A 54,097-nucleotide genomic window follows, 5' to 3' on the forward strand; every position below is an offset into this window, starting at 1 on the left:
AGAGAAGCTGCGCTTCGCCATCCGTGAAGGCGGCCGCACCGTCGGTGCCGGCATCGTCGTCACCATCAAAGAGTAATTTGGACTTAAACCGATCTGTCGCGGGCGCCGGAGTTGCCCGCGCCGCGCCAGAACAAGGAAGTGACGCATGAACGGACAGAATATCCGCATCCGCCTGAAGGCGTTTGATCACCGCGTGCTCGACGCCTCGACGAAGGAAATCGTGTCGACGGCCAAGCGCACCGGGGCAAACGTCCGCGGCCCCATTCCGCTGCCGACGCGGATCGAAAAGTTCACGGTCAACCGGTCGCCCCACGTCGACAAGAAGAGCCGTGAGCAGTTCGAGATGCGCACGCACAAGCGTCTGCTCGACATCGTCGATCCGACCCCGCAGACGGTCGATGCTTTGATGAAGCTCGATCTGGCCGCCGGCGTCGACGTCGAGATCAAGCTCTAAGGGAATGAGAGCGCGGTGAGGGGCGGTGCCCCTGGCCCGGAACTCTAAAGGAATTGAACCGATGCGTTCAGGTGTGATTGCAAAGAAGGTGGGAATGACCCGCATCTATAATGATGCCGGGGAACATGTTCCCGTCACCGTTCTCCAGATGGAGAACTGCCAGGTCGTGGCACAGCGCACGCAGGAGAAGAATGGCTACACCGCCGTTCAGCTCGGCGTTGGCCTCGCCAAGGTGAAGAACACGTCGAAGGCGATGCGCGGCCATTTCGCGACCGCCTCCGTCGAGCCGAAGGCGAAGGTCGCCGAGTTCCGCGTCTCTGCCGACAACATGATCGACGTCGGCGCCGAGATCACCGTCGACCATTTTGTCGCCGGCCAGAAGGTCGATGTGACGGGCACGACGATCGGCAAGGGTTTCCAGGGCGTCATCAAGCGCCACCACATGGGTGGTGGCCGCGCGACCCACGGTAACTCGGTCTCGCACCGTACACACGGCTCGACCGGTCAGCGCCAGGACCCGGGCAAGGTGTTCAAGGGCAAGCATATGGCTGGTCACATGGGCGACACCCGCGTAACGACACAGAATGTCGAGGTCGTTTCGACCGATGCCGACCGCGGCCTGATCCTGATCCGCGGTGCGGTTCCCGGATCGAAGGGCGCCTGGATCCTGGTCCGCGACGCGGCCAAGGTGGCACTGCCGGCCAATGCGCCGAAGCCCGCCGCGATCCGCGCCGTTGCGGCAGCTGCTAAGAACGAGGCTCCGGCCACAGAGGGAGCGGAATAATGGATCTCAAGATCACAACGCTCGGCGGCAAAGACGCCGGCAAGGTGGAACTTTCCGACGGAATTTTCGGCCTTGATCCGCGCGAGGACATCCTGCAGCGCGTCGTGCGCTGGCAGCTTGCCAAGAAGCAGCAGGGCACGCACAAGGCCAAGGGCCGCGCCGAAATCGCGCGCACCGGTGCCAAGATGTACAAGCAGAAGGGTACGGGCCGCGCCCGTCACCACTCCGCACGCGCTCCGCAGTTCCGCGGCGGCGGCAAGGCCCACGGCCCGGTCGTTCGCAGCCATGAGCATGAACTGCCCAAGAAGGTTCGTGCGCTCGGCCTCAAGCATGCCCTTTCGGCCAAGGCCAAGAGCGCGTCGATCATCATCATCGACGAGCTGAAGCTGACCGAGGCCAAGACCAAGGCGCTGATCGCGAATTTCGCGACGCTGGGCCTGACCAACGCCCTGGTGATTGGCGGCGCCGAGCTTGACAAGAACTTCAAGCTGGCAGCCACCAACATCCCCAACATCGACGTGCTGCCCATCCAGGGCATCAACGTCTACGACATTCTGCGCCGCGGCACGCTGGTCCTTTCGAAGGCCGCCGTCGAGGCTCTCGAGGAGCGCTTTAAATGACCGACCTTCGTCACTACGACGTGATCGTCTCGCCGGCGATCACTGAAAAGTCGACCATGGCCTCCGAGCAGAACCAGGTCGTCTTCAACGTCGCCAAGAAGGCGTCGAAGCCCGAAATCAAGGCCGCCGTCGAAGCGCTGTTCGGCGTCAAGGTGATGGCCGTGAACACGCTTGTCCGCAAGGGCAAGATCAAGCGCTTCCGCGGCACGATCGGCCGCCAGAGCGACGTCAAGAAGGCGATCGTGACGCTGGCCGACGGCCAGTCGATCGACGTCGCGACGGGTCTCTGAGCAAGGCCGCGAGGACAACAACAATGGCACTGAAAAAATTCAACCCGGTAACGCCGAGCACCCGCCAGCTGGTCATCGTCGACCGCTCGGGCCTTTACAAGGGCAAGCCCGTCAAGGGCCTGACCGAGGGTCTGACCAAGTCGGGCGGCCGCAACAACCACGGCCGTATCACCGCCCGCTTCATTGGTGGTGGCCACAAGCGTTCGTACCGCATCATCGACTTCAAGCGTCGCAAGTTCGACGTTGTCGGTACGGTCGAGCGCATTGAATACGATCCGAACCGCACCGCCTTCATCGCATTGATCAAGTATGATGATGGTGAGCTGTCCTACATCATCGCTCCGCAGCGCCTGGCTCCCGGCGACAAGATCGTGGCTGGCGAAGCGGTCGACGTTAAGCCGGGCAATGCGATGCCGCTGGCCTCGATGCCGGTCGGCACCATCGTCCACAACATCGAGCTGAAGCCGGGCAAGGGCGCCCAGGTCGCCCGGTCGGCAGGTGGCTACGGCCAGTTGGTCGGCCGTGACCAGGGCATGGCGATCCTGCGCCTCAACTCGGGCGAGCAGCGTGTCGTTCACGGCTCCTGCATGGCCACCGTCGGTGCCGTGTCCAATCCGGACCACGGCAACATCAACGACGGCAAGGCCGGCCGCACGGTTTGGCGTGGCAAGCGTCCGCACAATCGCGGCGTGACCATGAACCCGGTCGACCACCCGCATGGCGGTGGTGAAGGCCGCACCTCCGGTGGCCGTCATCCGGTCAGCCCGTGGGGCAAGCCGACCAAGGGCAAGAAGACGCGGTCCAACAAGGCGACCGACAAGTTCATCCTGCGCTCGCGCCATCAGCGCAAGAGCTAAGAAGAGGTAACGCCAAGTGACTCGTTCTATTTGGAAAGGCCCCTTCATCGACGGCTACCTTCTCAAGAAGGTGGATAAGGTTCGTGAAGGCGGTCGCAATGAGGTGATCAAGATGTGGAGCCGTCGCTCCACCATCCTGCCGCAGTTCGTCGGCCTCACCTTCGGTGTCTACAACGGCCAGAAGCATGTTCCCGTTTCGGTGAACGAGGACATGGTCGGTCACAAGTTCGGTGAATTCGCTCCGACCCGGACCTATTACGGTCACGGCGCGGATAAGAAGGCGAAGAGGAAATAATCATGGGCAAGGCCAAAGCTCCGCGCAGGCTTGCTGACAACGAAGCGCGCGCCGTGTTGCGCACGATCCGTATCAGCCCGCAGAAGCTGAACCTGGTTGCCGCGCTGATCCGCGGCAAGAAGGTCGCGACAGCGCTTTCCGATCTCGAATTCTCGGCCAAGCGGATTTCCGGCACGGTCAAGAAGACGTTGGAATCGGCAATCGCCAACGCGGAAAACAACCACGACCTCGATGTCGATGCGCTGGTGGTGGCGGAAGCCTATGTCGGCAAGTCGATCGTCATGAAGCGGTTCCACGCTCGTGGCCGTGGTCGCGCCAGCCGTATCGAGAAGCCGTTCTCGCACCTCACGATCGTCGTTCGTGAAGTCGAAGAAAAAGGGGAGGCCGCATAATGGGCCAGAAAGTCAATCCGATCGGTCTTCGCCTCGGCATCAACCGCACCTGGGATTCGCGCTGGTTCGCGAACACCGGCGAGTACGGCAAGCTGCTGCATGAGGACATCAAGATCCGCAAGTATCTTGAGAAGGAACTCAAGCAGGCCGCGATCTCGAAGGTCGTGATCGAGCGTCCGCACAAGAAGTGCCGCGTCACCATCCATGCCGCGCGCCCGGGTCTGATCATCGGCAAGAAGGGCGCCGACATCGAGAAGCTTCGCAAGAAGCTGATGGAGATGACGAAGTCCGAGACGCACCTCAACATCGTTGAAGTGCGCAAGCCGGAAATCGACGCGACCCTGGTCGCCCAGTCGATCGCCCAGCAGCTCGAGCGCCGCATCGCGTTCCGCCGCGCCATGAAGCGTGCCGTGCAGTCGGCCATGCGCCTCGGTGCCGAAGGCATCCGCATCAACTGCGCCGGCCGTCTTGGCGGCGCCGAGATCGCGCGCATGGAATGGTACCGTGAAGGTCGCGTGCCGCTGCATACGCTGCGCGCCGATGTCGACTACGGCACGGCCGAGGCGAACACGGCGTATGGCATCTGCGGCGTCAAGGTCTGGGTATTCAAGGGCGAGATCCTCGAGCACGATCCGATGGCTTCGGAACGCCGCGCGACCGAGGGTGATGCCGCGCATGGCGGCGGTGGTGATCGCGAACGCGGTCGTCGTCGCGAAAACGCCTGAGACATTTAGGAATTTGGAGTTAGAACGATGCTGCAGCCAAAGCGCACAAAGTTCCGCAAGCAGTTCAAGGGCCGTATCCATGGTACCGCAAAGGGCGGCACCAACCTGGATTTCGGTGGTTTCGGGCTGAAGGCGCTTGAGCCGAACCGCGTCACCGCGCGTGAGATCGAGGCGGCCCGCCGCGCGATCACTCGCGAAATGAAGCGTGCCGGCCGCGTCTGGATCCGCATTTTCCCGGACGTGCCGGTCACGTCGAAGCCGACCGAAGTCCGCATGGGCAAAGGCAAGGGCGCGGTCGATTACTGGGCGGCGCGTGTCAAGCCGGGCCGCATCATGTTCGAGATCGACGGCGTCAATGAAGAAACCGCCCGTGAGGCGCTGCGTCTCGGCGCGGCCAAGCTCTCGGTCAGGACGCGCTTCGTACAGCGCATCGCAGAATAAGGACGGGCTGATCATGAAAGCCGAAGACATCCGGACCAAGACCCAGGACCAGCTGACCGACGACCTGGCCAGCCTGAAGAAGGAGCAGTTCAACCTGCGCTTCCAGAAGGCCACCGGCCAGCTCGAGAAGACCGCGCGCGTGAGGCAGGTTCGCAAGGACATTGCGCGTATCAAGACCATCGCTGCGGAAAAGTCCGCAGCCAAGAAGGCTTAAGGACGAAAACCATGCCAAAGCGCATTCTGCAGGGCACCGTCGTCAGCGACAAGAACGAGAAGACGGTTGTCGTCAAGGTCGAACGGCGCTTCACGCATCCCGTGATGAAGAAGACCGTGCGCATGACCAAGAAGTACAAGGCGCACGACGAGAACAACGCCCACAAGGTCGGCGATCAGGTGTTCATCCAGGAATCGAAGCCGATTTCCAAGGATAAGCGCTGGATCGTCGTATCCTCGGATCAGGCGTAAACAAACGAATTTTGGACAGACCGGGGAGGGGCTTCGAGCCCATCCCGTTAGAAAAGAAGAAGGCGGCCAGTCATGATTCAGATGCAAACAAACCTCGACGTGGCGGATAATTCCGGCGCGCGTCGTGTCATGTGCATCAAGGTGCTGGGCGGCTCGAAGCGGAAATACGCTTCCGTGGGCGACATCATCGTGGTGTCGATCAAGGAAGCCATTCCGCGCGGCCGCGTTAAGAAGGGCGATGTGATGAAGGCGGTCGTGGTTCGCACGGCCAAGGACATCCGCCGCCCGGACGGCAGCGTGATCCGTTTCGACAAGAACGCGGCTGTTCTCGTCGACAACAAGAAAGAGCCGATCGGCACGCGTATCTTCGGACCGGTTCCGCGCGAACTTCGCGCCAAGAACCATATGAAGATCATCTCGCTCGCGCCTGAAGTGCTGTAAGGAGCCGGACCAATGCAAAAGATTAGAAAAGGCGACAAGGTCGTCGTGCTGGCCGGCAAGGACAAGGGCCGTTCGGGCGAAGTCCTCTCGGTTCAGCCGAAGGATGACACCGCGCTGGTGCGCGGCGTCAACATGATCCGTCGTCACCAGAAGCAGTCCCAGTCCCAAGAGGGCGGGATCATCACCAAGGAAGCGCCGATCCAGCTGTCGAACATCGCGCTGGCCGATCCGAAGGACGGCAAGCCGACCCGCGTCGGTTTCGTCTTCCAGAAGGACGGCAAGAAGGTGCGCGTCGCCAAGCGCTCGGGAGAAGTCATCAATGGCTAAGGCTCAAACCAAGCAGGCGACTGCCAACAACACGCCGCGCCTCAAGCAGGTCTACAACGAGACCATCCGCAAGGCGCTGCAGGAGCAGTTCGGCTACGACAACGAGATGCAGGTTCCGCGCCTCGACAAGATCGTGCTGAACATGGGTGTGGGCGAAGCGACCGCCGATTCGAAGAAGCCTTCGGTCGCGGCCGAGGACCTGGCGATGATCGCCGGCCAGAAGGCCGTCGTCACCCGCGCCCGCAATTCGATCGCGGGCTTCAAGGTTCGCGAGAAGATGCCGATCGGCGCCAAGGTCACGCTGCGCAAGGAACGCATGTACGAGTTCCTCGACCGCCTCGTGAACATCGCGCTGCCGCGCGTCCGCGACTTCCGCGGACTGAACCCCAAGAGCTTCGATGGCCGTGGCAACTACGCCATGGGCATCAAGGAGCACATCGTGTTCCCGGAGATCAACTACGACAAGGTTGATCAGATCTGGGGCATGGACGTCATCGTTTGTACGACTGCGAAGACGGACGACGAAGCCAGGGCTTTGCTCAAGGCTTTCAACTTCCCCTTCCGCCAGTAACGGCAGCGAGAAAAGGAAAAATCTGAAATGGCAAAGACCAGCTCAGTCGAGAAGAACAACAGGCGCCGCAAGCTTGCCGACCAGTACGGTCCCAAGCGCGCTGCGCTCAAGGCGATCATCATGGATCAATCCAAGCCGATGGAAGAGCGCTTCCGCGCTCAGCTCAAGCTTGCCGCCATGCCGCGCAACTCGGCCAAAATCCGCATCCGCAACCGCTGCGAAGTCACCGGCCGCCCGCGTGCCTACTATCGCAAGCTCAAAGTATCGCGCATCGCGCTTCGGGACCTCGGCAATAACGGCCAGATCCCGGGCCTGGTCAAGTCGAGCTGGTAAGGAGGACATAACATGTCATTGAGCGATCCTCTCGGCGATATGCTGACCCGCATCCGCAACGCCTATGGCCGCAAGAAGTCGAGTGTCTCGACGCCGGCCTCGCGTCTGCGCACCCGCGTCCTCGACGTGCTGAAGGCTGAAGGCTATATCCGCGATTACAGCCAGACCGATTTCGACAACGGCAAGTCCGAGATCGAAATCGAGCTGAAGTATTTCGACGGTGCCCCGGTCGTGCGCGAAATCGCCCGCGTTTCGAAGCCCGGCCGCCGCGTTTACGTCTCGGCCAAGTCGATTCCGCACGTTGCCAACGGCCTCGGCATTGCCATCCTTTCGACACCGAAGGGCGTGATGGCCGACCATGAAGCACGCGAACAGAACGTCGGCGGCGAGATCCTCTGCCAGATCTTCTGATCCGGCAGCTTACCGCACGTGGAATTCGGTCTTCGGATCGTTCCCGAAGACAGAGACCTGAAACAAGAGAAGTGACGAGGACAACCTGATGTCTCGTATTGGAAAGAAACCCGTTTCGCTGCCGCAGGGCGTGACCGCGACCGTCAATGGCCAGACCGTGACGGCGAAGGGCCCCAAGGGCGAGCTGAAGTTCGTGGTGAACGACGAAGTCCTGGTCAAGATGGAAGGCAGCGAAATCGCTGTCCAGCCTCGCGACCAGACCAAGACCGCCCGCTCTAAGTGGGGCATGTCGCGCACGCAGATCGTCAACATCCTGCAGGGCGTGAAGGACGGTTTCGAGAAGAAGCTCGAGATCACCGGCGTCGGCTATCGCGCCGCCTTGCAGGGCAAGAACCTGCAACTGGCCCTTGGCTTCAGCCATGATGTCGTCTACGAGACGCCGGCCGGCATCACGATCACCGTGCCGAAGCCGACCGAAATCACCGTGGCCGGCATCGACAAGCAGCAGGTCGGCCAGGTCGCAGCGGAAATCCGCGAATACCGCGGTCCCGAGCCCTACAAGGGCAAGGGCGTCCGCTACGCTGGCGAGAAGATCGTCCGCAAGGAAGGCAAGAAGAAGTAGTCGGCTTGGTCCTGAAAAGTTGCAGACTTTTCGGACAGGGACCAAGCCACGGAAGTTAACGCCGCGGGGAGCGGTCGCGGGAGGCGCTTCGCCTACCGCATATGGCGGCCCCTGTTTTTTGAAGGCAAGGAACTATTATGGCTATCAAGGAATCCATCCAGCGCCGCGCGCAGCGCGTGCGCCGTCAGATCAAGAAAGTCGCCGGCGAGCGTCCGCGTCTGTCGGTTCATCGCACGTCTAAGAACATCTACGTCCAGGTCATCGACGACGCCAAGGGCCACACCATTGCCGCCGCCTCGACGCTCGAGAAGGATCTCAAGGGTTCGCTCAAGACCGGCGCTGACACTGCTGCCGCCGCTGCGATCGGCAAGCTGATCGCCGAGCGCGCCACCAAGGCTGGCGTCAAGGAAGTCGTCTTCGATCGCGGCGCCTACATCTATCACGGCCGCGTCAAGGCGCTGGCTGAAGCGGCCCGCGAAGGCGGTCTCAGCTTCTAAGCATGACCCCGAAAAGTTGCAGACTTTTCGGATAAGATCATGCAAGGGAAGAAATGATTTTCACCGTCGGCGACCCAAAGCGGCGCCGGCAATCAGCAACCCGTGCTTCCGGAAAAGAACAAGGAACAGGATATGGCACAGGAACGTAGGGATGGCGGCCGCGGCCGCGATCGTGAAGAACGCGATGACGGCATGGTGGACAAGCTTGTCCACATCAACCGCGTCGCCAAGGTCGTCAAGGGCGGCCGTCGCTTCGGTTTTGCCGCGCTCGTCGTCGTCGGCGACCAGAAGGGCCGCGTTGGCTTTGGTCACGGCAAGGCGCGCGAAGTGCCGGAAGCTATCCGCAAGGCAACCGAATCCGCAAAGCGCGACATGATCTTCGTGCCGTTGCGCTCGGGCCGCACGTTGCACCATGACGTCGAGGGACGTTGGGGCGCTGGCCGCGTTCTGCTGCGCGCTGCCAAGCAGGGTACCGGCATCATCGCCGGCGGCCCGATGCGCGCCGTCTTCGAGACGCTCGGCATGCACGACGTGGTTGCCAAGTCGATGGGTTCGTCGAACCCGTACAACATGGTTCGCGCCACCTTCGACGCGCTGAAGAGCCAAATGCATCCCAAGGATGTGGCTGCCGCGCGTGGCATCAAGTATTCGACCCTTCAGGCCCGCCGCGGCACCGCCGTTGCGGCTGAAGAATAGTCGATCTGACCAGGGATTTTGACCATGGCCAAGAAAGCAACCAAGACCATCACCGTTGAGCAGATCGGTTCGCCGATCCGCCGCCCGAAGGAACAGCGCGCAACGCTGGTCGGCCTCGGCCTCAACAAGATGCACAAGCAGCGCACGCTGGAAGATACGCCTTCCGTGCGCGGCATGATCGCTGCCGTCCAGCATCTCGTCCGCGTCGTGGACGAGGGCTGAGCAAGAGCGCAGGAGAACCCAGATGAAACTCAATGATCTGCGTGACAAGGACGGCGCGACGCACTCCAAGAAGCGTCTCGGCCGCGGCATCGGCTCCGGCTCTGGCAAGACCGCCGGTCGCGGCGTCAAGGGCCAGAAGGCGCGCTCCGGCGTCGCCGTCAACGGCTTCGAGGGTGGCCAGATGCCGCTCTACAGGCGTCTGCCGAAGCGTGGCTTCAACAACATCTTCGCCAAGAGCTTCACCGTCGTCTCGCTGGCCCGTATCCAGGAAGCCGTTGATGCCAAGAAGCTTGACGTCAAGGCGACCGTGACGGCCGAGGCGCTTGTCGCCGCCGGCGTCATCCGTCGCGTCAAGGATGGCGTGCGCGTGCTGTCCGATGGCGAACTCAAGGCCAAGCTCGCCTTCGACGTCGCCGGCGCCTCCAAGGCCGCGATCGAGAAGATCGAAAAGGCCGGCGGTTCGGTCAAGCTGCCGGAAAAGGCAGCCGCCGAGTAACGGCAATTTGAAGAGCGGTCGGCAAGAGTGGTATCCGTTTTTGCTTGAGATCGCGCTTTGACCTGCTCAATTTAGCGGCCGCGTCGACGCGGCCGCTTGCATGTTTACAGCCCGGAGCTTATCTCGTGAGCTTCGGTGAAACGCACCGCCTGACCTCACGGGCCATCAAGCGTTACCAAGCGGAGAATCAGGCATGGCTTCGGCTGCTGAACAACTAGCCTCGAATCTGAATTTCTCGGCCTTCGCCAAGGCGGAGGACCTTAAGAAACGCATCTGGTTCACCATCGGCGCGTTGCTCGTCTATCGTCTCGGCACCTACATCCCGCTTCCCGGCATCAATCCCGACGCTTTCGCCCAGGCCTTCTCCTCGCAGAGCAAGGGCGTGCTCGGCATGTTCAACATGTTCGCCGGCGGTGCCGTGCAGCGCATGGCGATCTTTGCACTCGGCATCATGCCCTACATCTCCGCTTCCATCATCATGCAGCTGATGACCTCGGTCATTCCCTCGCTGGAAGCGCTGAAGAAGGAAGGCGAGCAGGGCCGCAAGGTCATCAACCAGTACACGCGCTACGGCACCGTGCTCTTGGCGCTGGTGCAGGCCTATGGCATTTCGGTGGGACTGGAGAACGGCAACGGCATCGTCAGCGATCCCGGCATGTTCTTCCGCATCTCCACCGTCGTCACGCTGGTCGGCGGCACCATGTTCCTGATGTGGCTGGGCGAGCAGATCACCGCGCGCGGCATCGGCAACGGCATTTCGCTGATCATCTTCTCCGGCATCGTCGCCGGCTTGCCGCATGCCATTTCCGGCACACTGGAACTCGGCCGTACCGGCGCCCTGTCGACCGGCCTGATCCTGGCGATCATCGTGCTGGCCATCGTCGTCATAGCGCTTATCGTGTTCTTCGAGCGCGCCCAGCGCCGCCTGCTGATCCAGTATCCGAAGCGCCAGGTCGGCAATCGCATGTTCCAGGGCGATACCTCGCATCTGCCGCTCAAGCTCAACACCTCGGGCGTCATCCCGCCGATCTTCGCGTCGTCGCTGCTTCTGCTGCCGGCCACCGTCGCCGGCTTCTCGCAGACGACCAACATGCCGGCCTGGGCCAGCACCATCCTGGCCTCGCTTGGCCACGGCCAGCCGCTCTACATGGCATTCTATGCGGCGATGATCGTGTTCTTCGCCTTCTTCTACACAGCGATCGTGTTCAACCCGAAGGATACCGCCGACCAGCTCAAGAAGCATTCGGGCTTCATCCCTGGCTATCGTCCGGGCGAGCGCACCGCCGATTACATCGACTACGTTCTCACCCGCATCACCGTCGTCGGCGCCATCTACCTGGTGCTGGTGTGCCTGCTGCCGGAGTTCCTGATCTCGGCGACTGGCGTACCATTCTACCTCGGTGGCACATCGCTTCTGATCGTGGTCAGTGTCACGCTCGATACGGTTGCGCAGATTCAGGGTCACCTGATCGCGCACCAGTATGAAGGCCTGATCAAGAAGTCGAAGCTGCGCGGGGGGAAGAAAGCCAGATGAGGTTGATTTTGCTTGGGCCGCCAGGAGCGGGCAAGGGGACACAAGCACAAAGACTGGTAGAAAAACACGGCATACCCCAGCTCTCGACGGGTGATATGCTGCGTGCCGCCGTTCAGGCCGGTACCGAGGTCGGCAAGCGTGCCAAGGCGGTGATGGATGCCGGCGAGCTGGTGTCCGACGCCATCGTCAACGCCATCGTCGCCGAGCGTATCGATCAGGATGACTGCGCCAAGGGTTTTATCCTCGACGGCTATCCGCGCACGCTGGTGCAGGCGGATGCGGTTGAATCGATGCTTTCAGAGCGTGGCATTGGTCTCGACACCGTCATCGAACTGGTTGTCGACGACAGGGCCCTGGTTGGTCGAATCGTCAAGCGCGCCGATGATGCAAAGGCCGCCGGCCAGCCGGTGCGCAAGGACGACAATCCCGCCGTGTTCGAAGAGCGGCTGCGGGAGTACTACAAGAAGACCGCTCCGCTGACCGGCTACTATTACGCCAAGGGCAAGCTCAAGACTGTGGACGGCATGGCCAGCATCGACGCCGTAACGGCCGAGATTGAAGCCGTGCTCGCCGCGGCCGAGAAGGCGCGGTAAGGGAATTTAAAGATTAAGCTTGACGGAGACGGCTTGCTGCGGTATGGCGGCCCGTCTTCCTATCAGATGCGCGCTTTGCCTGTCCGCAAGGGCAGGGCAGTCGCTTTGAACTGGAAACTCCCGCAAGGGCCGGCCTCCACCGGACGCGGGGCAATCTGAATAATGCCGGCTTGTCCGGCCCACATGGAGAAGAGAAGAACATGGCTCGTATAGCCGGCGTCAACATTCCGACCAACAAGCGCGTCGTCATCGCGCTTCAGTACATTCACGGCATTGGCAAGAAGTTCGCCCAGGAGATCGTCGACAAGGTCGGCATCCCGGCCGAGCGCCGCGTCAACCAGTTGACCGATGCGGAAGTGCTGCAGATCCGCGAGACCATCGACCGCGACTATCAGGTCGAAGGCGACCTGCGCCGCGAAGTGTCGATGAACATCAAGCGGCTCATGGACCTTGGCTGCTACCGCGGCCTGCGTCACCGCCGCTCGCTACCGGTTCGCGGCCAGCGCACGCACACCAATGCACGTACCCGCAAGGGCCCGGCCAAGTCGATCGCCGGCAAGAAGAAGTAATAAGAGTGAGTGATTGGTAGTGGGTGGTGAGGACGTCATCGCTACTCACTAATTCACTATTCACTTCCAGGTGGAGCCGCTGGCATTACGGCGGTGTAGAGATCAACTGAAAGGACTGTCATGGCCAAGGAAGCCGCTCGTGTTCGCCGTCGCGAACGCAAGAATATTTCGTCGGGCGTTGCCCACGTCAATTCGACCTTCAACAACACGATGATCACCATCACCGACGCGCAGGGCAATTCGATTGCCTGGTCGTCGGCCGGTGCCCAGGGCTTCAAGGGTTCGCGCAAGTCGACCCCGTTCGCCGCCCAGATGGCTGCCGAGGACGTTGCCAAGAAGGCCCAGGAACACGGCATGCGCATGCTCGAAGTCGAGGTCTGCGGACCGGGCTCCGGTCGTGAATCGGCGCTGCGCGCCCTGCAGGCGGCCGGCTTCACCATCACCTCGATCCGTGATGTGACGCCGATCCCGCACAATGGCTGCCGCCCGCGCAAGAAGCGTCGCGTCTAAGCAATTTATCGAACGCCGCGTGAGCGCCCAAGGGCGTTCCTCCACGGTATTCCAGGTCGCCCGCCACGATTGGATGGTGGCGGGTCAACGGAAGGAAAGCATCATGATCCAGAAAAATTGGCAGGAACTGATCAAGCCGAACAAGATCGAGTTCTCGTCGAAGAAGAAGACGCTGACCACGCTGGTCGCCGAGCCGCTCGAGCGTGGCTTTGGCCTGACGCTTGGCAACGCGCTGCGCCGCGTGCTTCTGTCTTCGCTGCGCGGGGCGGCCGTCACCGCCGTGCAGATCGACGGTGTTCTGCATGAATTCTCGTCCATCGCCGGCGTGCGCGAGGACGTGACCGACATCGTCCTGAACATCAAGGAAATCGCAATCCGCATGGAAGGCGATGGCCCCAAGCGCATGGTCGTTCGCAAGCAGGGCCCGGGTGCGGTTCTTGCCGGCGACATCCAGACGGTTGGCGACGTCGAGATCCTCAACCCCGACCACGTCATCTGCACGCTGGACGAAGGCGCTGAAATCCGCATGGAATTCACCGTCGACACCGGCAAGGGCTACGTGCCTGCCGAGCGCAACCGCGCCGAGGACGCGCCGATCGGCCTGATCCCGGTGGACAGCCTCTATTCGCCGGTGAAGAAGGTCTCCTACAAGGTCGAGAACACCCGCGAGGGCCAGGTTCTCGACTATGACAAGCTGACCATGACCATCGAGACCGACGGTTCGATCTCGGGCGAGGACGCGGTGGCTTTCGCCGCCCGCATCCTGCAGGACCAGCTTGGCCTGTTCGTCAACTTCGACGAGCCGCAGAAGGAAGTCGCCGCCGAAGCCGTTACCGAGCTCGCCTTCAACCCGGCGCTGCTCAAGAAGGTCGACGAACTCGAGCTTTCGGTGCGATCGGCCAACTGCCTGAAGAACGACAACATCGTCTATATCGGCGATCTCATCCAGAAGACCGAAGCCGAGATGCTGCGCACCCCGAACTTCGGCCGCAAGTCGCTGAACGAGATCAAGGAAGTGCTGGCGGCGATGGGCCTGCACCTGGGCATGGAAGTGCCGGACTGGCCGCCGGAAAACATCGAAGACCTCGCCAAGCGTTACGAAGACCAATATTGAGCATGAATTCCAAGGATCGGCGGCGTGAGCCGCTCGATCCGACGGTCATGCGGAAAACCCTCGGAGGCCGTGGCCTCTTGAACAACTGAAGAAGGAAAAGAGCCATGCGCCACGGTTTCAAAGGCCGCCGCTTCGCCCGCAGCATAAGCCACCGCAAGTCGATGTTCGCCAATCTGGCGGTGTCGCTGCTCGAGCACGAGCAGATCGTCACCACCTTGCCGAAGGCAAAGGACCTGCGTCCGATCGTCGAGAAGCTGGTGACGCTCGGCAAGCGCGGCGACCTGCACGCGCGCCGTCAGGTGATCGCGCAGATCGGCAATGAGGGCGTCGTCAAGCGCCTGTTCGACACCATCGCCCCGCGCTATGCCACCCGCAACGGCGGCTATCTGCGCATCATGAAGGCCGGCTTCCGTCACGGCGACAATGCCGCGATGGCGGTCATCGAGTTCGTCGATCGCGACACCTCGGCCAAGGGCGCCGGCGATCGCGCCCGCATCGAAGCCGAAGGCGCGGACGAAGCCGCGGCCGCATAAGGCTTCGCTTTTTCGGAGTGAATTAGAGGGGCCTGCGGGCCCCTTTTTCATAACTGCGTGCGCCAAGGCGTGCCAAAAACGATTGACTGCCGCGAAAATAATCGGATTTCAGCGGCTTAGCCTTTCATTTTGCACATTCGTCGGGACAATGCGCCCGAACTCGCTTGGAGGATTCGTAATGCGCGCCAAAAGACTGTCCCTTGTTCTGCTCTGCGCCTTCATGGTGTTCGCAGCTGCACCGGCAGTTCGGCAGGCGCTGGCCGAAGACGCCGCCAAGCCCGCCGATCCAGGCCTCTCCGATGTGTTGACGGACTTGCTGCATGGCGTCGAAGGCGAGAATGCCACTTCAGGTCCGGACAAGCGCGTGCCTTTCGGCCGCGAGGAGGTCCAGCTTTCGTTCGCGCCGCTGGTCAAGCAGACGGCACCTGCGGTGGTCAATGTCTATGCCTCGCAGACCGCCAAGGTGACATCGCCTTTCGAAGGCGATCCGTTCTTCGAGGAATTCTTCGGCCGTGCCCAGCCGCGTGCGCAGTCTTCGCTCGGCTCGGGCGTGCTCGTCGATCCGAGCGGTGTCATCGTCACCAATTTCCACGTCATCAAGGATGCCGACGAGGTCAAGGTGGCGACCGCCGACGGCCGCGAATTCACCAGCAAGGTGATGCTGAAGGACGAGACGCTCGATCTCGCCGTGCTCAAGATCGAGTCCGACAAGCCGTTCCCGGTCATCGCCATCGGGGATTCCGACGCGCTCGAGGTCGGCGACCTGGTGCTGGCCATCGGCAACCCGTTCGGTGTTGGCCAGACCACCACCAGCGGCATCGTTTCCGCGCTTGCCCGCAGCCATATCGGCGTTTCGGATTCGGGTTATTTCATCCAGACAGACGCCGCCATCAACCCCGGCAATTCCGGCGGCGCGCTGATCAACATGGGCGGCCAGCTGGTCGGCATCAACACCGCCATCTACAGCCGCAGCGGCGGCTCGATCGGCATCGGGTTCGCCATCCCCGCCAACATGGTGCGGGCTTTCGCCGATGCCGCCAAGGCCGGTCTCGATTTCTTCGAGCGGCCCTATATCGGCGCCGAATTCGAAGCGGTGACGCCGCAGATCGCCGAATCGCTGGGCATGGAAAAGCCGACCGGGGCGCTGGTCTCCTCGGTCGACGCGACGGGTCCCGCCGGCAAGGCAGGGTTGAAGCCGGGCGATGTCGTGCTGCAGATCAATGGCAAGCCGGTCGAGAGCATCGAGGCGCTCGACTACCGCATGGCGACGCTGTCGATCGGCACCAAGGCGAATTTCGCGATCCTGACCAAGGGTCAGCAAGCGGCGATGGACATTGCGCTGGAGCGCGCGCCGGAGGGGGCGAAAGCCTCGGAAGTGACGCTGCATGGCCGCAGCCCGTTCTCGGGCGCGAAGGTCTCGGAACTGTCGCCTCGGCTTGCCCAGAAGCTTGGCTTGCGTACCGACCTCAAGGGCGTGACGGTGATCGATATCAATCGCGATTCGCCGGCCGCCGATTTCGGCTTTCAGCCAGGCGACATCGTGCGCGAGGTCAACGGCACCACCATCGACACCGCCGCAGTGCTGGCGCAGGTAGCCCAGCAGGATACGCGCTGGTGGCGCTTTACCGTCGAGCGCGGCGGGCAGATACTGCGCCAGGTTTTGCGTTACTGAGTTCGACCCTGAAGGGATCGCGCTCCAAACTTGGAGCAGGTCGGCGTTTCACCAAAACGCCGACCTGCCCTATATCCTTGTTTTGACGCAATCCCGGACGGAAAATCGCTTCACACTTTTCCTGGAATTGCTCTGAGGGAGTGCATGGCCGATCTGTTCAGCGTTGACGAACTGGAAAAGGTGCCGCCCGGACGGCCGCTGGCCGACAGGCTGCGTCCGAAGAATCTTGGGGAGGTCGTTGGCCAGGAACATCTGACGGGACCCGATGGCGCGCTGACTCGGCTGATCGGCTCCGGTTCGCTGGGATCGATGATCTTCTGGGGTCCGCCAGGCACCGGCAAGACCACGGTGGCGAGGCTGCTTGCCGGCGAGACCAGCCTTGCATTCGAGCAGATATCGGCGGTCTTTTCCGGCGTCGCCGACCTGAAGAAAGTGTTCGAGGCGGCCAAGCTGCGCCGTGCCAACGGCCGCCAGACGTTGCTTTTCGTCGACGAGATTCATCGCTTCAACCGCGCCCAGCAGGATTCATTCCTCCCCGTCATGGAGGATGGAACGGTCGTGCTGGTGGGCGCCACCACCGAAAACCCGTCCTTCGAACTCAACGCGGCCTTGTTGTCGCGCGCGCGGGTCATGGTCTTTCATTCGCTGGGTGAGGACAGCATCGCCAAGCTGATGACGCGGGCGGAGGAGGCGGAGGGCAGGGCGCTGCCGCTTGATGATGAAGCGCGCACGATGCTCATTCGTATGAGCGATGGCGACGGACGCGCATCGCTGACACTGGCGGAAGAGGTCTGGCGCGCGGCCAAGGCTGGCGAGATATTCGATCCCGAAGGGCTTCAGCGCATCGTCCAGCGCCGTGCGCCGATCTACGACAAGGGCCAGGACGGCCATTACAACCTGATCTCGGCGCTGCACAAGTCGGTGCGCGGCTCGGATCCCGATGCCGCCCTCTACTATCTCGCGCGCATGTTCGATGCCGGGGAGGATCCGCTCTATCTCGGCCGCCGGCTGGTTCGCATGGCGATGGAGGACATCGGGCTGGCCGATCCGCAGGCCCTGGTCGTCGCCAACGCGGCCAAGGATGCCTATGACTATCTCGGCTCTCCGGAGGGCGAACTCGCCTTTGCCGAGGCCACCGTCTATCTCGCCACCGCGCCCAAATCCAATGCCGTTTACACTGCCTTCAAGGCTGCCACGCGGGCCGCCAAGGAACATGGCTCGCTGCTGCCGCCGAAGCACATTCTCAACGCGCCGACCAAGCTGATGAAGGAAGAGGATTACGGCGCCGGCTACCGCTACGACCATGATGAGCCAGATGCCTTTTCAGGCCAGGATTATTTTCCGGAAAAGATGGGCCGCCAGACCTTCTACGATCCGCCCGAGCGTGGTTTCGAGCGCGACATCAGGAAGCGGCTCGACTACTGGGCAAAGCTGCGCAAAGAGCGGGAATAGCCGGCTTGCGGAGCCCGGTGGCCTTGTCAGTGCGAAACGAGGCCTCGCCCTGGGGGATTTCCACTTCGGTTCTCCTGCATGGGCTGCTCGCCGCCAGCGTTATGTTGTTACCATCGCCGAAGCGCTCGAGCGGGCCAGAGGAGGAGCGCGTGTCGGTCGCCATCCTGACGCCACGGCAATTCGAGGTTTCGACAAGGCCGCCCGCACCTCCCATCGAGGAGGCACCCCGCGCACCCATGCCCGAGGCACCGGCGCCTGCTCCAAGCGCTCCTCGATTTCCCGCCACGCCCGCCATGATCCGCCCTCCGCGGATGCTGTCGGCCAAGACCCTCGCCGATCCGCGCAGCAAGCAGGCCCGCGCCGATCTCAAGACCTTCGCATCCGATGAGCGCATGGTGCAGCTTTGCAATCTGGAGGCCATGGACCAAATCCGCCAATGGCATGCGGATTTCCAGCCGGAGCGGGTGGTGCCCTACGCGACCGCGGAGGAGAAGATCACCGGCACGACGATCGCCGCTAATGGTGCGGCCTTTCGCAGCCGTAAAAACTGGTACAGTCTGAAGTTCAAATGCCAGCTCGCCAAGGACGGCGAAAGCGTCATTGGCTTTGAATTTCTGGTCGGCGATCCCGTGGCCAGGGACAAATGGGACGAGCTTGGCTTGCCGGCAGTGCATTGACGCCCGGCAAACTCCACCAGGCAACCAGCCCGGCCAGACACCATGGCCGTTGTGCGGTGACCCAAAAAACCTTATCAAGGCGCACGGTCGGGCGGTGGCCGTTGCCATGATTGGGCACCTCATTCGCAACAGGATCGCGCTTCGCGCGTGGAAAAATGACAAAAACCCTTCGCAAATCCCTTCGCAAATTCGCCATTGCCATCCCGCTTCTCGCCCTTGGCTTCTATTTCATCCCGATCCTGACGACGATCTTCATCGTCTGTGGTCTGATCGACGTGTTGCGCAACGACAGGAAGGATTTGGCGTTGTTCAGCGGCTACTTCCTTGGCAACGGGCTCTTCACCTGGTTGCTGTCGCCCTTCAACCTGCTGGTCGATCTCCTGTGCTACAGAAATCCGGGCGTGTGGAAGCTGGAGCAGTTTCCCGCCGACTATCAGCGCGAGGTCAATGAGGTCCTTGATGTCTTCAAGGCGCGCAAGGATGAGATCATCGCCGACATCGACGCCAATTTCGGCGCCGGCCGGCGCGGCATGTATGTCTACCAGTGGTACGGCAAGCACAGGATCGACAACGTCGAGGAATTCAACAAGGATTTCAAATACATCAAGACGATTGCCGTTTCCGTCTTCAGCAAGCGCGAATCGACCTCCTGGCATTTCGGACCGCTGCGGCTCAGCCTGCGCATCCTCTACAATCTGATCCCGGTGAAAGCGGAGATTTTCGTCGAATGCGGCAACGTCAAGAACTACTGGTACGACAATCCGCAGTTCATTTTCGACGACACGCTGCTGCATCGCTCGGTCAACGAGTATGATGGCCGCCGCTACTGCGTGTTCATGGATATTATCAGGCCATCCCCGGTGCCCCGCCTGATCGCTGGCATGCTTGCGGTCGTCTCGGTAAGCGTCGAGCGCATCAACTCGATGTTCTACAAGAACTGGAAGATGATTGGCTCGACAAAGCCGAAGAAGGTCGAAACCACCTAAGTTGAAGATCTGTCGATACTGCCGGCAGAGCCGGCAGTATCCTGAATGCGTCACGGCAGTGATTGCGCTACGTGAGTTGGAAGCCCGGTTCTTGATAGGTCGACTATCTCTGCCATCCCGAAGCTGCGTCACCTCGCTCAAGGGATTGACGCCGGCGTCCTCGCGGGGGCAGTAACGTTCTATGTTCAATCTGCTTCTCGTAGCCGTCGGCGGCGGCATCGGCGCCGGCATCCGTCATCTGACCAGCATGGGCGCGCTGCGCCTCGTCGGTCCCAACTATCCCTGGGGCACGATGGCGATCAACATCGTCGGCTCGTTTGCGATGGGGCTGTTCATCGCCATCCTTGCGCGTCGCGGCGGGTCCGATGAGGTCAGGCTGTTCGTTGCTACCGGCATTCTCGGAGGCTTCACCACCTTCTCCGCCTTTTCGCTCGACTTCGCCGCCCTGTGGGAACGAGGCTCGACACTGCCGGCATTCGGATATGCGCTTGCCAGCGTCGTTGGCGCGATCATTGCCCTGTTTCTGGGACTTTGGCTCGCAAGGACCGTTACATAATGTTATTGCCGCGCCAAGCGCAGGCCAAGAGCCCTGCTCGGGAAACGGATAAGCGAAGAAGACATGGCAGGCGTTGAACAGATCACTGTGGAGGCCGGCGAGGCGGGCATGCGGCTCGATCGCTGGTTCAAGACGCATTTCCCGGGCCTTGGCTTCGGCCATCTACAGAAGCTGCTGCGCTCCGGCCAGATCCGCGTCAATGGCGGCCGGGTCAAGGCCGACACCCGCGTCGAGCCGGGGCAGATGGTCCGCGTTCCGCCGCTCGAGGTGGACAAGAAAGGCGAGAGCGCGCTCACCGGCCACTCGATCCGCAACCAGGGCGACGCCGATGTGCTCGCCAAGATGCTGATCCACGAGGACCCAAAGGTCTTCGTCTTCAACAAGCCGGCGGGCCTCGCCGTTCAGGGCGGCTCCGGCGTTACCCGCAATGTCGACGACATGCTGGAAGCCTGGCGCAGCCAGAAAGGCGAGAAGCCGCGGCTGGTGCACCGGCTCGACCGCGACACGTCGGGCGTGCTGGTGGTGGCCCGCACCAGGCTGGCCGCGATGAAGCTTTCAGAGGCGTTCCGGGCGCGGGAAACCAAGAAGACCTACTGGGCGCTGGTCAAGGGCGTGCCGCCCAAGCGCGAGGACAAGATCTCGACCTGGCTGATCAAGGAGGCTACGCCGGACGGCGACCGCGTGCGCATTGCCGCGCACGGCGAAAAAGGCGCCGACCATGCCGTGTCCTATTATCGCATTATCGAGCAGGCGGCGCAGACCATGACCTGGCTGGAGATGGAACCTTATACCGGCCGCACACACCAGCTTCGCGTCCATGCCGCCCATATCGGCTGCCCGATCATCGGCGACCCGAAATACTTCGAGGCCGACACCAACTGGGATTTTCCTGGCGGCATTCAAAACCGCCTGCATCTGCACGCGCGCCGCATCATTATCCCGCACCCGGACAAGGGCGTCATCGACGTCACCGCTCCGATGCCGCCGCATATGCGCCAGAGCTGGAACCTGATCGGCTTCGACGACGCCAGCGCGGAGGACTAACCGTGAGCGGCGCCACCGATGCGCTCGATCGGCGCGACGCGGTCGACATGGCCGCAGCCGCCATCATGGTCGGCCTGACCTTTTCCTGGGGGCTGAACTACGTCGCCGCCAAGATCTCCTATGCAGGCTATGATCCCGTCTTCCTATCGATCGCGCGTTCGGTCATCGGTGGTTTCTGCGTCTTTCTCTGGTGCCGCTGGCGCGGCATTGCGCTGTTCAGCAGGGATGGGACATTGCCGGCGGGCATTGCGGTCGGCGTGCTTTTCGGCGTCGAGTTCCTTTGTCTCTACGTTGGCCTGGAGCATACGACCGTGGCGCGCAATACGCTGCTGGTCAACTCAATGCCGTTCTGGATGCTGATCGGCGGCCATTTCCTGCTCGGCGAACAGATCACCATGCGCAAGTTCCTCGGCCTGCTGTTGGCCTTCGCCGGTCTTGCCACGGTCTTTTCCGACAAGCTCGGCGGTAGCGGAGACATGCTGTTCGGTGATCTCCTGAGCCTCGGTTCGGGGTTTTTCTGGGCCCTGACCAATATCCTTATCAAACGATCAAAACTGGTCGAGGCGAGTGCGGAAAAACTGCTGCTCTATCAACTCGCCGGCGCGGCGATCGTTGGCATGATGGTGCTGCCTCTTGCCGGCCCACCGGTGCGCGATCCGTCCCTGTTGCCGACATTGGCGCTGCTTTTCCAGGCGGTCTATATCGTCGCTTTCACCTATGTGCTCTGGTTCTGGCTGCTGCGCCGCTATCCGGCTTCAGGCTTGTCCAGCTTCACCTTCCTGTCGCCGGTCTTCGGTGTCCTGTGCGGTGCGATCATCTTGAACGAGCCGCTGACCATTCGCATTTTTCTTGCACTTGGCTTGATTGCGGCCGGCCTGATCATCGTCAACCGGCCGGCACGCAAGCTGATACCGGTGTAAGAAAGGCACTTCATGCGTGATATCCTCAACGACCTCGAAGCGGGCAAGTATCTTTCCGATCCGGATCCGGTGCGTCGCGCCCAGATCCAGATGAAGACGCCGCTGCCCAAGCGCTTCTATAAGGAGGTCTCGGTCGCGTCGGCGGAAGGTGGCTTTGCCGTCCATCTCGACGGCAAGCCGGTGCGCACGCCGGGCAAGGCAATGCTGGCGCTGCCGACCGAGGCGGCCGCGACGCTGGTTGCCGGCGAGTTCGCGGAACAGGGCGAGACGATCAATCCGATGACGATGCCGGTGATGCGGCTGGTCAACACCGCAATCGATGGCGTGGCCAGCGATCCGCAGGCGGTGCTGGAAGACATTCTGCGTTTTGCCTCGTCGGATCTGCTCTGTTATCGCGCCGATGCACCGCAAGAGCTGGTCGAGCGCCAGAACGAGCGGTGGGATCCCGTCATCGACTGGGCCCGCGCGGCACTTGGGGCCCGTTTCAAGCTTGCCGAGGGCATCATCCATGTCGAGCAGCCACGCGAAACCATTGCCGTGCTGGGCAGCCATCTGGCGCAACGCGCCGAACCGCTGCGCCTTGCCGCCATCCATGTCATGACATCGTTGACCGGCTCGGCATTGCTGGCGTTGGCGGTCGATTTCGGCGAGCTCGACGGCGAGGAGGCCTGGGCCGCCGGCCAACTCGATGAGGACTGGCAGATCGCACAGTGGGGACAGGACGCCGAAGCCGTCGCGCGCCGCGCCGCTCGCAAACGGGACATGATGGCCGCCGTCAGCTTGCTCGAAGCGCTGCGGGCCTGAGGGCTTCGCTCCGCCTTCGCACTGCACCTAATACGAAAGTCATAATCCCATCGTCGCGGTGCCCTTTCCCCGCCCTTTCTGCCATTTTTCCTGTGTTGGCTGCGTCTTTGAGTCCGCGTTCGGAGGAGAACGCGGACGTCGGCGCGCAGCATCGAGGTCTCACGGGAGGATAACTCTATGGCAATGGCATCGACCGCCGGCGGAACGAGCCGCGGCATGACGCGGGAGGAGAAGAAAGTCATCTTCGCTTCCTCGCTCGGCACTGTTTTCGAATGGTACGATTTCTATCTCTACGGCTCACTGGCGGCTTTCATCGGCTCGACCTTTTTCAGTCCGACCATTCCCGAGGCAACGCGCAACATCTTCGCGCTGCTGGCCTTTGCCGCAGGCTTCCTGGTTCGCCCGTTCGGCGCGCTGCTGTTCGGTCGCATCGGCGACCTCGTCGGCCGCAAATACACGTTCCTGGTCACAATGACGATCATGGGCCTGTCGACCTTCCTGGTCGGTCTGCTGCCCGGCTATGCAACCTTGGGCATCGCGGCTCCGGTGATCCTTATCGTCCTGCGCATGCTGCAGGGTTTGGCGCTGGGCGGCGAATATGGCGGAGCGGCGACCTATGTCGCCGAACATGCACCCGATGACCGCCGTGGCTTCTACACCTCATGGATCCAGACAACAGCGACGCTCGGCCTGTTCCTGTCGCTGATCGTCATCCTGATCGTGCAGGGATCGCTGAGCAAGGAGACCTACGCCGCCTGGGGCTGGCGCATTCCGTTCATCGTCTCTTTCCTGCTGCTCGCCGTTTCGATCTGGATCCGGTTGTCACTCTCGGAGTCTCCGACCTTCCAGAAGATGAAGGACGAAGGCAAGGGCTCAAAGGCGCCGCTCTCGGAAGCCTTTGGTCAGTGGAAGAACGCCAAGATCGCGCTCCTGGCTCTGCTCGGCCTCACCGCCGGTCAGGCCGTGGTTTGGTACAATGGCCAGTTCTACGCGCTGTTCTTCCTGCAGAACGTGCTGAAGGTCGACGCGCAGTCGGTCAACATCATGATCGCCATCGCGCTGGCTATCGGCTCGATCTTCTTCGTCGTCTTCGGCTGGCTCTCCGACAAGATCGGCCGCAAGCCGATCATCATGGCTGGCCTTGCGCTGGCCATCGTCTGTACCTTCCCGCTCTTCAAGGCGTTGACCTGGGCCGCCAATCCGGCGCTCGCCAAGGCTCAGCAGAGCACTCGGGCAACCGTGACGGCAGCTCCCGGCGACTGCAAGTTCCAGTTCAATCCGGTCGGCACGGCGAAGTTCACGACGTCCTGCGACATCGCGACTTCGTTCCTGACCAAGAACTCGGTTCCCTATGAAGTGGTGTCGACGGCAGCGGCCGGGACGCCTGCGTCAGTCAAGATCGGTACAGAGACAGTGGCCTCCTACGATGCGGTCGCCGCCGGCGATCAGGCCAAGGCCAAGGACGCCGCCTTCGTCAAGGCAGTCAACATGTCCTTGCAGGACGGTGGCTATCCGTTGAAGCGAGCGGCGATCAAGGTCGCGGACCAGAAACTCGATGCCTTCATCGCAGCCAATCCTGAACTTAAGCTCGACGCAGCCGCCATCCGCGGCGGCGAAAAGGCAGCGGTGCCGACCGACCAGGCGGTTAAGGACAAGCTCTTGACCGCCGATGAGGCAGCGGGCGCACCCGAGGTCACCGTCTACAATATACCGGGCGGCGGCGCCTTTGCCATGTTCGCCGATCCGGCGGCGGTTAACTGGCCGATGACGATCGGCATCCTGTTCATCCTGGTCCTGTTCGTGACCATGGTCTATGGGCCGATCGCGGCGATCCTTGTCGAGATGTTCCCGACTCGCATTCGCTACACGGGCATGTCATTGCCCTACCACATCGGCAATGGCTGGTTCGGCGGCCTGCTGCCGGCGACGGTGTTCGCGCTCAGCGCCTACAAGGGCGATATCTACTACGGTCTTTGGTATCCGGTGGTCATCGCGGCGATGACGCTGATCATCGGCATGATCTTCGTCAAGGACACGCTCGGCACCGACCTGCATGCCAAGGAATAGCCGGTAGGCCAGAACGAAAAGTCCGGCGCGAGCGATCGCGCCGGACTCTTTTATTCAAGATCGACGTGGAAGGGCTCAGCTCTTCCGCTGCGGGTCTTCATCCTCGACGGCGGCCTCGTGGTACCAGCCATCGAAATCGGCGTGCTCGCCGCGAAGCGCGGCAAGCTCTGCCGCGAATTTGGCCTTGGCGCCTAAATTTAAGGCAGACCTGCGCGCTGCCAGCGGGAACATCAGGATTTTCGCCGACGGACGCGATTGCGTGACTTGCATTGCCGGTCTCCCCGCTTTTTCAGGCGCTCGTTGATTCAGCTTTCACCAAAATAGGTCCTGCGATTCATTTAGGCAATATGCCTATGAAAAGATCATGATTTGCCTATGATTTAAGCAATATTGCTGCCTGGATCATCCGCAAGCATTGCTGAGGCGGCTCATTAAAATAATCGCCTGGGCACGATCATTTTGCCGCACCCTGCGAGAGCCGAGTGGCACACGAATTGCTTTTTATCCATCGGCAGGCCGGCCTGTTTCGGCCATGCATCGACATCCGCCTGCTTGCGGTGTCCAAGCAACGAGAGGCTCTAGAATGACCAAATACAAGCTCGAGTATATCTGGCTCGATGGATACACCCCGGTCCCGAATCTTCGCGGCAAGACGCAGATCAAGGAATTCGCTGAGTTCCCGACGCTCGAGCAGTTGCCGCTGTGGGGTTTCGACGGATCCTCGACGCAGCAGGCCGAGGGCCACAGCTCCGATTGCGTGCTGAAGCCGGTCGCGGTCTATCCCGATCCGGCCCGCACCAACGGCGTGCTCGTCATGTGCGAAGTCATGATGCCCGACGGTGTTACGCCGCATGCATCCAACAAGCGCGCCACTATCCTCGACGACGAAGGCGCCTGGTTCGGCTTCGAGCAGGAATATTTCTTCTACAAGGACGGCCGTCCGCTCGGCTTCCCCGAGAGCGGCTATCCCGCACCGCAGGGGCCGTACTATACCGGCGTCGGCTATTCGAATGTCGGCTCCGTTGCGCGCCAGATCGTCGAGGAACATCTTGATCTCTGCCTCGCGGCCGGCATCAACCATGAAGGCATCAACGCCGAAGTGGCGAAGGGGCAGTGGGAATTCCAGATATTCGGCAAGGGTTCCAAAAAGGCCGCCGACCAGATGTGGATGGCCCGCTATCTGATGCAGCGCTTGACCGAAAAGTACGGCATCGACATCGAATATCACTGCAAGCCCCTCGGCGACACCGACTGGAACGGCTCGGGCATGCATGCCAATTTCTCGACCACCTATATGCGTGAAGTCGGCGGCAAGGCCTATTTCGAAGCGCTGATGGCGGCTTTCGACAAGAACCTGATGGACCACATCGCCGTCTACGGCCCGGACAACGACAAACGTCTGACCGGCAAGCACGAGACCGCGCCGTGGAACAGGTTCAGCTATGGCATCGCCGATCGCGGCGCCTCGATCCGCGTCCCGCATTCGTTCGTCAAGAACGATTACAAGGGCTATCTGGAGGACCGCCGTCCGAACTCACAGGGCGACCCCTACCAGATCGCCTCGCAGATCCTGAAGACGATCGCTTCGGTGCCGGCGAGCGCAGAGATTTCGGCCGCCGCCTGATCCGTTTTGCGGGCGCTTCAATGCGCGGCAGATGGATGTTCTTGCAATACAGGCCCGGGCGGAAGCGCCCGGGCCTTTCTTTTTACCGACCCGACATGACGCCACGCGCGGTCAGCGTCGTCACCGACTGCCCCGGAGCGGCGAATTCCCCCAAAAAAAGTCAGGTTGAAAAACAACGAGCGGTTTCACCAAAACGAGCGGCTTTGGCTGACGCTCCTTGCCGCTACTCGTCTCGTGCGGTTCCAAGTTTTCATTGAAAAAGCCCGGAAAACAGCCTGTTTCAGCTCGGTTCGTACGCGGCGGTCCTTTATATAAGCCACTGTTCATACATTGAAATCGGCGATTTATGCCTCCGTGTGGCGGCGTTGACAGGCTACGCCGCGGCATGCGTATTCGTGGCCTTGGGGTTACGCCAAGCGATGCTGTTCGAACGGGGCGGGGGTTTCGTGAACGACGGCATTGGCGGGGGCGCCGGACGAGCGGGCATTGCAGCCTGAGGCAGTGTGCCGCTCGCTCCTGGCGATTGATTGCGTCCCCCAAAAAAGCAAGTTGACCATCGTTGCGTGGCTGGCCGCACGCAATCCATCGATGAGCCTTTGGATCAGCAAAAAGCCCTTGAAGGGGAAAACCTTCAAGGGCCTTGAAACATTATTCGAGCGGAATCCTAGACCGAATAGTACATGTCGTACTCGACCGGATGCGGGGTCATTTCGAAGCGCATCACTTCGGCCATCTTGAGCTCGATATAGCTGTCGATCTGGTCGTCGTCGAAGACGCCGCCGGCCTTCAGGAAGCCGCGGTCCTTGTCGAGGCTCTGGAGCGCTTCGCGCAGCGAACCGCAGACGGTCGGGATCTTCTTCAGTTCCTTCGGCGGCAGGTCGTAGAGATCCTTGTCCATCGGCTGTCCCGGATGGATCTTGTTCTTGATGCCGTCGAGACCTGCCATCAGCATGGCGGCGAAAGCGAGGTAGGGGTTCGCGCCCGGATCGGGGAAGCGGACTTCGACGCGCTTGGCCTTTGGTGAGCTGCCGAACGGGATGCGGCAGGAAGCCGAACGGTTGCGCGCCGAATAGGCAAGCAGCACCGGCGCCTCGTAGCCCGGCACCAGGCGCTTGTAGGAGTTGGTCAGCGGGTTGGTGAAGGCGTTGATCGCCTTGGCATGCTTGATGATGCCGCCGATGTAGAACAGGCAGCTCTCCGAAAGACCGGCATATTCATTGCCGGCGAAAGTCGGCTTGCCGCCTTTCCAGATCGACTGGTGAACGTGCATGCCCGAGCCGTTATCGCCGAAGATCGGCTTCGGCATGAAGGTGGCCGTCTTGCCATAGGCATTGGCGACCTGGTGCACGACGTACTTGTAGATCAGCATCTTGTCGGCGTTGCGGACAAGCGTGTCGAACTTGATGCCGAGCTCGTGCTGGGCGGCTGCCACCTCGTGGTGGTGCTTTTCGACGCGCACGCCCATTTCGGCGAGTACGGTCAGCATTTCGGAGCGCATGTCCTGCGCCGAATCGATCGGCGGCACCGGGAAATAGCCGCCCTTGATGCGCGGGCGGTGGCCGAGGTTGCCGGTCTCGTAATCGGTGTCGTCGTTCGACGGCAGTTCCGTCGAATCGAGCTTGAAGCCGGTGTTATACGGATCGGCCTTGTATTTCACGTCGTCGAACACGAAGAACTCGGCTTCCGGGCCGACATAGATGGTGTCGCCGATGCCTTCCGACTTCATGTAGGCCTCGGCCTTCTTGGCGGTGCCGCGCGGGTCGCGGTTGTAGGATTCGCCCGAGACCGGATCGAGAATGTCGCACAGGATGACCATGGTCGACTGCGCGAAGAACGGGTCCATGTGGACGGTGTCCGGATCGGGCATCAGCACCATGTCGGATTCGTTGATGGCCTTCCAGCCGGCGATCGAGGAGCCGTCGAACATGACACCGTCGGCGAACATGTCTTCCTCGACCTCGACGACATCCATGGTGACGTGCTGCAGCTTGCCCTTCGGGTCGGTGAAGCGCAGGTCGACGAATTTCACGTCGTTGTCCTTGATCTGCTTCATGATGTCTTTGGCTGTCGTCATGTCATGTAATCCCTGTGTGCTGACGTTTTTTGATGGATGACGTTTCTTAGAGGATGGCCGGCTCGGATCAAACCGCGTCCATTCCGGTTTCGCCGGTGCGGATGCGCACCACTTCCTCGATGTTGGAGACGAAGATCTTGCCGTCGCCGATGCGGCCGGTCTGGGCCGCCTTGCGGATGGCCTCGATCGCGCCTTCCACGGCATCGTCGCCGAGCACGACCTCGATCTTCACCTTGGGCAGGAAGTCGACGACATATTCGGCGCCGCGGTAGAGTTCGGTGTGACCCTTCTGGCGCCCGAACCCCTTGGCCTCGGTCACGGTAATGCCTTGCAGTCCGGCCTCCTGAAGCGCTTCCTTCACTTCGTCCAGCTTGAATGGCTTGATGATCGCTTCGATCTTTTTCATGTAAAAAGTGGCCTCCACTGCCAAAAAAACGGGTTGTGAGCCCCCGCTTGCGCCTCAATCAAGCACGAACTGTGCCAGTCGGAGGGAACGGAAGCGGTGTCATACGATTTCAAAGTCATGTCACCCCCATATGCAAATTCGCGTCATTCGCTGCATCGGAAGCGGCATAGATGGCTGCAGCCTACCCGGCACGACTGTGCATGTCTGCCCAATATTCGGGCAAATTGCTCATCCTGCGGGCAGATCGGTGCCTGCAATCCTCGCGCCGATCGACGTGCTCATGACAGCGCCAGCTCCTCCCCGTTTGCGTCGCGCCGAAAACTGGACAATGCTTGATCGAATGCGGATCGGCAATCCATGAGCCACGAACTTCTTACCTCCGCCGAGATGGGCGAGGCGGATCGGCTGACAATTGCAGCAGGTCCAACCGACGGCGTTGGATTGATGCGCCGTGCCGGGCAGGCCGTCGCGACCGAAGTGCTCAGCCGCTATCCCTCGGCAGCGCATGTCCATGTGTTATGCGGCCCGGGCAACAATGGCGGCGACGGTTATGTCGTCGCTCGCATTCTGGCCGGCAGCGGTGTCGCCACCACGATCTGGACGTCTGGCCCGCCGAGGCTGGGTAGCGACGCGGCACTCGCCGCCGCGGAATGCCCCATCAAGCCCCGGCCGCTATCGGACTTTGATCCCGGTCCCCGCTCGATCGTGGTCGATGCGCTTTATGGGGCAGGGCTGTCCAAGCCGCTGTCCGGCGACGCCGCCAGGGCGGTCGATCTGGCGGCCAAGCTGAACTTGCGGGTTGTCGCGGTCGACCTGCCTTCCGGCATTTCCGGTGACAGCGGCAAAGTGCTCGGCACATCGTTTTCAGCAGAGCTCACCGTGACCTTCGCGCGCAAGAAGCCCGGCCATCTGCTGCTGCCGGGCCGGGAAAGATGCGGCGAGATCGTGCTTGCCGATATCGGCATCGGGGCGGAGATCATCGCAACGCTGCAGCCCCGCACGTTCGAGAACGGACCAGCGCTTTGGCAGCGCGAATTGCCGGTGCCGGCCATCGATGCCCACAAATACAAGCGCGGTCATGTCGGCGTCTTTTCCGGCGGGCCGAGCGCCACAGGCGCCGCGCGGCTCTCAGCGCTAGCCGCTGCCCGAAGCGGGGCAGGGGCGGTGACGGTTCTGTCGCCGGGCAACGCCATGCAGGTCAATGCCGCGCACCTGACCTCGATCATGCTGCGCAAGGCCGACGATGCTGCCGACATTGAAGCATTCGTCAGGGAGCGCCGGCCATCGGCGTTTGTGCTCGGACCCGGCTTTGGCATCGGTGAGAAAACCCGGGCGTTCGCACTTGCGCTACTCGCGTCGGGCAAGCCGGCGGCCGCGTCCGCCGGAATTGACGGCCTTGTCTTCGACGCCGACGCGATCACCTCGTTTCGTGAGGCGCCGGATGTCTTGTTCGAAGCCGCCCGCAGGCCGGACGCGCCCGCGCTGGTGATGACACCGCACGAAGGCGAATTCGCCAGGCTGTTCGCGGACATCGCCGATGACGACGTCTCGTCCAAGCTGGACAAGGCACGCGCGGCGGCAGCGCGCGCCAATGCCGTCATCGTCTACAAGGGCGCCGACACGGTGATCGCCGCTCCCGACGGCCGGGCAGCGATCAATGCCAACGGCGCGGCCTGGCTTGCCACCGCAGGATCGGGCGATGTGTTGTCCGGCGTCACGGCCGGATTGCTTGCCCAAGGCATGCCGGCTTTCGAAGCGGCCTGCGCGGCGGTCTGGATCCATGCCGAGGCCGGCAGCAGGTTCGGACCAGGATTGATCGCCGAGGATTTGCCGTTGGCGACGGTGCCGGTGCTGCGCGAATTGGTGGCTGCCGGAGGAGGGCGCTGTTCAACCGCACTTGAGCGATGACCTCGATGCGTTCACAGCGGGATGTTGTCGTGCTTCTTCCAGGGGTTCTGGATATCCTTGTTGCGCAGCATGCGAAGCGCCCGGGCCATGCGGCGGCGGGTCGAATGCGGCATGATCACCTCGTCGACATAGCCGCGCTCGGCGGCCACGAAAGGCGACAGGAAGCGGTCCTCGTAAGCCTTTGTATGAGCCGCGATCTTTTCGGCATCGCCGATGTCCTTGCGGTAGATGATCTCGACCGCGCCTCTCGCCCCCATGACGGCGATCTGCGCCGTCGGCCAGGCATAATTTATGTCGCCGCGCAGATGTTTTGACGCCATCACATCATAGGCGCCGCCATAGGCTTTGCGGGTGATGACGGTGATCTTCGGCACGGTCGCCTCGGCATAGGCGAAAAGCAGCTTGGCGCCGTGCTTGATCAGCCCGCCATATTCCTGCGCCGTGCCCGGCAAAAAGCCTGGAACATCGACAAAGGTAACGATGGGAATAGAAAAACAGTCGCAGAAGCGCACGAAGCGCGCCGCCTTGCGGCTGGCGTCGGAATCGAGCACGCCGGCCAGCACCATCGGCTGGTTGGCGACAAAGCCGACGGTACGGCCTTCGACCCGGCCGAAACCGGTGACGATGTTCTTGGCAAAACTCTGCTGGATCTCGAAGAAGTCACCTTCGTCGGCGACCTTCAGGATCAATTCCTTGATGTCGTAGGGCTTGTTGGCGTTGTCGGGGATCAGCCGGTCGAGCGACATGTCATGGTCGGTGACCGACTGGTAGCATTCGATCTCAGGGATCTCCGACGTGTTGGAAGCTGGCAACAGGTCGATCAGCCGCCGCATCTGCAAGAGCGCCTCGACGTCATTGTCATAGGCGCCGTCGGCGATCGAGGACTTCGTCGTGTGCACCGATGCGCCGCCGAGGCTCTCGGCGGTCACCGTCTCATTGGTCACGGTCTTCACCACGTCCGGTCCGGTGACGAACATGTAGGAGGTGTCGCGCACCATGAAGATGAAGTCGGTCATGGCGGGCGAATAGACGTCACCGCCGGCGCATGGGCCCATGATGACCGAAATCTGCGGAATGACGCCGGACGCAAGCACGTTGCGCTGAAAGATCTCGGCATAGCCGCCGAGGGCTGCCACGCCCTCCTGGATACGCGCCCCGCCGGCATCGTAGAGGCCGATGATTGGCGCATGGTTGCGCAGCGCCATCTCCTGCACCTTGATGACCTTCTCGGCATGGGCTTCCGACAGCGAACCGCCGAAGACGGTGAAATCCTTGGCGAAGAGGTAAACGGGACGGCCATTGACCGTGCCCCAGCCCGTGACGACGCCATCGCCGGCGATCTTTGTCTTCTCCATGCCGAAATCGGTCGAGCGGTGCTCGACATACATGTCGAATTCCTCGAATGAGCCTTCGTCGAGAAACACTTCGATGCGTTCGCGCGCGGTGAGCTTGCCCTTCTTGTGCTGCGCATCGATACGGGCCTGGCCACCACCCATGCGGGCGATGTCGCGCCGCCGCTCGAGTTCCTTCAGCACGTCCTTCATCGTTCGATCCCCAAAATCGGAAGCTGCGTTTGTGGTAATGATGCCGGTCGGGGAGTGCAAGCGTCGGCTTTTTGGCTGGTTTTTGCTGCACCGCAACATTGCGCCCCTTGCATTCCAGGCCGAACTCAGCCATATGCAGCCCATAGGCGCTTGGGCCGGGAGATTCCGGCCTTCTCGACAAATGAGACTGGTTGCGTCTGTTTTCCCTCTTTCCGGTATATCGGCCCTCTTCCGATACATCACGAAGTGGCGAAAAAGCCCCGTGGCATGATGCCTGCGGGCACGACAGCGCAGCCGAGTGGACGCACGCGTCCGCCCGCCTTGTCGTTTCTATAAAATTTTCGACGGCAGGTTGCGCCCTGCCGCCATTGACGTTTGCGGCCAGAGGCCGCGTGAAAGAAGATTATTTTGACCAACGAAAACACATTGCCCGGCAACGACACCGCGGAACTCTCCGGTTTCGCGGCGCTGGGAATTACCGGTGCGCTGCTCAAGGCCACCCACAATGCCGGCTTCGCCGAACCGAAGCCGATCCAGATGCAGGCTATCCCGCCGCAGCTGGAAGGCCGTGATATTTTCGGCATCGCCCAGACCGGCTCCGGCAAGACCGCTGCCTTCGCGCTGCCGATCCTGTCGAAGATCATCGCACTCGGCACCAAGCGGCGCGCCAAGACGACCCGCGCGCTCATCCTGGCGCCGACCCGCGAACTCGCGGTGCAGATCGAGGACACCATCAAGATCCTCGCCAAGGGCGCGCATGTCTCGACGGCACTCGTGCTGGGCGGTGTATCGCGCTTCAGCCAGGTGAAGAAGGTTGCTCCCGGCGTCGATATCCTCATCGCCACGCCCGGCCGGTTGACCGACCTGGTGCGCGAGGGCGACCTCATCCTCTCCGACACCAAATGGCTGGTGCTGGACGAGGGCGACCGCATGCTCGACATGGGCTTCATCAACGATGTCAAGCGCATCGCCAAGGCGACCGCGCCCGATCGTCAGACGGCGCTGTTCTCGGCCACCATGCCGGACGAGATCGCCGAACTCGCCAAGGGCCTCCTGAAGAACCCGGTCCGCATCGAGGTCTCGCCGCAAAGCACCGCGGCGGCCGAGATCGTCCAGGGCGTCGTCTTCGCCCGCACCAAGCAGAAGCGCCAGGTGCTGTCGACGATGCTCGCCGACGAAGCGATGAAGTCCGTCATCATCTTTTCGCGCACCAAGCATGGCGCGGACCGGGTGACCAAGGACCTGGAACGCGACGGCTTCAAGGCCGCCGTCATTCACGGCAACAAGTCGCAGAATGCCCGTCAGAAGGCACTGAACGATTTCCGTGATGGATCGGTGCGCATTCTGGTCGCGACCGACATCGCCGCGCGCGGCATCGACGTGCCCGGCATCAGCCATGTCGTGAATTTCGACCTGCCGGACGAAGCCGAAAGCTATGTCCACCGTATCGGCCGCACCGGCCGCAACGGTATGGATGGCATCGCGATCACGCTCTGCGATCCTTCGGAGAACAGCAAGCTGCGTCAGGTCGAGCGCATCATCCGCACGAAGCTGCCAATCGTTGCCGACCATCTCGGCAGCCCCGATCCCGCACGCAATCCTGCGGAAAAGAACGAGCGCTTCGAACCTGCCAACGATCGCGACCGCAATGGCCGTCGCGACGGCAGGCGGCCGGGCGGCGAGAAGAAGCCGAACAACGGCTTCGGCAAGAAGCGTTTCGGCGACAAGCCGGCCTTTGCCGGTGAGCGCAAGCCGGAAGGTGCAAAACCCTTCAAGGGCAACAACAAGCGCCGCTTCGGCGGCAAGCGTCCGGCCGCACGGGCTGCCTAACGAAACCTCGCGGCAACCGGCCAGTTCCTAACGGTTGCCTGGTGCCGACTACGAATGAAACGGCGGCTGAACATTGCTTCAGCCGCCGTTTTGTCTTCGAACCTCACTTCGCCACCGCTTCGATCCAGACGGCAATTCGTTGCGCCAGGAATGCGGTGGTGGATGGCGATAGCGCGTCGCCGGCAATGACATGGTTGTCTGGATCGCCAGTGCTTTCGATGGGCACCAGCTCATGCGCGGCACCCCAGCGCGCGGCGATCTCACGCGTGCGGTCGGGTCGCACGACCTTGTCTATATCCGAGAAGATGAACAGGGCGGGAATGGTCGCCTTCTCCACCGGCGCGCCATAGGCAAGGTCGGTCAGCGCCTGCATAGGCATCGTCGCGGCGATTGGATATCTGGTGGTCCAGAATTTCTCATGCAGCGCGTTGCGCGGCGCGAAGCTGCGTTCCTTGCCGGCGACGAGTTCGGCGATCTGCTTGCCCCAGGGCATGGTCAGGATCTCGGCGCCGGATGCTTTCACGCCGAAATTGGGCGAGATGAATGCAATGGCCGCCACACCCTCGGATGCCCCGGGCTGCGTCACTGCCCAGGCCGCCAGCGCGCCGCCGGTCGACGTCGAGATGACGATCACCTTGTCGCCGATTGCCCGGCCGATGGCGAGCGCCTCCTCATAGTCGTTGATCCAGGCGTTGACGCTGCCTTGCGTCATCGCCGCGCCGTCCTGCCCGTGGCCGGTGAGGCGGGTGTAGAACAGGTTGGCGTCGAGCTGGTCGGCCACGTCGTCGGGCAAGGGTCGGATCTCGCCCTTCGATGCGGAAAAGCCGTGGATGTAGACGATCGACAGCGGTGTCTTTGCGTGCACCATTGGGTTGGCCCAGACGATCTCCTTCTCCAGCCCGTCGCGGATACCGGGTACGGCAGCCTCCGCTTTTGCCACATAGGCCTGTGGGTCGTCGCCGATGGCGGAAGGATCGAAACGGATCGTGGTGTCGACGGGTACGCGCGGACCCAATAGGAAGCTCAGTGCGAGGACGGCGATCAGGCCCAGCACAGCAAGCACGATCCGTCGCCCCATCGCAGACTCCACGAACAACATTCAAACTATGGTGGTGACCATGAACAGGCAACGGCCGTTCAGGCGGCCAAGCCACCAATCCTGTGGGCATTATTTGTTGGGCGGTTTGCGCTCATAATGCAGCGGGCGCGCTTTCCAGCTGGTCGTCAGGCTGATCACCCATCGGCATAGCGGCCTTGGCAGCATGCCGAGAATTTTCAACGGCCAGCTCGTTCTGTACGGGAACGTCACTTCGAAGCCGCCGGATTTGATTCCCCGCACCATGCGGCGCGTCGCGCGGCCGACCGGCATCAGGCCAGGCATCGGCAGCATGTTCTTTTCCGTCAATGGCGTGTCGACAAAACCGGGGTTGATCACCTGGACGCGGATGTTCATCTTGTCGAAATCATATTTCAGCGACTCGGCCAGAATGTTGATAGCCGCCTTGGTACCGCCATAGGCCGCCGTGGTCGGCCAGCCGAAATAGGCGGTCACCGAGCCGACCAGAACGACATGCCCACGCGCGCGCACCCGCATATGCTCGACGACAGGCACCAGCCCATTGATGATGCCGAAATAGTTGACTTCGAAGGAGCGGCGGAAATCCTTGACGATGAGGGACTCTCCGGGTGTCGAGATGTAATTTCCGGCATTGAAGATGGCGAGCACGATCGGCCCGAGGTCGTTCTCGATCGCCGCCACCGTTCTTGCCATGCGCGGCTCGTCGGTGACGTCGCAGGGAAAGGACACGACTTTGCCCGGCATCTGCGCGGTCTCGACGATGAGCGTGTCGATCGGATCGTCGTCCAGCGCTGTCACAGCCACCGCATAGCCTTGTGACGCCAGATCCCTGGCCAGCGAGCGGCCAATGCCGCTGCTGCCGCCGGTGACCCAGGCTACGCCGTGTTTCGGATCGGCCCGATAGAGTGTCATGCTGCGCCCTGCCGAGTTGTTGATGTCTTGCTCTAGCGGTGGAGAAATCGAATGAAAAGAGTGCTTCTCGACGCCGGGTGCAAATGAACTGTCAGGGGTCCACCCGGACCCCGGCGACATCCATACACCGCAGCGCCGGAAATGCGACTGGACCAGACGAATTCTTGCCTTGAAACCGAAGCATTGGGTTTCTAGGGTTTCGGCGCACGCATACAAGGAATCCCGAATGCCCCGTTCAGTGATCGACGCGATCGGCAACACGCCCCTGATCCGCCTCAACAAGGCTTCCGAAGAAACCGGCTGCGAGATCCTGGGCAAGGCCGAGTTCATGAATCCGGGGCAGTCGGTTAAGGATCGCGCCGGCCTGTTCATCATCCGTGATGCCGAACAGCGCGGCCTGTTGCAGCCGGGCGGTGTCATCGTCGAGGGAACCGCCGGCAACACCGGCATTGGGCTGACGCTCGTCGCCAAGGCGCTGGGCTATCGCACTGTCATCGTCATCCCGGATACGCAGAGCCAGGAAAAGAAGGACACGATCAGGCTGCTCGGCGCCGAGCTGATCGAAGTGCCGGCCGTGCCTTACAAGAACCCCAACAACTACGTGAAACTGTCGGGACGGCTGGCGGAGCAGATGGCCAGGAGCGAACCGAACGGCGCGATCTGGGCCAACCAGTTCGACAATGTCGCCAACCGCGATGGCCATATCCGCACCACGGCCGAGGAAATCTGGGCCCAGACCGGCGGCAAGGTCGACGGTTTTGTCTCGGCGGTGGGGTCGGGCGGAACGCTGGCCGGTGTCGGGCTCGGATTGAAGGCCAAGAGCAAGAACGTCAAGATCGCGCTCGCCGACCCTCTCGGCGCCGCGCTCTACAGTTTCTACACCAGCGGCGAGCTGAAGTCAGAAGGCAGTTCGATTACCGAAGGCATCGGGCAGGGGCGCATCACCGCCAACCTCGAAGGCTTCACGCCTGACTTCTCCTACCAGATCAGGGATGAGGACGCGCTGCCAATCGTCTTTGACCTGATCCAGGAGGAAGGCCTGTGCGTCGGCGGCTCGACCGGCATCAACATCGCCGGCGCGATGCGGCTGGCTGCGGAATTGGGTCCGGGCCACACCATCGTGACGATCCTTTGCGACTACGGGACGCGCTACCAGTCGAAGCTATTCAACCCCGAATTCCTGCGCGAAAAGCAACTGCCGGTACCAGGCTGGATGGAATTGCAGAGCAAGATTTCAGTGCCCTTCGAGAGGGTCACGTGATGGCGCACCGGACCGAAGCGCTGTTTCGCGACGACGCCTATCTCCGCACGGCGGATGCCACGGTCGTCGCCATCAATGAGCGCGGCGGCATCATCCTCGACCGGACGATCTTCTATGCCACTTCCGGCGGCCAGCCGGGCGATAGCGGCACGTTGGAGCGTGCCGACGGCAGTCGCGTCGCAATTGCCGCCACGATCACTGGCGAGACCAAGGACGAGATCATCCATGTGCCGTCACCGGAGCAGGCCTTGCCGGAGGTGGGCGAGACGGTGAAGCTCGCCATCGACTGGGAGCGCCGGCATCTGCTGATGCGCATGCACGCGGCTTGCCACCTGCTCACCGTTGTCTGCCCGTTCCCGATCACCGGGGCGGCGGTTTCCGAGGACGACAGCCGTGTCGATTTTGACATTCCAGACGCCAGCTTCACCAAGGAAGAGGTGACCGCCGGCATGATGGATCTGGTGCGGGCCGATCATCCCATCTTCACCAGACTGATCAGCGACGAGGAATTGGCCGCGAATCCTGGCTTGGTGAAGTCCAAGAACGTCCGACCGCCCGTTGGCACCGGCAAGATCCGTCTGGTCTGCATCGGTGACAATGCCTCGGTGGACAGCCAGCCCTGCGGCGGCACCCATGTGAGGAGCACCGGCGAAATCGGCGAAATCCACATCGGCAAGATCGAAAAGAAGGGCCGGGAGAACAGGCGCTTCCGCATCCGCTTCGGCCCGATGCCGGCGAACTGAACAGACAGACACCATCAAAAGGCGGCAGGAGAAAAGAATGGCCGAAGACAGTTCTTTTACCGTCGATGCGGACTGGCTGCAGGAACGCCTCGGCCAGCCGGGCCTGACGATCATTGACGTCTCCTGGTATCTGCCTGCACAAAAGCGCGACGCGCGCGCCGAGTATGATGCGGCTCACATTCCTGGCGCCCGTTTCCTGGACCAGGACGCGGTTTCGGATCCTGACGCTGCCTTGCCGCATACACTGCCATCCCCGCAGCATTTCGCCCAATATGTCGGCGCGATGGGCGTTTCGGCCGATGACACCATCGTCGTCTATGATGGCCCGGGCTTTTTCTCCGCACCGCGGGCATGGTGGATGTTCCGGATCATGGGTGTCTTCCAGACCTATATTCTGGACGGCGGCTTTGATGGCTGGAAGGCGACCGGCCGGCCGGCAACGGCCGAGCCGACGAAGATCGCGCCAAGCGTCTTTCATGCCGATTTCGACGCCGGTCGCGTCGTCGGTCTGGCCGATATGCGCCGGATTGTCGATACAAAGACAGCACAGATCGCCGATGCCCGTGGGCCGGGCCGCTTCACCGGTAGCGAACCCGAGCCCCGCGCTGGCATCCGCTCCGGCCACATGCCGGGCGCGCGCAATGTGCCGTACTCCGCACTGTCGGAAAACGGCAGGCTGCTGCCGAAGGACCGTTTGCGCAAGGTGATAGAGGACGCCGGTATCGACCTATCGAAACCCGTGGTCACATCCTGCGGCTCCGGCGTCACCGCCGCGGTGGTCACGCTGGCGCTGGAGACGCTTGGCCATACCGACAACAGGCTTTATGACGGCTCATGGACCGAGTGGGGCGGATTGTCCGATACACCAGTCGTGACCGGCCCAGCGACCACCGGCCCTGCAACGACCGGCCCAGCAACGACCGGCAAGGAATGAATTGATGGAAAACGGCGTGCTGCAGGACATTGAGGTCACGGTGACTTTTCTCGAAATGCATGCCCCCCCGCCCGTCTCGCCACCGGTACCCTACAACCGCCAGGTCGCGCTGCTGAAAACCAGGGACATTCCCTTGCACTTCTATCGCTACCTGATGGACCGGGTGGGACGCAAATGGCACTGGGTGAATGTTCTGAGGCTGAATGACGATGAGCTGTCAGCCGGAATCCACCGCGAGGATCGCGACATCAGGGTGCTCTATCTCGACGGTGCGCCGGCCGGCTTCTTCGATCTCAAGCCGCATCTGCCCGAGGAAGTCGAACTCGCCTATTTCGGCATGATGGAACATGCCACCGGTCAAGGCATCGGCCGCTGGTTCCTTGGTTCGGCGATTGCCGCAGCATGGTCGTATGGGCCGAAAAGGGTGACGGTGCAGACCTGCACGCTCGATCACCCGGCCGCGCTACCGCTCTACCAGAAGCTCGGTTTCAAGCCGGTGGCGCAGAAGAAGGAAGTCGTGCATCCCCTGCCTTTCGCCGAGCGCTCGGCCAGCGTCATGCGGCCGTAAGTTCAGCCGGAATCCGCCGCCGCTTCGATGATTCATCAAGGGATTGTCGAACTGATTAGCCGATTAACGATTTCGGTGGCCCTCCCGGAGCTCGAAGGGAGGATCCGACATCGGATCGGACGCTTGGCAGGAATCGGGTGGGAAGCACGGCGGCGAGCGCATAGTTTCCGGTCGCCAGTACCGGAGATCTTACGATGACCATCCAATTCACAGCTCTGCCGACCGAAAATGTCAGGGCGCTGCAGCGCGGCGGCCCCGATGCCTATGGCCGTACGCCCGAGCGGAAAATCTCTGACGGCGACGGGATGCCTTGCCGTCATTGTCTCAGGAATATCGCCGCCGGCGATGTCTATCTCATCCTCGCCTACCGGCCATTTCCAGACCCTCAGCCCTATGCAGAAACCGGGCCGATCTTCCTGCATGCCCAGGAATGCGAGCGTGCCGTCGGGACAAGGGAGCCGCCGGAGATCCTCGACAGCCCGGACTATATCGTGCGCGGCTATGGCGGCGATGATCGCATCGTCTACGGCAGCGGTGGCATCATCCCGACCGGAGCAATTGCCGCACGAGCCGAGACTTTGTTGGAGCGTGAGGACATTGCCTATGTGCATGTCCGCTCGGCGCGCAACAATTGCTATCAGTGCCGCATCGAGCGCGCATAAGATCAAGGGATTGGCGGCAGAAAGTCTCTGTCGCACTGCTGTCGCATAGACGCGCTAGAAAGCCAGTGTCGATCGATTGGCCGACCGCGGATGAACCGGCGGCAGTCTCGATATCGAGGAAGCGGGGCTTTGGCTCCGCTTTTTTGTTTTCTCCCAAGTCTTCACCGCGCAAAGAAAAAAGCCCACCGGCATGGCCGACGGGCTTCGACTGTTTGCCTGGAGGGCTACTTAGTTGAACTTGTACTTCGCGCCGACACGCACGGTATGGAAGGAAGCTTTGGAAGTGATGGAGTCGTCGGGGAGGCCGAGATCCGACGAGAAATCCTTCTTGGCAAACTGCGAATAGCGGTATTCCAGACCGAGCGTGACGTTGCTCGACACTGCCGTTTCCAGGCCACCACCGACTGAGAAGCCGCTGGAACCCCAGTCGATGATATCACCGACCGGATCGGAAGCGTTCAGATCGAAATGCTGCCAGCTATAGCCAGCCAGTGCATAGGCAAGGGTCGATTCGTTCATCTTCATGCCGACGCGGCCCAGCACATCGAAGCCGTAGTCCGTATCCAGATTGATCGAGCCGCCTGGGATGTCGAGCTGGCTGGTCATGCCCGAATAACGAGCATCGACCATGACACCCGCAACCCAGCTGCCGAAGTCATGATCATAGCCGACGTTCAACTCGCCAAGCACGCCTTCACCACCAAGGCCGTTGAACTTGGCACCGAGAAGCGGCGGGATTTCGAGCTGGTGCACCGATGCGCCGGCGCCCAAGCCACCACCGATATAGAAGCCGGTCCAGTTGTAGGCGGGTGTTTCAAACGAAGCGGCGGCTCCGTTCTGCGCACCGAAGCGATAGCTGGCGGCAACCTGGAATGTGTGACGCGACGTGTCGAGATTGAGTGCGCCGTCCGGCGAAGGAATGCCAGCTTCGGAAAGGAGATCGTCCTTGGTGCCGAAGCGGGTGTAGCGGTATTCTGTTTTGATCGTCCAGTTGCTGTTGATCGCGGTTTCGAGACCACCCCCGACGAAATATCCGCTCTGGTCCCAATCGAAGCCGAAACCGGCATTGGTATCGAGCTTGTACTTCTGCCAGGAATAGCCGCCCATGACGTAGCCCAGCGTAGTCGGCGTGATCAGGTAACCAGCACGCAAACCGGCATCGAAGCCGTATGTCTCCTGAATAGACGCGTCGAAAGGGCCGACATCCAGCGACGTTTCAATGTTGCCAACATGGACATCGACAAGCCCACCCAGAAGGAAGCGGGGCGACACCATATAGTCGTAACCAGCGGTAAGTTCGCCGTAGACCCCTTCACCGCCGATGCCATCCAAAGACAGACCGGGGATGAAATCGCTGCTGAGCTTGTGCGAGTTGGCTCCGGCGCCGATACCGAAGCCAACATAAACGCCACTCCAGTTAAAACCGGATGCCTCGACCGGTTGCACAACATCAGCGGCATGCGCGACTGACATAATTGCCACCGCCGATACTGCACTAAGAAGAATAGATTTCGCTGAAACGCGAAGAAACATAGCCCGTACCCCTAATCAATAAGCCCAAGATGTTCCTAGCAGGGAGTCGGCCAAGACGGGTATGACAAAAATGCAACAATAGGGAGTAAAGTGCCCTTACGGCACACGCTTCGATGGTCCTCTGGGAAGCGGGTTTGGCGCATCATTGCCCAAAGCAAAAGCCCGCCGGAGTGAACCGGCGGGCTAGAGTGTGAGTTGACTTTTTCTGGGTATATTCCGGGTATATTAAGCCGCCAGCACTGCTTTCGGCTCGACCAGTTCGTAGCCGAGCGCTTCGGCGACCGCGCGGTTGGTGATCTTGCCCTTGTGGACATTGAGGCCGTTGCGCAGGTGATGGTCGTCGACCAGAGCCTTCAGGCCCTTGTCCGCGAGTTGCAGACCATAGTGCAGTGTCGCGTTGTTGAGCGCGTGGGCCGAAGTGACCGGCACGGCACCTGGCATGTTGGCGACGCAGTAGTGGATGACACCGTCGACTTCGTAGGTCGGCTCGGCGTGGGTGGTGGCATGCGAGGTCTCGAAGCAGCCGCCCTGGTCGATCGCGACATCGACCAGTACCGAGCCCTTCTTCATGCCGGACAGCATTTCGCGGCTGACGAGCTTCGGTGCGGCGGCGCCCGGGATGAGCACGGCGCCGACGACGATGTCGGCCGAGAAGCATTCTTCCTCGAGCGCCTCGACGGTCGAGTAACGGGTGTGGACCCGGCCGGCGAAGAGGTCGTCGAGCTGGCGCAGACGCGGGATCGACCGGTCGATGATGGTGACATCGGCGCCGAGGCCGGCTGCCATGCGGGCCGCATGCAGGCCGACGACGCCGCCGCCAAGGACCGTAACCTTGCCGGGCAGCACGCCAGGTACGCCGCCGAGCAGCACGCCGCGGCCGCCATTGGCCTTCTGCAGCGCCGTGGCGCCGGCCTGGATCGACAAACGGCCGGCGACTTCCGACATCGGGGCCAGCAGCGGCAGGCCGCCACGATCGTCGGTCACGGTTTCGTAGGCGATCGCCGTCACGCCCGAAGCGAGCAGGCCCTTGGTCTGCTCCGGATCCGGAGCCAAATGGAGATAGGTGTACAGGATCTGGCCTTCGCGCAGCTGTGCCCATTCATTGCGCTGCGGCTCCTTGACCTTGACGATCATGTCCGACTTGGCGAACACGTCGGCGGCCGTCTTGGCGATGACGGCGCCGGCGGCGCGGTAGGCGTTGTCATCGGCACCGATGCCGGCGCCCGCGCCGGTCTCGACCAGCACTTCGTGGCCATGGGCGACATATTCGCGAACCGAGCCCGGCGTCAGGCCGACACGGTATTCGTGGTTCTTGATTTCCTTGGGGCAGCCGATGCGCATTTTCTTCTCCTGATCCGGGCCCTTTTGGGCTCACTCCCTGTAGTGCTGGAGTGAACCATGAATCGGCGTGCAGGTGTTTGCGAATGCGCTTGCGCGAACAGGCCGGTTTCGATACTCCTTGCAAAAAATAAACGGATTTTCGCAGGAATCACGAAAAATGCCGCTCGACAGGATTGATATCGCCATTCTTGAGACTTTGCAGAAGGACGGGCGGATGCCGAACGCGGCCCTTGCCGAGAAGGTTGGCCTGTCGCAGTCGGCCTGCTCGCGGCGGCTCGACAATTTGGAGAAGTCCGGAACCATCCGCGGCTATCACGCCCGGCTGTCCAACGCGGCCCTTGGCCACCAGATGACGGCGATCGTTCACATATCGCTCTCCGGCCAGTTCGAAAAGACGCTGTCGGATTTCGAGGCGGCGATCAAACGCTGCCCCAACGTGCTGTCGTGCCACCTGATGTCGGGCGAGTACGACTATATCCTGAGGATCGCGGCCAAGGATCTCGTCGACTACGAGCGCATCCACAAGGAATGGCTGTCGGCGATGCCGCATGTGACGAAGATCAATTCGTCCTTCGCCCTGCGCGAAATCGTCGACCGGACGGCAATGGGTCTGAAGCCGGAGATGGCCTAGAGCCCTATACTGTGGCCGCCTCCGTCACGATCCGATCCATCGGGATGTCGTGCGGCTGCGGATAAATGGTGGCGATGCGCTGCAATTCGTAGCCGACACCGATGACCAGCGGCTTGAACGGCATGGCGGCCAGCGTACGGTCGAAGAAGCCGCCGCCATAGCCCAGGCGATAGCTTGCCGGATCAATGCCGACAATGGGCGAGATGACGATGTCCGGCAGCACCGGATCACCTTCTGCCGGAATCGGGATGTTCCAGACGCCCTTTTCCAACCGGTCGCCCGGTTTGTAGGCGCGGAATATCAGCGGTTGCCCTTTCTCGACCACGATGGGCAGCGCGGTGCGGCCGCCACGCTCATTGACGGACGCCATCCAGGGCCGCAGATCCGGCTCGCCGCGAAACGGCCAGTAAAGGCTGACCATACGGCCCGCGATCTCGCCGACAAGTGCATCCAGGCCGCCGGCGATGCGTTGCGACATTGCTGTTCGGGCGTCGGCTGAAACTTCAAGTCGGGCGGCGATTAGCCTTTCGCGCTCGGCTTTGCGCCAACGCCGCACGTCGGTCCAGTCGCTGAGTGGTGCCTGGAACGCAGGGTCGAGCTCGTGCATGAAGCAGGGCGGCGAAGAGTATTGCGCCGGGCCCTGGTTGTCATGATCGTTAGCCATGCCTCACCTCATCTCATGTTCGATGACGCTATACCTCGCGATACGATAGAACATGTGCACTCACGACATGGAACGACGAGTCTCAAGCACTGTCCTGCCATTGTTGCATTGCACAAGATACCTACATCTAGGGCAGGCAATCTTGCCCATCAGGGGTGAATCAAATGAGCGATGCCAGACATCATGTCGTCGTCGTCGGTGCCGGGTTCGGCGGTCTCGAATTCACCCGCGCACTGGCCGGTGCACCGGTGCGCATCACCATGATCGACAAGCGCAACCATCATCTGTTTCAGCCGCTGCTCTATCAGGTGGCAACCACGGCGCTGGCAACCTCGGAGGTTGCCTGGCCGATCCGCCATCTCCTGCGCAAGCGCAAGGATGTGACGACACTGCTCGCCAATGTCACGGGTGTCGACCGGTCCGGCAAACGCGTTCTGCTCGACGACGGCAGCGCCGTCGCCTACGACACGCTGGTGCTCGCCACCGGCGCGCGCCATGCCTATTTCGGCCATGACGAATGGGAGCCTTTCGCGCCGGGCCTGAAGACTTTGGAGGATGCCACCACCATTCGGCGCCGCATTCTTCTGGCCTTCGAGCAGGCGGAGCGGGAATCTGACCCTGCCAGGCGCCAAGCGCTGCTGACCATTGTCATCGTCGGCGGCGGGCCGACCGGGGTCGAACTCGCCGGAACCATTGCCGAACTGGCACATGACACGCTGCGCGGCGAATTCCGCAACATCGATACGCGCCAGACGCGGGTGGTGCTGATCGAGGCCGGCGACCGCATTCTGGCCAATTTCGCGCCAAAGCTCTCCGACTACGCTCGGAAGGCGCTGGAACGGCTTGGCGTTTCGGTCGAGCTCGGCCGGGCCGTTACGCGCTGCGATGCCGACGGCGTGGTTTTTGGCGACACGATTCTGCCGGCCCGCACGATCCTGTGGGCAGCCGGCGTTGCCGCTTCGCCAGCCGCCGAATGGCTGGAAGCGAAGGCGGATCGGGCGGGCAGGGTGTTGGTCGAGCCTGATCTCAGCGTGCCCGGCAGCCCGGAGATTTTTGCCATCGGCGACGCCGCCCACGTGCTGCGGCCCGACGGGCGGCCCGTGCCCGGCGTCGCGCCTTCCGCCAAGCAGGAGGGACGGCATGTTGCCGCGACCGTCAAGGCCAGGCTTGCCGGCGACACCAGCCCGCGGCCTTTCCACTACAAGCACGCCGGCGATCTGGCGACGATCGGCAAGCGCGCCGCCGCCATTGATTTCGGCTGGATCAAGCTCACCGGTTGGCTTGCGTGGTGGCTTTGGGGCATTGCACATATCTATTTCCTGATCGGTTTTCGCAACCGGCTTGCGGTTTCGCTGAGCTGGCTATGGATCTACGTCACAGGCCAGCGCAGCGCCCGGCTGATCACCCAGGGCGACGACGACAAGACCTGACTTTCTTCACCGCGCCTTTCATCCGGCCGTCATCTGTTGCTGATGGATTGGCGTGCCGATGCGCGCGACTTCTTGAGTGGACTTGAGCTGATTTCAGCGCGAAGTTCGCTTCGGGGCAGGACTCGTCAGGTCGTTGAAGAAGGAGAAAACATGTCGCAACTGCTCCATCCCGTCTCTCGCCGTGGTCTCCTAGCCGGGGCCGCCGCCACAGGGGCGCTGATCGTGCTTCATCCCTTCTCCGCCCGGGCGCAGGCCAACCAGGCGCATCTAAGGATCATGGAAACCACCGATATCCATGTGAACGTGCTGCCTTATGACTACTACGCCGACAAAGCCAATGACACGATGGGCCTGTCGCGCACGGCCTCCCTCATCGACGCGGTGCGCAAGGAAGCCGCCAATTCGATGCTGATCGACAATGGCGACCTTTTGCAGGGCAACCCGATGGGCGACTACATCGCCTATGAGAAGGGCCTGAAGGAGGGCGATCTCCATCCGATCATGAAAGGCATGAACCTGCTCGGCTACGAGTGTTCGACACTGGGCAATCACGAATTCAACTATGGCCTGTCCTTTTTAGACAAGGTGCTGGCCGGCGCCAATTTCCCGTTCGTCTGCGCCAACCTGATCCGGGGTACCGAGCTTGCCGCCAACCCGCGCGACGACAAGCTCTACCTCAAGCCTTACGTAATCCTGGACAAGAAGATCAAGGACGGGTCAGGTTCGGAACAGCCGATCAGGGTCGGCATCATCGGTTTCGTGCCGCCGCAGATCATGGTCTGGGACCTCAAGAACCTCGAAGGCAACGTCAAGACACGCGACATTGTCGAAGCGGCGAGGGCGTGGGTGCCGCGGATGAAGGAGGAGGGCGCCGACATCGTCATCGCGCTCTCGCATTCCGGCATCGACGTCAAGCAGGGTGACATGATGGAGAATGCCTCGTTCTTCGTCGCCGGCGTCGAAGGCATCGACGCGGTCTTCACCGGCCACCAGCATCTGATCTTCCCCGGCAAGAAAGATTTCCAGGCGCTCGAGGGCGTCGACGCACAGAAGGGGACGCTGCAAGGCAAGCCCGCCGTCATGGGCGGGTTCTGGGGCTCACATATGGGCCTGATCGACCTGATGCTGGAGCGCGACGGGTCGAAGTGGAAAGTGGTCTCGGCGACATCGGAGGCGCGGCCCATCTTCGAGCGTGTCGACAACAAGAACAAGCCGACCGTCCCGGACGACAAGCGCATCATCGCCGCTCTCGAGCAGGACCACCAGGCGACGCTCGTCTATGTGCGCCGCCCTGTCGGCAAGACGTCCGCGCCGCTCTATTCCTATTTCGCGCTGGTCGCTGACGACCCGTCGGTGCAGGTCGTCAGCCAGGCGCAAACCTGGTACCTGAAGGACATATTGAAAAGCACACAGTGGAAGGACGTGCCGTTGCTGTCGGCGGCGGCCCCGTTCAAAGCCGGTGGACGCAACGGCGCCGATTACTATACCGATGTGCCGGCGGGCGACATCGCCATCAAGAACGTCGCCGACCTCTACCTCTATCCCAACACGGTGCGCGCCGTGGAAATCACCGGGGCTCAGGTCAAGGAATGGCTGGAAATGTCGGCCGGCATCTTCAACAAGATCGAGGCGGGGAAGGCCGACCAGGTCCTGATCAACACTGATTTTCCGTCCTACAATTTCGACGTCATCGACGGCGTCACCTACAGGATAGATCTGTCGCAGCCGCCGAAATACGATGCCAAGGGCGGCATCGCCAATGCCGGTTCCAATCGCATTGTTGAGCTTATGTTCGACGGAAAACCGATTGATCCGGCAGCGAAATTCGTCGTCGCGACCAACAATTACCGAGCTGGCGGCGGTGGCAATTTCCCCGACATCAATGCCGCGAAGATCATCTACGAGGCGCCAGACACCAACCGCGATGTCATCGTCCGCTACATCGTCAGCCAGGGCACCATCAACCCGTCGGCCGACGACAACTGGTCGTTCGCGCCGTTGCCGGGAACCAGCGTCGTCTTCGACACCGGCGTCAAGGCAAAGGACTTCATCGCCGATGTGAAGTCGCTGAAGATCGAACCTGCCGGCGAGGGTGAAGCTGGCTTTGCCCGATATCGCATCCTTCTCTGATCAGGCCGTCAAAGCTGGATGCGGTCAGCCTTGGCCGCATCCCCAAGGACCCCAGTCAGTTCCTTGGAGGGCCGGCGGCACGAATCGCCCCTTGACTACCGGCATGACAAGATCCAGCGCATCCGTGGAAATGCCGCTCGCAAAGGAAGTTGACGTGCGTACCCAGCCTACGCCTTGTAGACTACCTGGCGCACATCGATGTAGCTGGCTCGGAAGCCGGCTTCGCAATAGTGCAGGTAGAACTCCCAGAGTTTCTTGAAACGATCGTCGAAACCGAGCGGTACGATTTTCTCCCACGACCCTCGGAAGCGCTGGCGCCATTCGGCAAGCGTACGGGCATAGTCCTCGGGGAAAACGCGTTCGCGCAGATGGGCAAGGCCGTGCGCGGCGCCAAGTGATTTCAAGATGGACGGCGTCGGCAGCATGCCGCCCGGGAAGACGTAGCGCTGGATGAAATCCGGCCTGGCGCGATAGGTGTCGTAGGCGGCTTCGTTGATGGTGATGATCTGCAGCCCAGCCATGCCGCCGGGCTTTAGGCAGTCCTTCATCTTGGAGAAGAACACCGGCCAGTATTTCTCGCCGACCGCCTCGAACATCTCGATTGAGGCGATGCGATCGTAGGTGCCCGTTTCGTCGCGGTAATCCTGCAACTTGATGTCGACCTTTTCGGCAAGGCCGGCCTTGGCGATGCGCGCCTTGGCGAAGTCGTGCTGCTCGCGGCTGATGGTCAATCCGGTAACCCGGCAACCGATTTCGCGTGCCGCGAATTCGGCAAAGCCGCCCCAGCCGCAGCCTATCTCCAGCACATGATCCTTCCCGCCTATGCCGGTATCCCTGGCCAGCGCCTGGTATTTGGCGGCCTGGGCGCTCTCGAGATCGTTGACGCCATTGGCGTAAAGCGCCGAGGAATAGGTCATGCTCGGGTCAAGCCATTCCTTGTAGAAGGCGTTGCCGAGATCGTAGTGCGCGGAGATATTGCGCTTCGATCCCGCGCGTGTGTTCTCGTTGAACCAGTGACGGATGCGCTGGACTGTGTTGATGAGCCAGCTGGCGCCGCCGGCAACCCTCTCACCGAAGGCGGAGTTGACCACGAATAATTCCAGGAAGCTGGTGACGTCAGGGCTTTCCCAATCGCCGTCCATATAGGATTCGGCAACACCAATTGTGCCGCCGGAAAAGGCGCGGCCCGGCAGGCGCCAGTTCTTGAGCACCAGTTCGGCATCGGGCCCCGGCGCCTTGCCGCCGACGAGAACGGCGCGGCCGTCCGGCATCCAGACTTTCAGCGAACCGCGCGGCAGGTTCATCGCCGCCGACAGCACCATGCGCGCCTTGGCCGGCAGGCCCTTGACGATCTCGGCGAAATTGAACTCGTCGAGCCTGACCGCGTCGCCCGGCGCTATGCCATGATGTTCCCCGTGTGTCATTCCAAGCCCCTGGATCTCCGTGGTGCCGGCGCGATCGCCGAGCCGCGGTTCTCTTGGTTCATCCGCCGGGTTCGAACGCCATTGCCTGGTCCCGGTAGCTTGCGGATCCGGCGACAGGCGGGCTCGAACGAAGCGCGCGCCCCTTGGCCAGAGCTTCAGCGCTTCCCGATGAATGCCTGCGCCAATCTTCCACGCCATGAGGCGGAACTTCAAGAGGCATGCCAAGAGCTGGACTGTGCCACGCGGGCGGCTGGCATCCGCCGCCTTGCGGCAGGCTGCTGCCCGAAATCGAAAACGTCTATGGCAGCCGCGGCGCTAGTGCGATAGCTTTAGCCATGCGTTATGTGATTGTCATTGCCGCCATCGCGTTCTTCCTGATCTGGGACGGTCTCTACAATCAGGGCCGGTATCTCGACGTCACGGTCAGGGAACTCTCCCATGTCGTGCGCTACGTCACCGGAAAAGCCTGATATCCCCTCTTGAGATAGCAGCCTGGCGCCTCATTTGAGGTGCTCACCGGTGTGAGACGAGGTCCAGCCCGATCGAGGCGCGTCGCAAGGACGCGTGGCGCCATGACCGGTTGACGCAAAGAGACCGCCGTCACAAAAGACCCCGACATTTCAGATCGAGGAGGCGGGATTGATCCGGCATATCGTTTTCTTCAGCGCGCGCCGCAAGGAAGATGTGGAAGCAGTTCGCACCGGACTGCTGGCGCTTGGGGACATTCCTCATTCCAGTCTCTTCGAGGTCACGTTGAACACCAAGGTCGACCCGCTGTCGGATGAAGTCGATGTCGTCGTCTACGCGGAATTTGCCGATGACGCGGCGCTGGCAGCCTACAAGGCGCATCCGCTCTATGCGCAGACCACCAGCAAGGTCAAACCATTGCGCGAGCTGCGCTATTCCGCTGATGTCGTGGCTGGAAGCTGATCCCGTGCCGGGATAGCCTCATGTCAAGTCCAGTTGCGGCGGAAGGGAAAGTCCACGACTGTTTCAGGTGGTTGTTGCGGGGCCGCCGCCGGCGGCATTGCGATCAAGTCTTGAACCGATCTTCCGAATGATGCACATCGCGCTTCCATGACCTCGTCAGGCATTCATCCGCTCGATCATCTGGTTCTGCCGACGCAGAGCCTCGATGTGGCGCGTGCCCGGCTCAACGCCCTTGGCTTCGTCGTCGCTCCGGCCGGAATCCATCCGTTTGGCACGGAAAACTGCTGCGTTTTCCTCGCCGACGGCACCTATCTGGAGCCGCTTGCGATCGGCCGTGAACAGGCTGCGACAGAGGCGGCTGCCGAGGGCAATGTCTTCGTTGCGCGCGATCGCCTCTATCGCGAAAGTCGTGGCAACGAGGGATTTTCCGCGGTGGTGCTTGGCACGGACAATGCCGATGACGACCATGAACGCTATGTCGAAGCGGGTCTGTCGGCGGGAGACAAGCTGAGCTTCTCCCGAGCCTTCACCGACACGGCGGGCAAAAGCGATACGGCGTCATTCAAGCTCGCCTTTGCCGCGGCTCCCGGCCAAACGGACGCATTTCTTTTTGCCTGTCAGCGCATCAACGCGCCGAGAGTAGACCGAGGAGCCTTGCAGGCTCACCTCAATGGGGTCGACGGAATTGTCGAGGTGGTTGCAATCAGCAGCGCTTCCGCCGAGCAGCATCGGCTGATTTCAGTGGCGGTCAATGATCAGGCCGCCGATGCGCACGAGTGCGTTTTTCATCTGCCGAACGCGGCCTTGACCGTGCTGGAGGCCGCCGCTTTCACGGCGCGCTTCGGCATACCGGCCGGTACGCCATCAGAATTGCACTTCGCCGCCGTGGTTTTTTCGATCCGCGACATTGGCGCCACCGCAGGCCTGCTTGCGACCAATGCCGTCCAGCACGATATGTCGGGCAATGACATCATCGTGCGGCCGGCTTCCGGGCAGGGCGCGGCTTTCATCTTTCGGGAGATCCCATGAGCAACCCCCTGGCCCCCAATTCGTCGGTAACCGTCGGCAACGTCGTCTTCGACAATGCGGGACCCCTGGCGCTGATCGCCGGCCCTTGCCAGTTCGAATCGCGCCAGCATGCCTTCGACATGGCCGGCACGCTGAAGGAGCTGACCGGCAGGCTCGGCATCGGCCTCGTCTACAAGACGAGTTACGACAAGGCCAATCGCACCTCGTTATCGGCAACGCGGGGTGCCGGCATGGATGCCGCGCTTCCCGTCTTCGACGAGTTGCGCAAGGAATTCTCGCTTCCCGTGCTGACCGATGTCCACACCGAGGAACAGTGCGCGATCGTGGCGCCGCATGTCGACGTGCTGCAGATTCCGGCCTTCCTGTCGCGCCAGACCGATATGCTGGTCGCCGCCGCGAGGACGGGCAAGGTCATCAATGTGAAGAAGGGGCAGTTCCTCGCGCCCTGGGACATGAAGAACGTCGTCGCCAAGATCACCGGCTCAGGCAATGCCAATGTGCTGACCACCGAGCGCGGCGCTTCTTTCGGCTACAACACGCTGGTGTCGGATATGCGGGCGCTGCCTGTCATGGCCGAGATCGGCGCCCCGGTGATCTTCGACGCCACCCATTCGGTGCAGCAGCCGGGCGGGCAGGGCGGATCGTCTGGCGGGGAGCGCCGCTTTGTCGAGACGCTGGCCCGCGCGGCCGTTGCCGTCGGCGTTGCCGGCGTCTTCATCGAGACCCACCAGGACCCCGACAATTCGACTTCCTCCGACGGTCCCAACATGCTGCCGCTGAAGGATATGCCGGCACTGCTGGAAAGGCTGATAGCCTTCGACAGGATTGCAAAGGGCTGAAAAGCCAATGTCCTGTAGCGGATAAGCCCCGGTTGTAGGCTCGTCCGGCAAATGAGCGCTTTGGCAGGAGGAAGCCAATGTCCGTCGCTCGCGTCACAGAAATCACCTCGTCGTCCAGGAAAAGCTTTCAAGACGCCATCGAGAAGGGAATTGCGCGCGCCGCGAAGACCCTGAAGAACGTCGAAGGCGCCTGGATCCAGGACCAGAAGATCGTCGTCGAGGATGGCAAGATCGCGGCCTATCGCGTCAATATGAAGGTGACTTTCATCCTCGCGGAGTGATTGGGCAGCCGCCAAAAAAGTCGGGAACTTTCGCCCGCGCCCCTCATTGTCAAAGTGCGGATTAACGACAACGAGGAGCAAACAATGACGACGCAAACAGGCCACACCGAAGCCATTGCCGCTTCGCGAGTCATCGGCACGACCGTCTACAACACCCAAGGCGACAGCATCGGCAGCATCGAGGACGTCATGCTCGACAAGACGTCGAACGGCATCATGTTCGCGGTGATTGGATTTGGCGGCTTTCTCGGCATTGGCGAGAAGTACCACGCCATCCCCTGGGCAAGCCTCGACTATGATGAGGCAAGGGGCGGCTATGTCATACCCTTCTCCAAGGAACAGCTGAAGGCAGCGCCTGCCCATTCCATCAACGAACTGGCCGGCGCGGATGGCGAGAGCGCGCGCGACGAGTCATACGAATATTACAAGGTCGCGCCCTACTGGCATTGACGCCACAATCGAAAAAGGGGGTCGTTTCCACGGCCCCCTTTTTGATTCAAATGCAACGCTACTCGCTGATGTGCAAAGCCGGCAAAGACGCAATAGCCTTTGGCGGCGACTGCTGGTTGTCGCATGACGTCAGGAACGCCGCGGCGATCAGGAACAGACTGACAATACCGCTCAACTCAGACATGGCGAACCCCTCCTGTTTCGCCCCGCGATAACATTCCTAACCCGAAATGCGCGTCCGGTGGCATGACTTATGATGACAGGAAATTGCGCTTCGTGAATCGGGCGGGCGGCACTATTCGATCAGGCCCCGATTGCCTTTTGCGTCGCTTTGGCTAAGACGGGCGCGACGTTTTCTCCAGATCAATCGAGGACATCGCAATGACCGCCATCATCGACATTGTCGGGCGTGAAATCCTGGACAGCCGTGGAAACCCGACCGTCGAGGTCGATGTTGTTCTCGAAGATGGTTCGATGGGCCGCGCCGCGGTGCCGTCGGGTGCCTCCACCGGCGCCCACGAAGCCGTCGAGCTTCGCGACGGCGGCGCCCGCTACCTTGGCAAGGGCGTGCTCAGGGCCGTCGAGGCGGTCAATGGCGAATTGTTCGAGGCGATCGGCGGCATGGAAGCCGAAAACCAGATCCATATCGATCAGACCATGATTGAGCTTGATGGCACGCCCAACAAGAGCCGGCTCGGCGCCAACGCCATCTTGGGCGTTTCGCTGGCGGTCGCGAAGGCCGCGGCCGATGCAGCCGGGCTGCCGCTCTACCGCTATGTCGGCGGCACCAAGGCGCATGTCCTGCCCGTGCCGATGATGAACATCATCAATGGTGGCGCGCATGCCGACAATCCGATCGACTTCCAGGAATTCATGATCCTGCCGGTCGGTGCGCCGACGC

65 protein-coding genes and 1 pseudogene (1 of these 66 cut by a window edge) are annotated in these 54,097 nt (G+C 61.7%); 55 read left to right on the forward strand and 11 right to left on the reverse strand.

Features of this window, described 5'->3' with window-relative positions; genetic code table 11:
- The 37 genes and pseudogenes from LB554_RS24040 to LB554_RS24220 all read left to right on the forward strand — a co-directional run.
- Positions 1–76, forward strand: a pseudogene (locus LB554_RS24040) (elongation factor Tu); the annotation flags it as partial.
- A gap of 69 nt (positions 77–145) precedes the next feature.
- The gene (rpsJ, locus tag LB554_RS24045) at positions 146–454 is read left to right on the forward strand and encodes a 30S ribosomal protein S10 (RefSeq protein ID WP_010909272.1); all 309 of its coding nucleotides are present in this window, start codon (positions 146–148) and stop codon (positions 452–454) included.
- Positions 455–515: 61 nt separating this feature from the next.
- Positions 516–1,238 carry a 50S ribosomal protein L3 gene (rplC, locus tag LB554_RS24050; RefSeq protein WP_015317985.1) on the forward strand — a complete coding sequence of 241 codons (723 nt, stop codon included), beginning with the start codon at positions 516–518 and terminating at the stop codon, positions 1,236–1,238.
- Entirely contained in the window at positions 1,238–1,858 is a 621-nt protein-coding gene (gene rplD / locus LB554_RS24055) for a 50S ribosomal protein L4 (RefSeq protein WP_015317984.1), read from the forward strand. Before rplC ends, rplD begins: the two co-directional genes overlap by 1 nt.
- Entirely contained in the window at positions 1,855–2,148 is a 294-nt protein-coding gene (locus LB554_RS24060; RefSeq protein WP_010909275.1) for a 50S ribosomal protein L23, read from the forward strand. Before rplD ends, LB554_RS24060 begins: the two co-directional genes overlap by 4 nt.
- Positions 2,149–2,171: 23 nt before the next feature.
- The gene (gene rplB, locus LB554_RS24065) at positions 2,172–3,005 is read left to right on the forward strand and encodes a 50S ribosomal protein L2 (RefSeq protein WP_015317983.1); all 834 of its coding nucleotides are present in this window, start codon (positions 2,172–2,174) and stop codon (positions 3,003–3,005) included.
- Between the two features lie 16 nt (positions 3,006–3,021).
- Positions 3,022–3,300: a 30S ribosomal protein S19 gene (rpsS, locus tag LB554_RS24070; protein WP_015317982.1), complete on the forward strand. Its 279-nt coding sequence runs from the start codon at positions 3,022–3,024 to the stop codon at positions 3,298–3,300.
- A gap of 2 nt (positions 3,301–3,302) precedes the next feature.
- On the forward strand, positions 3,303–3,692 hold the full coding sequence (rplV, locus tag LB554_RS24075) for a 50S ribosomal protein L22 (protein ID WP_010909277.1): 390 nt from the start codon (positions 3,303–3,305) through the stop codon (positions 3,690–3,692).
- A complete protein-coding gene (gene rpsC, locus LB554_RS24080) occupies positions 3,692–4,417 on the forward strand; it encodes a 30S ribosomal protein S3 (protein WP_013895697.1) in 726 nt (241 codons plus the stop codon). The genes rplV and rpsC overlap by 1 nt, the downstream gene beginning before the upstream one ends.
- A gap of 27 nt (positions 4,418–4,444) precedes the next feature.
- Complete coding sequence (gene rplP, locus LB554_RS24085) at positions 4,445–4,858, forward strand: 50S ribosomal protein L16 (RefSeq protein WP_006205460.1); 414 nt, start codon at positions 4,445–4,447, stop codon at positions 4,856–4,858.
- Positions 4,859–4,871: 13 nt separating this feature from the next.
- Complete coding sequence (gene rpmC, locus LB554_RS24090; protein WP_006205459.1) at positions 4,872–5,072, forward strand: 50S ribosomal protein L29; 201 nt, start codon at positions 4,872–4,874, stop codon at positions 5,070–5,072.
- Positions 5,073–5,083: 11 nt separating this feature from the next.
- The gene (rpsQ, locus tag LB554_RS24095) at positions 5,084–5,323 is read left to right on the forward strand and encodes a 30S ribosomal protein S17 (RefSeq protein WP_010909280.1); all 240 of its coding nucleotides are present in this window, start codon (positions 5,084–5,086) and stop codon (positions 5,321–5,323) included.
- Between the two features lie 72 nt (positions 5,324–5,395).
- Entirely contained in the window at positions 5,396–5,764 is a 369-nt protein-coding gene (rplN, locus tag LB554_RS24100) for a 50S ribosomal protein L14 (protein ID WP_006205457.1), read from the forward strand.
- Between the two features lie 12 nt (positions 5,765–5,776).
- Positions 5,777–6,091: a 50S ribosomal protein L24 gene (rplX, locus tag LB554_RS24105; RefSeq protein ID WP_015317981.1), complete on the forward strand. Its 315-nt coding sequence runs from the start codon at positions 5,777–5,779 to the stop codon at positions 6,089–6,091.
- Complete coding sequence (gene rplE / locus LB554_RS24110; protein ID WP_023773630.1) at positions 6,084–6,662, forward strand: 50S ribosomal protein L5; 579 nt, start codon at positions 6,084–6,086, stop codon at positions 6,660–6,662. Before rplX ends, rplE begins: the two co-directional genes overlap by 8 nt.
- A 27-nt stretch (positions 6,663–6,689) precedes the next feature.
- The gene (gene rpsN, locus LB554_RS24115) at positions 6,690–6,995 is read left to right on the forward strand and encodes a 30S ribosomal protein S14 (RefSeq protein WP_013895695.1); all 306 of its coding nucleotides are present in this window, start codon (positions 6,690–6,692) and stop codon (positions 6,993–6,995) included.
- 12 nt (positions 6,996–7,007) lie between these two features.
- Positions 7,008–7,406 (forward strand): 30S ribosomal protein S8, encoded by a 399-nt coding sequence (gene rpsH / locus LB554_RS24120; RefSeq protein ID WP_006205453.1) that lies wholly within the window; start codon positions 7,008–7,010, stop codon positions 7,404–7,406.
- Positions 7,407–7,494: 88 nt separating this feature from the next.
- Complete coding sequence (rplF, locus tag LB554_RS24125) at positions 7,495–8,028, forward strand: 50S ribosomal protein L6 (protein WP_013895694.1); 534 nt, start codon at positions 7,495–7,497, stop codon at positions 8,026–8,028.
- A 137-nt stretch (positions 8,029–8,165) separates the two neighbouring features.
- On the forward strand, positions 8,166–8,525 hold the full coding sequence (gene rplR / locus LB554_RS24130; RefSeq protein WP_015317978.1) for a 50S ribosomal protein L18: 360 nt from the start codon (positions 8,166–8,168) through the stop codon (positions 8,523–8,525).
- A gap of 132 nt (positions 8,526–8,657) precedes the next feature.
- On the forward strand, positions 8,658–9,221 hold the full coding sequence (rpsE, locus tag LB554_RS24135; protein ID WP_006333394.1) for a 30S ribosomal protein S5: 564 nt from the start codon (positions 8,658–8,660) through the stop codon (positions 9,219–9,221).
- A 24-nt stretch (positions 9,222–9,245) separates the two neighbouring features.
- Positions 9,246–9,443, forward strand: coding sequence for a 50S ribosomal protein L30 (gene rpmD, locus LB554_RS24140; RefSeq protein ID WP_006205449.1), 198 nt, complete (start codon positions 9,246–9,248; stop codon positions 9,441–9,443).
- A gap of 22 nt (positions 9,444–9,465) precedes the next feature.
- The gene (rplO, locus tag LB554_RS24145; RefSeq protein ID WP_015317977.1) at positions 9,466–9,939 is read left to right on the forward strand and encodes a 50S ribosomal protein L15; all 474 of its coding nucleotides are present in this window, start codon (positions 9,466–9,468) and stop codon (positions 9,937–9,939) included.
- Between the two features lie 193 nt (positions 9,940–10,132).
- Positions 10,133–11,473, forward strand: a complete 1,341-nt coding sequence (gene secY / locus LB554_RS24150) for a preprotein translocase subunit SecY (RefSeq protein WP_015317976.1) — start codon at positions 10,133–10,135, stop codon at positions 11,471–11,473.
- The gene (locus tag LB554_RS24155; RefSeq protein WP_140717279.1) at positions 11,470–12,066 is read left to right on the forward strand and encodes an adenylate kinase; all 597 of its coding nucleotides are present in this window, start codon (positions 11,470–11,472) and stop codon (positions 12,064–12,066) included. The genes secY and LB554_RS24155 overlap by 4 nt, the downstream gene beginning before the upstream one ends.
- A gap of 200 nt (positions 12,067–12,266) precedes the next feature.
- Positions 12,267–12,635 carry a 30S ribosomal protein S13 gene (rpsM, locus tag LB554_RS24160; RefSeq protein WP_006205445.1) on the forward strand — a complete coding sequence of 123 codons (369 nt, stop codon included), beginning with the start codon at positions 12,267–12,269 and terminating at the stop codon, positions 12,633–12,635.
- A gap of 120 nt (positions 12,636–12,755) precedes the next feature.
- The gene (rpsK, locus tag LB554_RS24165) at positions 12,756–13,145 is read left to right on the forward strand and encodes a 30S ribosomal protein S11 (RefSeq protein WP_006205444.1); all 390 of its coding nucleotides are present in this window, start codon (positions 12,756–12,758) and stop codon (positions 13,143–13,145) included.
- A 103-nt stretch (positions 13,146–13,248) separates the two neighbouring features.
- Positions 13,249–14,259 carry a DNA-directed RNA polymerase subunit alpha gene (locus tag LB554_RS24170; RefSeq protein WP_006205443.1) on the forward strand — a complete coding sequence of 337 codons (1,011 nt, stop codon included), beginning with the start codon at positions 13,249–13,251 and terminating at the stop codon, positions 14,257–14,259.
- Between the two features lie 104 nt (positions 14,260–14,363).
- The gene (gene rplQ, locus LB554_RS24175; protein WP_140792844.1) at positions 14,364–14,792 is read left to right on the forward strand and encodes a 50S ribosomal protein L17; all 429 of its coding nucleotides are present in this window, start codon (positions 14,364–14,366) and stop codon (positions 14,790–14,792) included.
- Positions 14,793–14,970: 178 nt separating this feature from the next.
- Entirely contained in the window at positions 14,971–16,464 is a 1,494-nt protein-coding gene (locus LB554_RS24180) for a DegQ family serine endoprotease (RefSeq protein WP_140792842.1), read from the forward strand.
- A 144-nt stretch (positions 16,465–16,608) separates the two neighbouring features.
- A complete protein-coding gene (locus LB554_RS24185; protein ID WP_224587286.1) occupies positions 16,609–17,916 on the forward strand; it encodes a replication-associated recombination protein A in 1,308 nt (435 codons plus the stop codon).
- A 29-nt stretch (positions 17,917–17,945) separates the two neighbouring features.
- Positions 17,946–18,593, forward strand: a complete 648-nt coding sequence (locus LB554_RS24190) for a DUF930 domain-containing protein (protein ID WP_224587341.1) — start codon at positions 17,946–17,948, stop codon at positions 18,591–18,593.
- A 155-nt stretch (positions 18,594–18,748) separates the two neighbouring features.
- Entirely contained in the window at positions 18,749–19,579 is an 831-nt protein-coding gene (locus tag LB554_RS24195) for an aspartyl/asparaginyl beta-hydroxylase domain-containing protein (protein ID WP_015317969.1), read from the forward strand.
- Between the two features lie 181 nt (positions 19,580–19,760).
- The gene (gene crcB / locus LB554_RS24200; RefSeq protein WP_224587287.1) at positions 19,761–20,135 is read left to right on the forward strand and encodes a fluoride efflux transporter CrcB; all 375 of its coding nucleotides are present in this window, start codon (positions 19,761–19,763) and stop codon (positions 20,133–20,135) included.
- A 63-nt stretch (positions 20,136–20,198) separates the two neighbouring features.
- Positions 20,199–21,179 (forward strand): RluA family pseudouridine synthase, encoded by a 981-nt coding sequence (locus tag LB554_RS24205; protein ID WP_224587290.1) that lies wholly within the window; start codon positions 20,199–20,201, stop codon positions 21,177–21,179.
- Between the two features lie 47 nt (positions 21,180–21,226).
- Entirely contained in the window at positions 21,227–22,099 is an 873-nt protein-coding gene (locus LB554_RS24210) for a DMT family transporter (protein ID WP_051041371.1), read from the forward strand.
- Positions 22,100–22,111: 12 nt separating this feature from the next.
- Complete coding sequence (locus LB554_RS24215) at positions 22,112–22,903, forward strand: ATP12 family chaperone protein (protein WP_224587291.1); 792 nt, start codon at positions 22,112–22,114, stop codon at positions 22,901–22,903.
- A 177-nt stretch (positions 22,904–23,080) separates the two neighbouring features.
- Entirely contained in the window at positions 23,081–24,970 is a 1,890-nt protein-coding gene (locus tag LB554_RS24220; protein WP_140717269.1) for an MFS transporter, read from the forward strand.
- A 75-nt stretch (positions 24,971–25,045) separates the two neighbouring features.
- On the opposite strand, the gene LB554_RS24225 is transcribed toward LB554_RS24220, so the two are convergent.
- A complete protein-coding gene (locus LB554_RS24225; RefSeq protein WP_140873988.1) occupies positions 25,046–25,240 on the reverse strand; it encodes a DUF2735 domain-containing protein in 195 nt (64 codons plus the stop codon).
- Between the two features lie 313 nt (positions 25,241–25,553).
- Here LB554_RS24225 and LB554_RS24230 point away from each other — a divergent pair, with 313 nt between their 5' ends.
- Positions 25,554–26,594: a glutamine synthetase beta-grasp domain-containing protein gene (locus tag LB554_RS24230; RefSeq protein WP_015317962.1), complete on the forward strand. Its 1,041-nt coding sequence runs from the start codon at positions 25,554–25,556 to the stop codon at positions 26,592–26,594.
- A gap of 664 nt (positions 26,595–27,258) precedes the next feature.
- Here LB554_RS24230 and glnA read toward each other — a convergent pair.
- A complete protein-coding gene (gene glnA / locus LB554_RS24235) occupies positions 27,259–28,668 on the reverse strand; it encodes a type I glutamate--ammonia ligase (RefSeq protein WP_015317961.1) in 1,410 nt (469 codons plus the stop codon).
- Between the two features lie 67 nt (positions 28,669–28,735).
- Complete coding sequence (locus tag LB554_RS24240; RefSeq protein WP_006205430.1) at positions 28,736–29,074, reverse strand: P-II family nitrogen regulator; 339 nt, start codon at positions 29,072–29,074, stop codon at positions 28,736–28,738.
- A gap of 357 nt (positions 29,075–29,431) precedes the next feature.
- Here LB554_RS24240 and LB554_RS24245 point away from each other — a divergent pair, with 357 nt between their 5' ends.
- Entirely contained in the window at positions 29,432–30,982 is a 1,551-nt protein-coding gene (locus LB554_RS24245; protein WP_224587293.1) for an NAD(P)H-hydrate dehydratase, read from the forward strand.
- 11 nt (positions 30,983–30,993) lie between these two features.
- On the opposite strand, the gene LB554_RS24250 is transcribed toward LB554_RS24245, so the two are convergent.
- A complete protein-coding gene (locus tag LB554_RS24250) occupies positions 30,994–32,526 on the reverse strand; it encodes an acyl-CoA carboxylase subunit beta (protein WP_140720521.1) in 1,533 nt (510 codons plus the stop codon).
- A 408-nt stretch (positions 32,527–32,934) separates the two neighbouring features.
- On the opposite strand from LB554_RS24250, the gene LB554_RS24255 reads away from it, so the two are divergent.
- Positions 32,935–34,356, forward strand: coding sequence for a DEAD/DEAH box helicase (locus LB554_RS24255; RefSeq protein ID WP_015317958.1), 1,422 nt, complete (start codon positions 32,935–32,937; stop codon positions 34,354–34,356).
- Between the two features lie 103 nt (positions 34,357–34,459).
- On the opposite strand, the gene LB554_RS24260 is transcribed toward LB554_RS24255, so the two are convergent.
- Positions 34,460–35,434, reverse strand: coding sequence for an alpha/beta hydrolase (locus LB554_RS24260; RefSeq protein ID WP_140720519.1), 975 nt, complete (start codon positions 35,432–35,434; stop codon positions 34,460–34,462).
- Positions 35,435–35,524: 90 nt separating this feature from the next.
- Positions 35,525–36,346 (reverse strand): SDR family oxidoreductase, encoded by an 822-nt coding sequence (locus LB554_RS24265; RefSeq protein WP_140720517.1) that lies wholly within the window; start codon positions 36,344–36,346, stop codon positions 35,525–35,527.
- Between the two features lie 226 nt (positions 36,347–36,572).
- Between LB554_RS24265 and LB554_RS24270 the strand changes: the two genes are divergently transcribed.
- The 5 genes from LB554_RS24270 (at position 36,573) to LB554_RS24290 (ending at position 40,514) form a co-directional block, all read left to right on the forward strand.
- Complete coding sequence (locus LB554_RS24270; protein WP_140664366.1) at positions 36,573–37,607, forward strand: cysteine synthase A; 1,035 nt, start codon at positions 36,573–36,575, stop codon at positions 37,605–37,607.
- A complete protein-coding gene (locus LB554_RS24275; RefSeq protein WP_140664369.1) occupies positions 37,607–38,350 on the forward strand; it encodes an alanyl-tRNA editing protein in 744 nt (247 codons plus the stop codon). The genes LB554_RS24270 and LB554_RS24275 overlap by 1 nt, the downstream gene beginning before the upstream one ends.
- A gap of 37 nt (positions 38,351–38,387) precedes the next feature.
- Positions 38,388–39,284, forward strand: coding sequence for a 3-mercaptopyruvate sulfurtransferase (gene sseA / locus LB554_RS24280; RefSeq protein ID WP_224587295.1), 897 nt, complete (start codon positions 38,388–38,390; stop codon positions 39,282–39,284).
- 4 nt (positions 39,285–39,288) lie between these two features.
- The gene (locus LB554_RS24285) at positions 39,289–39,852 is read left to right on the forward strand and encodes a GNAT family N-acetyltransferase (RefSeq protein WP_015317952.1); all 564 of its coding nucleotides are present in this window, start codon (positions 39,289–39,291) and stop codon (positions 39,850–39,852) included.
- A 194-nt stretch (positions 39,853–40,046) separates the two neighbouring features.
- Positions 40,047–40,514 (forward strand): DUF1203 domain-containing protein, encoded by a 468-nt coding sequence (locus tag LB554_RS24290; RefSeq protein WP_140664374.1) that lies wholly within the window; start codon positions 40,047–40,049, stop codon positions 40,512–40,514.
- Positions 40,515–40,742: 228 nt separating this feature from the next.
- Here the strand turns inward: LB554_RS24290 and LB554_RS24295 are convergent, their stop codons facing one another.
- Together LB554_RS24295 and ald are read right to left on the reverse strand one after the other, a co-directional pair.
- A complete protein-coding gene (locus LB554_RS24295; RefSeq protein ID WP_224587296.1) occupies positions 40,743–42,047 on the reverse strand; it encodes an outer membrane protein in 1,305 nt (434 codons plus the stop codon).
- A 225-nt stretch (positions 42,048–42,272) separates the two neighbouring features.
- Complete coding sequence (gene ald / locus LB554_RS24300; protein ID WP_224587299.1) at positions 42,273–43,388, reverse strand: alanine dehydrogenase; 1,116 nt, start codon at positions 43,386–43,388, stop codon at positions 42,273–42,275.
- A 157-nt stretch (positions 43,389–43,545) separates the two neighbouring features.
- On the opposite strand from ald, the gene LB554_RS24305 reads away from it, so the two are divergent.
- Positions 43,546–44,019, forward strand: a complete 474-nt coding sequence (locus LB554_RS24305; RefSeq protein WP_015317948.1) for an Lrp/AsnC family transcriptional regulator — start codon at positions 43,546–43,548, stop codon at positions 44,017–44,019.
- A 4-nt stretch (positions 44,020–44,023) separates the two neighbouring features.
- Here LB554_RS24305 and LB554_RS24310 read toward each other — a convergent pair whose 3' ends face one another.
- A complete protein-coding gene (locus LB554_RS24310) occupies positions 44,024–44,683 on the reverse strand; it encodes a 5-formyltetrahydrofolate cyclo-ligase (RefSeq protein ID WP_015317947.1) in 660 nt (219 codons plus the stop codon).
- Positions 44,684–44,847: 164 nt separating this feature from the next.
- On the opposite strand from LB554_RS24310, the gene LB554_RS24315 reads away from it, so the two are divergent.
- A complete protein-coding gene (locus tag LB554_RS24315) occupies positions 44,848–46,113 on the forward strand; it encodes an NAD(P)/FAD-dependent oxidoreductase (RefSeq protein WP_224587301.1) in 1,266 nt (421 codons plus the stop codon).
- Positions 46,114–46,263: 150 nt separating this feature from the next.
- Positions 46,264–48,243, forward strand: a complete 1,980-nt coding sequence (locus tag LB554_RS24320) for a bifunctional 2',3'-cyclic-nucleotide 2'-phosphodiesterase/3'-nucleotidase (protein ID WP_224587303.1) — start codon at positions 46,264–46,266, stop codon at positions 48,241–48,243.
- 167 nt (positions 48,244–48,410) lie between these two features.
- Here LB554_RS24320 and LB554_RS24325 read toward each other — a convergent pair whose 3' ends face one another.
- Positions 48,411–49,667 (reverse strand): SAM-dependent methyltransferase, encoded by a 1,257-nt coding sequence (locus tag LB554_RS24325; protein ID WP_224587305.1) that lies wholly within the window; start codon positions 49,665–49,667, stop codon positions 48,411–48,413.
- A 335-nt stretch (positions 49,668–50,002) separates the two neighbouring features.
- Here LB554_RS24325 and LB554_RS29485 point away from each other — a divergent pair, with 335 nt between their 5' ends.
- The 6 genes from LB554_RS29485 (at position 50,003) to LB554_RS24350 (ending at position 53,196) form a co-directional block, all read left to right on the forward strand.
- The gene (locus LB554_RS29485) at positions 50,003–50,137 is read left to right on the forward strand and encodes a hypothetical protein (RefSeq protein WP_023773660.1); all 135 of its coding nucleotides are present in this window, start codon (positions 50,003–50,005) and stop codon (positions 50,135–50,137) included.
- A 169-nt stretch (positions 50,138–50,306) separates the two neighbouring features.
- Positions 50,307–50,597, forward strand: a complete 291-nt coding sequence (locus LB554_RS24330; protein ID WP_027038700.1) for a Dabb family protein — start codon at positions 50,307–50,309, stop codon at positions 50,595–50,597.
- A gap of 147 nt (positions 50,598–50,744) precedes the next feature.
- Positions 50,745–51,626: a VOC family protein gene (locus tag LB554_RS24335; RefSeq protein ID WP_140793723.1), complete on the forward strand. Its 882-nt coding sequence runs from the start codon at positions 50,745–50,747 to the stop codon at positions 51,624–51,626.
- Positions 51,623–52,465: a 3-deoxy-8-phosphooctulonate synthase gene (kdsA, locus tag LB554_RS24340; RefSeq protein ID WP_140619582.1), complete on the forward strand. Its 843-nt coding sequence runs from the start codon at positions 51,623–51,625 to the stop codon at positions 52,463–52,465. The genes LB554_RS24335 and kdsA overlap by 4 nt, the downstream gene beginning before the upstream one ends.
- Before the next feature lie 77 nt (positions 52,466–52,542).
- Complete coding sequence (locus tag LB554_RS24345) at positions 52,543–52,746, forward strand: dodecin family protein (RefSeq protein ID WP_015317939.1); 204 nt, start codon at positions 52,543–52,545, stop codon at positions 52,744–52,746.
- An 84-nt stretch (positions 52,747–52,830) separates the two neighbouring features.
- Positions 52,831–53,196 (forward strand): PRC-barrel domain-containing protein, encoded by a 366-nt coding sequence (locus tag LB554_RS24350; protein ID WP_015317938.1) that lies wholly within the window; start codon positions 52,831–52,833, stop codon positions 53,194–53,196.
- 58 nt (positions 53,197–53,254) lie between these two features.
- Here the strand turns inward: LB554_RS24350 and LB554_RS29490 are convergent, their stop codons facing one another.
- Entirely contained in the window at positions 53,255–53,380 is a 126-nt protein-coding gene (locus LB554_RS29490; protein ID WP_140619584.1) for a hypothetical protein, read from the reverse strand.
- Between the two features lie 197 nt (positions 53,381–53,577).
- Between LB554_RS29490 and eno the strand changes: the two genes are divergently transcribed.
- A protein-coding gene (gene eno, locus LB554_RS24355) for a phosphopyruvate hydratase (protein ID WP_015317936.1) crosses the window boundary here: on the forward strand, positions 53,578–54,097 show its start. Its footprint extends 755 nt past the window's final position; the window shows 520 of its 1,275 coding nt (coding positions 1–520); its start codon is at positions 53,578–53,580; its stop codon lies beyond the right edge, outside the window.

The sequence above is a fragment of the Mesorhizobium sp. CO1-1-11 genome (genome assembly GCF_020164995.1).
Classification (GTDB): Bacteria; Pseudomonadota; Alphaproteobacteria; order Rhizobiales; family Rhizobiaceae; genus Mesorhizobium; species Mesorhizobium australicum.

Excerpts from the sequence above, each read along its gene's own strand:
- rpsJ (WP_010909272.1), top strand. The coding sequence starts at position 146 with ATGAACGGACAGAATATCCGCATCCGCCTGAAGGCGTTTGATCACCGC.
- rplC (WP_015317985.1), top strand. The coding sequence starts at position 516 with ATGCGTTCAGGTGTGATTGCAAAGAAGGTGGGAATGACCCGCATCTAT.
- rplD (WP_015317984.1), top strand. The coding sequence starts at position 1,238 with ATGGATCTCAAGATCACAACGCTCGGCGGCAAAGACGCCGGCAAGGTG.
- LB554_RS24060 (WP_010909275.1), top strand. The coding sequence starts at position 1,855 with ATGACCGACCTTCGTCACTACGACGTGATCGTCTCGCCGGCGATCACT.
- rplB (WP_015317983.1), top strand. The coding sequence starts at position 2,172 with ATGGCACTGAAAAAATTCAACCCGGTAACGCCGAGCACCCGCCAGCTG.
- rplV (WP_010909277.1), top strand. The coding sequence starts at position 3,303 with ATGGGCAAGGCCAAAGCTCCGCGCAGGCTTGCTGACAACGAAGCGCGC.
- rpsC (WP_013895697.1), top strand. The coding sequence starts at position 3,692 with ATGGGCCAGAAAGTCAATCCGATCGGTCTTCGCCTCGGCATCAACCGC.
- rplP (WP_006205460.1), top strand. The coding sequence starts at position 4,445 with ATGCTGCAGCCAAAGCGCACAAAGTTCCGCAAGCAGTTCAAGGGCCGT.
- rpmC (WP_006205459.1), top strand. The coding sequence starts at position 4,872 with ATGAAAGCCGAAGACATCCGGACCAAGACCCAGGACCAGCTGACCGAC.
- rpsQ (WP_010909280.1), top strand. The coding sequence starts at position 5,084 with ATGCCAAAGCGCATTCTGCAGGGCACCGTCGTCAGCGACAAGAACGAG.
- rplN (WP_006205457.1), top strand. The coding sequence starts at position 5,396 with ATGATTCAGATGCAAACAAACCTCGACGTGGCGGATAATTCCGGCGCG.
- rplX (WP_015317981.1), top strand. The coding sequence starts at position 5,777 with ATGCAAAAGATTAGAAAAGGCGACAAGGTCGTCGTGCTGGCCGGCAAG.
- rplE (WP_023773630.1), top strand. The coding sequence starts at position 6,084 with ATGGCTAAGGCTCAAACCAAGCAGGCGACTGCCAACAACACGCCGCGC.
- rpsN (WP_013895695.1), top strand. The coding sequence starts at position 6,690 with ATGGCAAAGACCAGCTCAGTCGAGAAGAACAACAGGCGCCGCAAGCTT.
- rpsH (WP_006205453.1), top strand. The coding sequence starts at position 7,008 with ATGTCATTGAGCGATCCTCTCGGCGATATGCTGACCCGCATCCGCAAC.
- rplF (WP_013895694.1), top strand. The coding sequence starts at position 7,495 with ATGTCTCGTATTGGAAAGAAACCCGTTTCGCTGCCGCAGGGCGTGACC.
- rplR (WP_015317978.1), top strand. The coding sequence starts at position 8,166 with ATGGCTATCAAGGAATCCATCCAGCGCCGCGCGCAGCGCGTGCGCCGT.
- rpsE (WP_006333394.1), top strand. The coding sequence starts at position 8,658 with ATGGCACAGGAACGTAGGGATGGCGGCCGCGGCCGCGATCGTGAAGAA.
- rpmD (WP_006205449.1), top strand. The coding sequence starts at position 9,246 with ATGGCCAAGAAAGCAACCAAGACCATCACCGTTGAGCAGATCGGTTCG.
- rplO (WP_015317977.1), top strand. The coding sequence starts at position 9,466 with ATGAAACTCAATGATCTGCGTGACAAGGACGGCGCGACGCACTCCAAG.
- secY (WP_015317976.1), top strand. The coding sequence starts at position 10,133 with ATGGCTTCGGCTGCTGAACAACTAGCCTCGAATCTGAATTTCTCGGCC.
- LB554_RS24155 (WP_140717279.1), top strand. The coding sequence starts at position 11,470 with ATGAGGTTGATTTTGCTTGGGCCGCCAGGAGCGGGCAAGGGGACACAA.
- rpsM (WP_006205445.1), top strand. The coding sequence starts at position 12,267 with ATGGCTCGTATAGCCGGCGTCAACATTCCGACCAACAAGCGCGTCGTC.
- rpsK (WP_006205444.1), top strand. The coding sequence starts at position 12,756 with ATGGCCAAGGAAGCCGCTCGTGTTCGCCGTCGCGAACGCAAGAATATT.
- LB554_RS24170 (WP_006205443.1), top strand. The coding sequence starts at position 13,249 with ATGATCCAGAAAAATTGGCAGGAACTGATCAAGCCGAACAAGATCGAG.
- rplQ (WP_140792844.1), top strand. The coding sequence starts at position 14,364 with ATGCGCCACGGTTTCAAAGGCCGCCGCTTCGCCCGCAGCATAAGCCAC.
- LB554_RS24180 (WP_140792842.1), top strand. The coding sequence starts at position 14,971 with ATGCGCGCCAAAAGACTGTCCCTTGTTCTGCTCTGCGCCTTCATGGTG.
- LB554_RS24185 (WP_224587286.1), top strand. The coding sequence starts at position 16,609 with ATGGCCGATCTGTTCAGCGTTGACGAACTGGAAAAGGTGCCGCCCGGA.
- LB554_RS24195 (WP_015317969.1), top strand. The coding sequence starts at position 18,749 with ATGACAAAAACCCTTCGCAAATCCCTTCGCAAATTCGCCATTGCCATC.
- crcB (WP_224587287.1), top strand. The coding sequence starts at position 19,761 with ATGTTCAATCTGCTTCTCGTAGCCGTCGGCGGCGGCATCGGCGCCGGC.
- LB554_RS24205 (WP_224587290.1), top strand. The coding sequence starts at position 20,199 with ATGGCAGGCGTTGAACAGATCACTGTGGAGGCCGGCGAGGCGGGCATG.
- LB554_RS24210 (WP_051041371.1), top strand. The coding sequence starts at position 21,227 with ATGGCCGCAGCCGCCATCATGGTCGGCCTGACCTTTTCCTGGGGGCTG.
- LB554_RS24215 (WP_224587291.1), top strand. The coding sequence starts at position 22,112 with ATGCGTGATATCCTCAACGACCTCGAAGCGGGCAAGTATCTTTCCGAT.
- LB554_RS24220 (WP_140717269.1), top strand. The coding sequence starts at position 23,081 with ATGGCAATGGCATCGACCGCCGGCGGAACGAGCCGCGGCATGACGCGG.
- LB554_RS24225 (WP_140873988.1), bottom strand. The coding sequence starts at position 25,240 with ATGCAAGTCACGCAATCGCGTCCGTCGGCGAAAATCCTGATGTTCCCG.
- LB554_RS24230 (WP_015317962.1), top strand. The coding sequence starts at position 25,554 with ATGACCAAATACAAGCTCGAGTATATCTGGCTCGATGGATACACCCCG.
- glnA (WP_015317961.1), bottom strand. The coding sequence starts at position 28,668 with ATGACGACAGCCAAAGACATCATGAAGCAGATCAAGGACAACGACGTG.
- LB554_RS24240 (WP_006205430.1), bottom strand. The coding sequence starts at position 29,074 with ATGAAAAAGATCGAAGCGATCATCAAGCCATTCAAGCTGGACGAAGTG.
- LB554_RS24245 (WP_224587293.1), top strand. The coding sequence starts at position 29,432 with ATGAGCCACGAACTTCTTACCTCCGCCGAGATGGGCGAGGCGGATCGG.
- LB554_RS24250 (WP_140720521.1), bottom strand. The coding sequence starts at position 32,526 with ATGAAGGACGTGCTGAAGGAACTCGAGCGGCGGCGCGACATCGCCCGC.
- LB554_RS24260 (WP_140720519.1), bottom strand. The coding sequence starts at position 35,434 with ATGGGGCGACGGATCGTGCTTGCTGTGCTGGGCCTGATCGCCGTCCTC.
- LB554_RS24265 (WP_140720517.1), bottom strand. The coding sequence starts at position 36,346 with ATGACACTCTATCGGGCCGATCCGAAACACGGCGTAGCCTGGGTCACC.
- LB554_RS24270 (WP_140664366.1), top strand. The coding sequence starts at position 36,573 with ATGCCCCGTTCAGTGATCGACGCGATCGGCAACACGCCCCTGATCCGC.
- LB554_RS24275 (WP_140664369.1), top strand. The coding sequence starts at position 37,607 with ATGGCGCACCGGACCGAAGCGCTGTTTCGCGACGACGCCTATCTCCGC.
- sseA (WP_224587295.1), top strand. The coding sequence starts at position 38,388 with ATGGCCGAAGACAGTTCTTTTACCGTCGATGCGGACTGGCTGCAGGAA.
- LB554_RS24285 (WP_015317952.1), top strand. The coding sequence starts at position 39,289 with ATGGAAAACGGCGTGCTGCAGGACATTGAGGTCACGGTGACTTTTCTC.
- LB554_RS24290 (WP_140664374.1), top strand. The coding sequence starts at position 40,047 with ATGACCATCCAATTCACAGCTCTGCCGACCGAAAATGTCAGGGCGCTG.
- LB554_RS24295 (WP_224587296.1), bottom strand. The coding sequence starts at position 42,047 with ATGTTTCTTCGCGTTTCAGCGAAATCTATTCTTCTTAGTGCAGTATCG.
- ald (WP_224587299.1), bottom strand. The coding sequence starts at position 43,388 with ATGCGCATCGGCTGCCCCAAGGAAATCAAGAACCACGAATACCGTGTC.
- LB554_RS24305 (WP_015317948.1), top strand. The coding sequence starts at position 43,546 with ATGCCGCTCGACAGGATTGATATCGCCATTCTTGAGACTTTGCAGAAG.
- LB554_RS24310 (WP_015317947.1), bottom strand. The coding sequence starts at position 44,683 with ATGGCTAACGATCATGACAACCAGGGCCCGGCGCAATACTCTTCGCCG.
- LB554_RS24315 (WP_224587301.1), top strand. The coding sequence starts at position 44,848 with ATGAGCGATGCCAGACATCATGTCGTCGTCGTCGGTGCCGGGTTCGGC.
- LB554_RS24320 (WP_224587303.1), top strand. The coding sequence starts at position 46,264 with ATGTCGCAACTGCTCCATCCCGTCTCTCGCCGTGGTCTCCTAGCCGGG.
- LB554_RS24325 (WP_224587305.1), bottom strand. The coding sequence starts at position 49,667 with ATGACACACGGGGAACATCATGGCATAGCGCCGGGCGACGCGGTCAGG.
- LB554_RS29485 (WP_023773660.1), top strand. The coding sequence starts at position 50,003 with ATGCGTTATGTGATTGTCATTGCCGCCATCGCGTTCTTCCTGATCTGG.
- LB554_RS24335 (WP_140793723.1), top strand. The coding sequence starts at position 50,745 with ATGACCTCGTCAGGCATTCATCCGCTCGATCATCTGGTTCTGCCGACG.
- kdsA (WP_140619582.1), top strand. The coding sequence starts at position 51,623 with ATGAGCAACCCCCTGGCCCCCAATTCGTCGGTAACCGTCGGCAACGTC.
- LB554_RS24345 (WP_015317939.1), top strand. The coding sequence starts at position 52,543 with ATGTCCGTCGCTCGCGTCACAGAAATCACCTCGTCGTCCAGGAAAAGC.
- LB554_RS24350 (WP_015317938.1), top strand. The coding sequence starts at position 52,831 with ATGACGACGCAAACAGGCCACACCGAAGCCATTGCCGCTTCGCGAGTC.
- LB554_RS29490 (WP_140619584.1), bottom strand. The coding sequence starts at position 53,380 with ATGTCTGAGTTGAGCGGTATTGTCAGTCTGTTCCTGATCGCCGCGGCG.